The organism is Anaerostipes sp. (assembly GCF_018381315.1).
Lineage (GTDB): Bacteria > Bacillota > Clostridia > Lachnospirales > Lachnospiraceae > Anaerostipes.
The window spans coordinates 57,672-115,342 of sequence record NZ_JAGZSD010000003.1; the positions used below are offsets into that span (position 1 = coordinate 57,672).

At 45.0% G+C, this 57,671-nt stretch carries 56 protein-coding genes (2 of these 56 cut by a window edge); 3 read left to right on the plus strand and 53 right to left on the minus strand.

Features of this window, described 5'->3' with window-relative positions; translation table 11 throughout:
- The 22 genes from KH180_RS02730 to KH180_RS02835 all read right to left on the minus strand — a co-directional run.
- Nucleotides 1-50 carry the 5' portion of an MATE family efflux transporter gene (locus tag KH180_RS02730; protein ID WP_290756133.1) on the minus strand. It extends 1,306 nt beyond the left edge of the window, so only the first 50 of its 1,356 coding nucleotides appear in the window; the start codon lies at nucleotides 48-50; the stop codon falls past the left edge of the window.
- 209 nt (nucleotides 51-259) lie between these two features.
- Complete coding sequence (locus tag KH180_RS02735) at nucleotides 260-883, minus strand: AAA family ATPase (protein WP_290756134.1); 624 nt, start codon at nucleotides 881-883, stop codon at nucleotides 260-262.
- 96 nt (nucleotides 884-979) lie between these two features.
- On the minus strand, nucleotides 980-1,912 hold the full coding sequence (locus tag KH180_RS02740; protein WP_290756135.1) for a bifunctional riboflavin kinase/FAD synthetase: 933 nt from the start codon (nucleotides 1,910-1,912) through the stop codon (nucleotides 980-982).
- A 10-nt stretch (nucleotides 1,913-1,922) separates the two neighbouring features.
- Complete coding sequence (gene truB / locus KH180_RS02745; protein ID WP_290756137.1) at nucleotides 1,923-2,813, minus strand: tRNA pseudouridine(55) synthase TruB; 891 nt, start codon at nucleotides 2,811-2,813, stop codon at nucleotides 1,923-1,925.
- Nucleotides 2,814-2,821: 8 nt separating this feature from the next.
- On the minus strand, nucleotides 2,822-3,766 hold the full coding sequence (locus KH180_RS02750) for a DHH family phosphoesterase (RefSeq protein WP_290756139.1): 945 nt from the start codon (nucleotides 3,764-3,766) through the stop codon (nucleotides 2,822-2,824).
- 11 nt (nucleotides 3,767-3,777) lie between these two features.
- Nucleotides 3,778-4,128 carry a 30S ribosome-binding factor RbfA gene (gene rbfA, locus KH180_RS02755; RefSeq protein WP_290756140.1) on the minus strand — a complete coding sequence of 117 codons (351 nt, stop codon included), beginning with the start codon at nucleotides 4,126-4,128 and terminating at the stop codon, nucleotides 3,778-3,780.
- Between the two features lie 23 nt (nucleotides 4,129-4,151).
- Entirely contained in the window at nucleotides 4,152-6,488 is a 2,337-nt protein-coding gene (gene infB / locus KH180_RS02760; protein ID WP_290756142.1) for a translation initiation factor IF-2, read from the minus strand.
- A gap of 14 nt (nucleotides 6,489-6,502) precedes the next feature.
- Nucleotides 6,503-6,817 (minus strand): L7Ae/L30e/S12e/Gadd45 family ribosomal protein, encoded by a 315-nt coding sequence (locus KH180_RS02765; RefSeq protein WP_290756144.1) that lies wholly within the window; start codon nucleotides 6,815-6,817, stop codon nucleotides 6,503-6,505.
- Nucleotides 6,807-7,076 carry an RNase P modulator RnpM gene (rnpM, locus tag KH180_RS02770; protein WP_290756146.1) on the minus strand — a complete coding sequence of 90 codons (270 nt, stop codon included), beginning with the start codon at nucleotides 7,074-7,076 and terminating at the stop codon, nucleotides 6,807-6,809. Before rnpM ends, KH180_RS02765 begins: the two co-directional genes overlap by 11 nt.
- 17 nt (nucleotides 7,077-7,093) lie before the next feature.
- On the minus strand, nucleotides 7,094-8,308 hold the full coding sequence (nusA, locus tag KH180_RS02775) for a transcription termination factor NusA (protein WP_290756148.1): 1,215 nt from the start codon (nucleotides 8,306-8,308) through the stop codon (nucleotides 7,094-7,096).
- 17 nt (nucleotides 8,309-8,325) lie between these two features.
- Entirely contained in the window at nucleotides 8,326-8,790 is a 465-nt protein-coding gene (rimP, locus tag KH180_RS02780; protein WP_290756150.1) for a ribosome maturation factor RimP, read from the minus strand.
- 175 nt (nucleotides 8,791-8,965) lie between these two features.
- The gene (locus KH180_RS02785; protein ID WP_290756152.1) at nucleotides 8,966-9,499 is read right to left on the minus strand and encodes a hypothetical protein; all 534 of its coding nucleotides are present in this window, start codon (nucleotides 9,497-9,499) and stop codon (nucleotides 8,966-8,968) included.
- A 133-nt stretch (nucleotides 9,500-9,632) separates the two neighbouring features.
- On the minus strand, nucleotides 9,633-11,354 hold the full coding sequence (ureC, locus tag KH180_RS02790; RefSeq protein ID WP_290756154.1) for an urease subunit alpha: 1,722 nt from the start codon (nucleotides 11,352-11,354) through the stop codon (nucleotides 9,633-9,635).
- 18 nt (nucleotides 11,355-11,372) lie between these two features.
- Nucleotides 11,373-11,729: an urease subunit beta gene (gene ureB, locus KH180_RS02795; RefSeq protein WP_290756156.1), complete on the minus strand. Its 357-nt coding sequence runs from the start codon at nucleotides 11,727-11,729 to the stop codon at nucleotides 11,373-11,375.
- A gap of 10 nt (nucleotides 11,730-11,739) precedes the next feature.
- Nucleotides 11,740-12,042, minus strand: a complete 303-nt coding sequence (gene ureA / locus KH180_RS02800) for an urease subunit gamma (RefSeq protein WP_290756158.1) — start codon at nucleotides 12,040-12,042, stop codon at nucleotides 11,740-11,742.
- 26 nt (nucleotides 12,043-12,068) lie between these two features.
- Nucleotides 12,069-12,758, minus strand: coding sequence for an urea ABC transporter ATP-binding subunit UrtE (gene urtE, locus KH180_RS02805; protein ID WP_290756159.1), 690 nt, complete (start codon nucleotides 12,756-12,758; stop codon nucleotides 12,069-12,071).
- Nucleotides 12,752-13,507: an urea ABC transporter ATP-binding protein UrtD gene (urtD, locus tag KH180_RS02810; RefSeq protein ID WP_290756161.1), complete on the minus strand. Its 756-nt coding sequence runs from the start codon at nucleotides 13,505-13,507 to the stop codon at nucleotides 12,752-12,754. Before urtD ends, urtE begins: the two co-directional genes overlap by 7 nt.
- Nucleotides 13,504-14,589: an urea ABC transporter permease subunit UrtC gene (urtC, locus tag KH180_RS02815; protein WP_290756163.1), complete on the minus strand. Its 1,086-nt coding sequence runs from the start codon at nucleotides 14,587-14,589 to the stop codon at nucleotides 13,504-13,506. Before urtC ends, urtD begins: the two co-directional genes overlap by 4 nt.
- Before the next feature lie 9 nt (nucleotides 14,590-14,598).
- Complete coding sequence (gene urtB / locus KH180_RS02820; RefSeq protein ID WP_290756165.1) at nucleotides 14,599-15,489, minus strand: urea ABC transporter permease subunit UrtB; 891 nt, start codon at nucleotides 15,487-15,489, stop codon at nucleotides 14,599-14,601.
- Nucleotides 15,490-15,516: 27 nt separating this feature from the next.
- Nucleotides 15,517-16,767, minus strand: coding sequence for an urea ABC transporter substrate-binding protein (gene urtA / locus KH180_RS02825; RefSeq protein WP_290756167.1), 1,251 nt, complete (start codon nucleotides 16,765-16,767; stop codon nucleotides 15,517-15,519).
- A 175-nt stretch (nucleotides 16,768-16,942) separates the two neighbouring features.
- Nucleotides 16,943-17,746 carry a response regulator transcription factor gene (locus KH180_RS02830; protein WP_290756169.1) on the minus strand — a complete coding sequence of 268 codons (804 nt, stop codon included), beginning with the start codon at nucleotides 17,744-17,746 and terminating at the stop codon, nucleotides 16,943-16,945.
- Nucleotides 17,746-20,340, minus strand: a complete 2,595-nt coding sequence (locus tag KH180_RS02835) for an ATP-binding protein (RefSeq protein WP_290756171.1) — start codon at nucleotides 20,338-20,340, stop codon at nucleotides 17,746-17,748. Before KH180_RS02835 ends, KH180_RS02830 begins: the two co-directional genes overlap by 1 nt.
- Nucleotides 20,341-20,439: 99 nt before the next feature.
- Here KH180_RS02835 and KH180_RS02840 point away from each other — a divergent pair, with 99 nt between their 5' ends.
- Nucleotides 20,440-21,522, plus strand: coding sequence for a hybrid sensor histidine kinase/response regulator (locus KH180_RS02840; protein WP_290756173.1), 1,083 nt, complete (start codon nucleotides 20,440-20,442; stop codon nucleotides 21,520-21,522).
- Nucleotides 21,523-21,617: 95 nt separating this feature from the next.
- Here the strand turns inward: KH180_RS02840 and KH180_RS02845 are convergent, their stop codons facing one another.
- From KH180_RS02845 to KH180_RS02865, 5 genes are all read right to left on the minus strand, one after another.
- A complete protein-coding gene (locus KH180_RS02845; RefSeq protein WP_290756425.1) occupies nucleotides 21,618-24,719 on the minus strand; it encodes a UvrD-helicase domain-containing protein in 3,102 nt (1,033 codons plus the stop codon).
- 98 nt (nucleotides 24,720-24,817) lie between these two features.
- A complete protein-coding gene (locus KH180_RS02850) occupies nucleotides 24,818-25,213 on the minus strand; it encodes a hypothetical protein (protein WP_290756174.1) in 396 nt (131 codons plus the stop codon).
- A gap of 56 nt (nucleotides 25,214-25,269) precedes the next feature.
- Nucleotides 25,270-26,091, minus strand: a complete 822-nt coding sequence (locus tag KH180_RS02855; RefSeq protein WP_290756176.1) for a metal ABC transporter permease — start codon at nucleotides 26,089-26,091, stop codon at nucleotides 25,270-25,272.
- Nucleotides 26,078-26,791: a metal ABC transporter ATP-binding protein gene (locus KH180_RS02860; RefSeq protein WP_290756178.1), complete on the minus strand. Its 714-nt coding sequence runs from the start codon at nucleotides 26,789-26,791 to the stop codon at nucleotides 26,078-26,080. The genes KH180_RS02855 and KH180_RS02860 overlap by 14 nt, the downstream gene beginning before the upstream one ends.
- Nucleotides 26,788-27,738, minus strand: coding sequence for a metal ABC transporter substrate-binding protein (locus KH180_RS02865; RefSeq protein WP_290756180.1), 951 nt, complete (start codon nucleotides 27,736-27,738; stop codon nucleotides 26,788-26,790). Before KH180_RS02865 ends, KH180_RS02860 begins: the two co-directional genes overlap by 4 nt.
- 235 nt (nucleotides 27,739-27,973) lie before the next feature.
- Here KH180_RS02865 and KH180_RS02870 point away from each other — a divergent pair, with 235 nt between their 5' ends.
- Nucleotides 27,974-28,402 carry a hypothetical protein gene (locus KH180_RS02870; protein ID WP_290756181.1) on the plus strand — a complete coding sequence of 143 codons (429 nt, stop codon included), beginning with the start codon at nucleotides 27,974-27,976 and terminating at the stop codon, nucleotides 28,400-28,402.
- 32 nt (nucleotides 28,403-28,434) lie between these two features.
- Here KH180_RS02870 and KH180_RS02875 read toward each other — a convergent pair whose 3' ends face one another.
- The 17 genes from KH180_RS02875 to KH180_RS02955 form a co-directional block, all read right to left on the minus strand.
- Nucleotides 28,435-28,698 carry a metal-sensing transcriptional repressor gene (locus KH180_RS02875; protein ID WP_290756183.1) on the minus strand — a complete coding sequence of 88 codons (264 nt, stop codon included), beginning with the start codon at nucleotides 28,696-28,698 and terminating at the stop codon, nucleotides 28,435-28,437.
- A gap of 9 nt (nucleotides 28,699-28,707) precedes the next feature.
- On the minus strand, nucleotides 28,708-31,236 hold the full coding sequence (locus KH180_RS02880; protein ID WP_290756185.1) for a heavy metal translocating P-type ATPase: 2,529 nt from the start codon (nucleotides 31,234-31,236) through the stop codon (nucleotides 28,708-28,710).
- Nucleotides 31,237-31,380: 144 nt separating this feature from the next.
- Nucleotides 31,381-32,952 carry a bifunctional diguanylate cyclase/phosphohydrolase gene (locus KH180_RS02885; RefSeq protein WP_290756187.1) on the minus strand — a complete coding sequence of 524 codons (1,572 nt, stop codon included), beginning with the start codon at nucleotides 32,950-32,952 and terminating at the stop codon, nucleotides 31,381-31,383.
- 192 nt (nucleotides 32,953-33,144) lie between these two features.
- Entirely contained in the window at nucleotides 33,145-37,572 is a 4,428-nt protein-coding gene (locus KH180_RS02890; RefSeq protein WP_290756428.1) for a PolC-type DNA polymerase III, read from the minus strand.
- A complete protein-coding gene (gene ispG, locus KH180_RS02895; protein WP_290756189.1) occupies nucleotides 37,559-38,635 on the minus strand; it encodes a flavodoxin-dependent (E)-4-hydroxy-3-methylbut-2-enyl-diphosphate synthase in 1,077 nt (358 codons plus the stop codon). The genes KH180_RS02890 and ispG overlap by 14 nt, the downstream gene beginning before the upstream one ends.
- 12 nt (nucleotides 38,636-38,647) lie before the next feature.
- Complete coding sequence (rseP, locus tag KH180_RS02900) at nucleotides 38,648-39,679, minus strand: RIP metalloprotease RseP (protein WP_290756191.1); 1,032 nt, start codon at nucleotides 39,677-39,679, stop codon at nucleotides 38,648-38,650.
- 4 nt (nucleotides 39,680-39,683) lie between these two features.
- Nucleotides 39,684-40,823, minus strand: a complete 1,140-nt coding sequence (locus KH180_RS02905) for a 1-deoxy-D-xylulose-5-phosphate reductoisomerase (RefSeq protein ID WP_290756192.1) — start codon at nucleotides 40,821-40,823, stop codon at nucleotides 39,684-39,686.
- Entirely contained in the window at nucleotides 40,823-41,635 is an 813-nt protein-coding gene (locus KH180_RS02910; RefSeq protein WP_290756194.1) for a phosphatidate cytidylyltransferase, read from the minus strand. The genes KH180_RS02905 and KH180_RS02910 overlap by 1 nt, the downstream gene beginning before the upstream one ends.
- Nucleotides 41,636-41,639: 4 nt before the next feature.
- Nucleotides 41,640-42,338, minus strand: a complete 699-nt coding sequence (locus KH180_RS02915) for an isoprenyl transferase (protein ID WP_290756431.1) — start codon at nucleotides 42,336-42,338, stop codon at nucleotides 41,640-41,642.
- Nucleotides 42,339-42,423: 85 nt separating this feature from the next.
- Entirely contained in the window at nucleotides 42,424-42,969 is a 546-nt protein-coding gene (gene frr, locus KH180_RS02920; RefSeq protein ID WP_290756196.1) for a ribosome recycling factor, read from the minus strand.
- Nucleotides 42,970-42,987: 18 nt separating this feature from the next.
- Nucleotides 42,988-43,683, minus strand: coding sequence for a UMP kinase (gene pyrH / locus KH180_RS02925; protein ID WP_290756434.1), 696 nt, complete (start codon nucleotides 43,681-43,683; stop codon nucleotides 42,988-42,990).
- 122 nt (nucleotides 43,684-43,805) lie between these two features.
- A complete protein-coding gene (dtd, locus tag KH180_RS02930) occupies nucleotides 43,806-44,252 on the minus strand; it encodes a D-aminoacyl-tRNA deacylase (protein WP_290756199.1) in 447 nt (148 codons plus the stop codon).
- 15 nt (nucleotides 44,253-44,267) lie between these two features.
- The gene (locus tag KH180_RS02935; protein ID WP_290756200.1) at nucleotides 44,268-45,551 is read right to left on the minus strand and encodes an amidohydrolase; all 1,284 of its coding nucleotides are present in this window, start codon (nucleotides 45,549-45,551) and stop codon (nucleotides 44,268-44,270) included.
- A gap of 40 nt (nucleotides 45,552-45,591) precedes the next feature.
- Nucleotides 45,592-46,425 (minus strand): purine-nucleoside phosphorylase, encoded by an 834-nt coding sequence (locus tag KH180_RS02940; protein ID WP_290756202.1) that lies wholly within the window; start codon nucleotides 46,423-46,425, stop codon nucleotides 45,592-45,594.
- Nucleotides 46,426-46,438: 13 nt separating this feature from the next.
- Nucleotides 46,439-47,002, minus strand: coding sequence for a M48 family metallopeptidase (locus KH180_RS02945; RefSeq protein WP_290756204.1), 564 nt, complete (start codon nucleotides 47,000-47,002; stop codon nucleotides 46,439-46,441).
- The gene (locus KH180_RS02950) at nucleotides 46,987-47,589 is read right to left on the minus strand and encodes a SanA/YdcF family protein (protein WP_290756206.1); all 603 of its coding nucleotides are present in this window, start codon (nucleotides 47,587-47,589) and stop codon (nucleotides 46,987-46,989) included. Before KH180_RS02950 ends, KH180_RS02945 begins: the two co-directional genes overlap by 16 nt.
- Before the next feature lie 11 nt (nucleotides 47,590-47,600).
- Nucleotides 47,601-48,002, minus strand: a complete 402-nt coding sequence (locus KH180_RS02955) for a hypothetical protein (protein WP_290756208.1) — start codon at nucleotides 48,000-48,002, stop codon at nucleotides 47,601-47,603.
- Nucleotides 48,003-48,250: 248 nt separating this feature from the next.
- On the opposite strand from KH180_RS02955, the gene KH180_RS02960 reads away from it, so the two are divergent.
- The gene (locus tag KH180_RS02960; RefSeq protein ID WP_290756210.1) at nucleotides 48,251-49,447 is read left to right on the plus strand and encodes an FprA family A-type flavoprotein; all 1,197 of its coding nucleotides are present in this window, start codon (nucleotides 48,251-48,253) and stop codon (nucleotides 49,445-49,447) included.
- Nucleotides 49,448-49,528: 81 nt separating this feature from the next.
- On the opposite strand, the gene moaA is transcribed toward KH180_RS02960, so the two are convergent.
- The 9 genes in view from moaA to KH180_RS03005 are tightly spaced (at most 28 nt apart) and all read right to left on the minus strand, a layout consistent with a single transcriptional unit that may run on beyond the window.
- Nucleotides 49,529-50,503 (minus strand): GTP 3',8-cyclase MoaA, encoded by a 975-nt coding sequence (gene moaA, locus KH180_RS02965; protein ID WP_290756212.1) that lies wholly within the window; start codon nucleotides 50,501-50,503, stop codon nucleotides 49,529-49,531.
- Nucleotides 50,504-50,516: 13 nt separating this feature from the next.
- Nucleotides 50,517-51,887 (minus strand): aldehyde dehydrogenase, encoded by a 1,371-nt coding sequence (locus KH180_RS02970; RefSeq protein WP_290756214.1) that lies wholly within the window; start codon nucleotides 51,885-51,887, stop codon nucleotides 50,517-50,519.
- Nucleotides 51,888-51,909: 22 nt separating this feature from the next.
- Nucleotides 51,910-52,500 carry an SOS response-associated peptidase gene (locus KH180_RS02975; protein WP_290756216.1) on the minus strand — a complete coding sequence of 197 codons (591 nt, stop codon included), beginning with the start codon at nucleotides 52,498-52,500 and terminating at the stop codon, nucleotides 51,910-51,912.
- Between the two features lie 16 nt (nucleotides 52,501-52,516).
- Entirely contained in the window at nucleotides 52,517-53,137 is a 621-nt protein-coding gene (locus KH180_RS02980; protein WP_290756218.1) for a V-type ATP synthase subunit D, read from the minus strand.
- Nucleotides 53,138-53,165: 28 nt separating this feature from the next.
- Complete coding sequence (locus tag KH180_RS02985; protein WP_290756220.1) at nucleotides 53,166-54,614, minus strand: V-type ATP synthase subunit B; 1,449 nt, start codon at nucleotides 54,612-54,614, stop codon at nucleotides 53,166-53,168.
- 18 nt (nucleotides 54,615-54,632) lie between these two features.
- The gene (locus tag KH180_RS02990; protein ID WP_290756222.1) at nucleotides 54,633-56,399 is read right to left on the minus strand and encodes a V-type ATP synthase subunit A; all 1,767 of its coding nucleotides are present in this window, start codon (nucleotides 56,397-56,399) and stop codon (nucleotides 54,633-54,635) included.
- The gene (locus tag KH180_RS02995) at nucleotides 56,392-56,979 is read right to left on the minus strand and encodes a V-type ATP synthase subunit E (RefSeq protein ID WP_290756224.1); all 588 of its coding nucleotides are present in this window, start codon (nucleotides 56,977-56,979) and stop codon (nucleotides 56,392-56,394) included. Before KH180_RS02995 ends, KH180_RS02990 begins: the two co-directional genes overlap by 8 nt.
- 23 nt (nucleotides 56,980-57,002) lie before the next feature.
- Nucleotides 57,003-57,311, minus strand: coding sequence for a V-type ATP synthase subunit F (locus KH180_RS03000; RefSeq protein ID WP_290756226.1), 309 nt, complete (start codon nucleotides 57,309-57,311; stop codon nucleotides 57,003-57,005).
- A 3-nt stretch (nucleotides 57,312-57,314) separates the two neighbouring features.
- Nucleotides 57,315-57,671: the 3' portion of an ATP synthase subunit C gene (locus tag KH180_RS03005; protein WP_290756228.1), read on the minus strand. Its footprint extends 69 nt past the window's final position; only the last 357 of its 426 coding nucleotides appear in the window; its start codon lies beyond the right edge, outside the window; it ends in the stop codon at nucleotides 57,315-57,317.

Consider the following 57,671-nt stretch of genomic DNA (forward strand, 5'->3'; position numbering starts at 1 on the left):
GATAATGTAAGCAGGGCAAATGTTTTATAGAAAGATTTTTCGTGTATCATCCTCAGTTCTCCGATTTATTTCATTCATAGATTTCGTGTTTTGCACGATAACAAGTATTATAACAAATTAGAATGAGAAATGACTACACTATCCTGTACAAAATAAAAAATAATTTGCATGCTATATACCGATTCATGGATCACAGAAAAGAATAAGGCTGCTGCACCTTAATTCAGTGCTGCAGCCTTGCTCCAGTCTTTAAACGATCTTATTGACTTTCTTTTTCCGCGATAACCTGTTTAATCAGATCCACAGTCTGGTCAATTCCTAACAGACTGCTGTTGATACAGAAATCATAGGCCTTGGCATCGCCCCATTTGTTGGAACTGTAGTAATTATAATAGCTGGCCCTCTGCTTATCCTTTTTCAAAAGCGCTTCCTTACTTTTTGCTTTTGGAATCTCGTATACTTCTTCGATCCGTTTGATCCGGTCTTCAAAAGGAGCGTGGATAAATATGCTCAGGCAGTTATCAAAATCCTCCAGTGCATAGTCAGCGCATCTTCCGACAAAAATGCAGGGGCCTTTGCTGGCAATGTCCTTGATGGTGTCAAAGGCGGCCAGAAATACTTTGTGATTGAGCGGAAGGTCAAAGGAGTTGGCATTATATCCCAAAGAATATGGATCCATAACCAGGGAGTATAAAAAACTTGTGGTTGGTTTTTCGTCAAAACTCTCGAAAATCTCCTCACAGATCCCGCTCTCTTTTGCTGCAACTTTTAATAATTCTCCGTCATAAAAAGGAATATTAAGATCCTCTGCAAGCTTTTTTCCTATCAAATGCCCGCCGCTTCCATACTGTCTTTCAATCGTAATAATCGTCTTTGTAGCCATATGAACCGCTCCCTTCTTTTCAGTAACTTCATTTAAGTTACATATATTATACCGCATCTTGAAAAAAAAGTATACCCACAGGGCACACCAAATTGGCTACATAAGTCCTGCTTTTCTTACCCATTCCCGTGCATAATCTGCATCTGCCTTCATCTGTTTTGACAGGCACTCCAGTGATTCAAACTTCATTTCAGGGCGTTTAAAACAGAGAAGCTCTACAGAGATCGGTTTGTGGTAAATATTTTTATCAAAATCCAGAATATAGGTTTCCACACCCATATGCTTTTTGCCTTCAATGGTCGGTTTCACGCCGATATTGCTGATTCCGTAATAAACCTGGTCCTTGATTGTAATCCTGGATACATACACTCCGTTAGGAGGAAGAAGTTTTTCAGGATTTGGAATCTGATTGGCTGTGGGAACACCTAAAACGTCCTTGCCCATATGGTTTCCCTGTACGACAGGTCCATAGACAAGAAAGGGGGATGTGAGAAGCTGGTTTGCCTCTTCGATTCTGGCCTCTTTCAGCAGGCTGCGGACACGGCTGCTGGAGACAATGCCTCCGTTTAATTCAAGCTTCGGGATTACGATCAATTTAAAATCATACTCTCTCTGCATTTCCTGTAAAAGCTCTACGTTGCCCTGGCGTTTATAGCCAAATCCGCAGTCATCTCCCACCACGAGTATTTTCATTCCAACCTTTTTGATCAGTATTTCTGTGACAAAATCCCTTGGAGAAAGCTTAGAGAACTCCTTTGTAAAAGGGTGTTCGATTAAAACATCCAGCCCTTTTTTTGCAAGTAAACGCTCCTTTTCCTCTTTGGAATAAATCATATGGTAATTTTCTGCCTTCAGGGTGTTTACCGGCGGACGGTCAAAAGAAAAGACAACCGTTTGATACCCCTGTTTTTTGTATTTCAGAAGCTTGTCAAAAATGAGCTGGTGTCCCTTATGCAGTCCGTCAAACTTCCCAAGAGCTACAGCAGAGTTATGAAATTGAAAGTTCTCCGTTTGATGTATGTATTCCATAGTACTCCTTTCAGTAAAATATTTTATCCGGAAAGTACATGTTCTTTTGGTCTTTCCAGTCATAAATCCCTATGAAATGCCCGTCCTCATCATAAATTCTCAGACGCTGTTCTGTGCTGCACGGCACTGTGAAGCATTCTGCTTTCAAAGGATTCCCATTATATAAGATCTTGGCATACTGTTTTTTTACTGTGCGTTCGGGAAGATCTGCAAATATTTTATCAGGAGGAATCACTGCCTCCGTGATTCTGTTCTCTCTCATCAAATGTTCAATCTCTTCCAGTGTACGGCTGTCAGTTTTAGTAAATCCGCTGGCTGCTGTGCGTTCCAGGGCAGTCATACAGGCTCCGCATCCAAGCTTTTCTCCTATATCCCGCCCGAGACTTCGGATATAGGTACCTTTGCTGCATACCACGGTCATATGAATATCCGGAAGATCGATCCTCAGGTCATTGATCTCAAAAATGGTGACAGGCCGTGCCTTCCGCTCAATGACTCTGCCCTCCCTTGCAAGCTCATACAGTTTTTTTCCGTCCACTTTTAAGGCTGAATACATAGGGGGAACCTGCTCATAATCTCCCAAAAAAGAGAGTACAGCATCCTGGACCTGTTTTTCGGAAACATCCGGCCGGGATTCTTCCTCAACAGTTCCCCATATATCCTCCGTGTCTGTTCTGATTCCAAGCCGGAAAGAAGCACGGTACTCCTTTTTTGTATCCGTGAGCATATCACAGAGTTTGGTGGCTTTGCCCAGACAGACAGGAAGCACACCGGTGGCCTGCGGATCCAGGGTACCGGTGTGTCCGATTTTCTTTTGCTTTATAATTCCTCTGAGCTTGGCTACCACATCATGTGAAGTAAAGCCGGATTCTTTATATATATTTAAGATACCATGTATCATAAGCACCTCTATAATTGTTTTCGGATTCTTGAAAGAACGGTATCAGTTACCTCTGAAAGGTCTGCCTTCATGCTGAAACCGGCAGCGCGGATATGGCCTCCGCCTTTAAATTCTTCAGAGATAGAAGCCACATTTACTTTTCCGTTGGAACGCATGCTGACTTTGTAAGTATCTGCGTCCAGGGCATATAAAAAGACTGCGGCTTCCACACCTTTTGTGATCCTCATCTGATCAATGATGCCGTTGGTGTCTCCGGAATCAGCGCCCAGCTGCTCCATTTCTCCGCTCTTTAGATAAGAAAGAATGATCTGTCCGTCTTCATACAGGGAACTGTTTAATAAAGCCTGTCCCAGAACCCGGTTTTGAGTAAATGTCTTTTGGTAAAATGTCTCATCGATTACCCTTGAAGTGTTGATCCCCTTGGAAATCAGGTCTCCTGCATACTCCATTGTCTGCTTGGTCGTATTGGAATGTTTAAATACACCAGTGTCGTGTACAATTCCCGTATAGAGACAATATGCACATTCCAGTGAAATACACTCAGAATCAAATAATTCGTACAGTACTTCACATGTGGCACTGGCCTGGGGTTTTAAAATATATTCCTGCCCTATGCCTTTGCTGCTGATGTGATGATCAATACAAAATGTCTTTGCAGCAGTTTCGTACATGGAAATAAACGGCTCAATCCTGTCAAGAGAACTGCAGTCCAGGACGAAGAACAAATCATAGCGGACAGCTTCTGCCGTCTGCCTGACAGAATCGGCCCCGGACAGAAATTGAAATTCCGGAGCGGGCGATTCAAGATAAACAGTGACAGATTTCCCAGGAAAATTATCTAAAATGTACTGCCGAAGCCCCAGACAGCTCCCAATGCAGTCACCGTCCGGGTGGATATGGCCGGTGATGGCAATGGAATCTGCCGCTTCGATGGATGATATGAATTCATTCATGATCGCTTCTCCTATTTGTTCAGTTCGTCAATCTTCTTTGACATTTCCACTCCATATTCGATGGAATCATCCAAAACAAAAGAGATTTCCGGAGTATTTCTCAGATTGATGGAATGGGCCAGTTCTCTTCGGATATATCCTACCGCGCTGTTCAGGCCGGCAAGTGTATCATCTTTTTCCTTCTGGCCACCAAGGACACTGATATATGCTTTGCACTGTTTTAAGTCGGAAGTTACTACTGCATCAACCACGGAAGTCATTGGCGCGATGCGCGGATCCTTGATTTCCCGGCTGATGATGCGGCTCAGTTCCCGCTGTACTTCCCCATTAATTCTAGTATTCTTAATGCTGTTCTTTCTCATGGTTTCCCTCCTGTCAAGAAGGCTTATCTAGGGATCTCTTCCATTATATAGGCTTCAATCTGATCGCCTTCCTTGATATCATTATAATTTTCAAGTACAAGTCCGCATTCAAATCCGGTCTTGACTTCCTTTACGTCGTCATTAAATCGTTTAATTGATGCAAACTCACCCTCATGGATAACAATGCCGTCACGAATCAGCCTTGCAGTGCTTCCTCTCTGGATAATACCGTCTAGGATATAAGAACCTGCAATGGTTCCGACACCGGATGCTTTGAATGTCTGGCGTACTTCGGCGTGGCCGATTACCTTCTCTACATATTCCGGCTCCAGCATACCTTTCATGGCCGCCTCAATATCTTCGATGGCATTGTAAATGACACGGTATAATCTGAGATCTACTTTTTCACTTTCTGCGGCATCCTTTGCAGCAGGATCCGGGCGGACATTAAATCCGATGATGATAGCGTTGGATGCAGAGGCAAGCATAACGTCAGATTCTGTAATGGCACCGACTCCTCCGTGAATAACCTTGACTGCCACTTCTTCATTGGAAAGCTTGGAAAGGCTTTGTTTTACGGCTTCCACAGATCCCTGCACATCGGCTTTTACAATGATGTTCAGGTCTTTGACGCTGCCGGCCTGGATCTGGTCAAAAAGATCATCCAGAGAAAGCTGTGATTTTGTCTCTGAGAGCATCTTTTCACGGCCATAGGCGATAAATTTCTCAGCAGTAGATCTTGCTTCTTTTTCATTTTCCATAGCCATGCAGACTTCACCTGCAAACGGTACTTCACTCAGTCCAAGAATCTCTACAGGAGTAGATGGCCCTGCCACTTTGACGCGTTTTCCTTTGTCATCAATCATAGCTCGGACTTTTCCGTGAGCACTTCCCACTGCAATGGCATCTCCCACATGAAGAGTACCCTTCTGAACCAGAACTGTTGCCACAGGACCGCGTCCTTTATCAAGCTCAGCTTCGATGACAATACCTCTTGCTTTACGGTTTGGATTTGCCTTTAATTCCAGTACTTCTGCGGTAAGAGAGATCATATCCAGAAGATCATCAATTCCCTCTTTGCTGTGTGCGGATACAGGACAAAAGATTGTTGTTCCGCCCCAGTCCTCAGGAATCAGTTCGTACTCTGTAAGTTCCTGTTTTACACGTTCAATATTTGCGCTTTCTTTATCAATTTTGTTGATGGCAACAATAATTTCAACGCCGGCAGCTTTGGCATGGTTGATCGCCTCGATTGTCTGAGGCATAACACCGTCGTCTGCAGCTACAACAAGAATTGCGATGTCAGTAGACTGGGCACCGCGCATACGCATGGAGGTAAAAGCCTCATGTCCCGGTGTATCCAGGAACGTAATGGTTCCATTGTCTGTCTGTACTGTATAAGCGCCGATATGCTGTGTGATTCCGCCGGCTTCACCTGCAGTGACACGGGCAGAACGGATTGCATCCAAAAGAGATGTTTTACCGTGGTCAACGTGCCCCATAACACATACTACAGGGGGTCTGGTTACCAAATCTTTTGTATCCTCTTCGTCGTCATCCTTCAGAAGTTCCTCAATAACATCCACAGTCTCTTCTAATTCGACGATGCGGTCATACTCTAAAGCGATCTCTTCTGCGCGTTCAAAATCTAATTCGGTGTTGAGATTTACAAGTCCGCCTCCGGAAATCAGAAGCTTTTTGATAATATCATTTGCAGGGATGTGGATTGCTTCCGCAAACTCCTTTAAGGTAAGGATCTCAGGAATCTTTACCGGCTCGCTCGGATCATATTCCGGTTTTTTTACCGGCTCCGGCTTGATAAAAGCTCCCGGTCCTGTCTTTTTCTTCTTTTGAGTATTTTGGTTCTTGTTGTTAAACTTATTATTTCTGTTCTTTTTGTTATTTTTATTAAATTTATTGTTCTTATTCTTCCCATTCTGGCCGTTATTATTATTGGAGAATTTTTGAGAATTCTGCGGATTTTCTTTTTTCAGGACTTTCTTCTGTCCGCCCTGATTCTGTCCTGCTTCTTTTTCTTTTTGCTGTCCTTCCGGCCGTTTGGCACCGCGGCTCTGGTTATTCTGTCCGTTCTGAGGTCTTTGCTGCCCTCTGTTTCTCTGCTGGTCTTTTCCCTGCTGATTTTTGGATTTCTCCTGGCGGTTTTCAGGACGGTTTTCTTTTTTGACCGGTTTTTCTTCCTTTTTTGCTCCAAGGGCTTTTTCAATGACCGCTACCTGGGAATCTTCTACCGTACTCATATGATTTTTAACTTCAATATTATTTTTCTTTAATATTTCAATAATTTCTTTACTTTGTTTGTTATATTTCTTTGCTATCTCATGGACTCTAGGTTTTGCCATAGATTGCACCTCCATTATTCATTCTGACTGTTTTCAAGTTTCCCGCGAATGGCCTTGGCAAATCCCTGATCTTCCACAGCTACCGCCGCCCGGAACTCTTTTCCGATGGCGTGGCCCAGTTCGCTTCTATCGCTGAAAAAATACAGCGGCACATGATAATATTCGCACATATTCTGATACATTTTTCTCGTGTTGCCGGAAGCATCTTTGGCCGCAAGGACCAGATATGCATGACCGGACTTTACAGACTTTTCCACGGCAAATTCGCCGCTGACCAGATTCCTTGATCTGGCCGCCAGCCCCAGCAGAGATAAGACTTTATGATTCAAGACCGATCATCTCCTTTTCCAGCGCGTCATAGACTTCTTCGGAAATCGATGTTTTAAAAGAGCGTTCAAGTCCTCTGGACTTTCTGGCCTTCTTCAGACAATCCAAAGACCGGCAGATATAGGCCCCGCGTCCATTGGATTTGCCTGTAGGGTCAATGAATATATCTCCCTCCTTAGGCTTTACCACTCTCACAAGGTCTTTTTTTGCTTTTGATTCCTGGCATCCGATGCACTTTCTCATGGGCAATTTTTTGTTCATATTATCACATCCTATTTTTATTCATCCAAAGATTCAGATTCTTCAGAGAGGAGTTCTTCCTCCACAGCATTTTCATCATCGTAGGCCATAGCCTCTTCAGCCGCTTCCTCCTCTGTATATTCTTCCGTCCAATCCATGTCCTGATCTTCAGGCATATCGGTATTCATTTCACGGAGTTCTTCCTCTTCCTCAGCCTGAGATTCACTCTTGATATCAATCTTATATCCGGTCAGCCTTGCAGCAAGTCTTGCATTCTGTCCTTCTTTTCCGATAGCCAGAGATAACTGGTAATCCGGAACTACCACCTGGGCACTTTTTTCCTCCACATCTACGGAAACAGATACCACTTTAGACGGGCTCAAAGCATTTTCAATGTAAACACAAGGATCCTCATTCCAGTTGATAATATCAATTTTCTCGCCTCTTAAGTCATTGACAATGGCGTTGACTCTGGCTCCGTTCATGCCGACACAGGCACCTACAGGGTCTACATTAGGTTCGTTGGACCAGACTGCAAGCTTAGTTCTGGAACCTGCCTCACGGACAATATTCTTAATTTCCACGATGCCGTCCTGAATCTCCGCCACTTCTTTTTCAAAAAGCCGTTTTACGAGATCAGGATGTGTACGGGAAACTAAAATTCTCGGTCCACGGTTTGTGTCCTTAACTTCTACAATGTAAAGTTTAATCCGTTCTGTGGGCTGAAATACTTCTCCCCGGATCTGCTCAGACTTCATTAAGAGTGCGTCTGTTTTATCATCTAAGCTCACACTCACATTGTCACCTACATAGCGCTGTACCACGCCGGTAACAATATCTTTTTCTTTGCAGTAGAAATGGTCAAAGACCACTCTTCTTTCTTCCTCTTTGATCTTCTGCACAATAACACTTCTGGCGTGCATAGCTGCGATTCTTCCGAAGTCCTTCGGAGTGATCTCCACACGGACAATGTCTCCCAGTTCATACTTAGGATCCATAGCCTTTGCCTTGGCAAGGCTGATCTGAAGCGCCGGATCAAACTCCTCTCCATCCGCAGTCTCTACGACTTCTTTTTCTGCATATACTACAATGTCCCCGTTCTCGCGGTTCATGTTGACAACCACATTGTCTGCATTTCCAAAGTCTCTTTTGCATGCAGCCACCAGAGAGTTTTCAATTGCTTCCATAATGACATCTTTATCAATATGCTTCTCTTTTTCTAACTGGTTTAATGCATCAATTAATTCACTCATTTTTTCTGTTGTCCTCCTTAAAAATCTAATGATAAACGGGCAGATGCCACACTTTTTGTTTCAAATTCCTGGTCAGTGCCATCGATGGAAAGAATCATTTTTTCCTTTGAATATTCTTTTAAAATACCGGTGAATTCCTTTTGCTTATTGATGGCTTTGTATAGCTTGATATCGACCGACTGTCCGATGCTTTGCCGGAAGTGTTTTTCCTTTTTTAGGGGTCTTCCAAGTCCCGGTGAGCTGACTTCCAGAATGTATGCGTCTTCAATAAAATCATCAGCATCCAATTTGGCTTCCAGTGCCCGGCTGATCAGCACACAGTCATCGATACTGATTCCGCCTTCTTTATCTGCATAAACACGCAGATACCAGTTGGCGCCCTCTTTTACATATTCCACATCCACAAGTTCGAAGTTGTTTTCATCAATAATCGGCGCAACCAGTGCTTCTGTTTTTTGTTCTATTTCTGCTCTTCCTGCCAAGTTGATCCTGCCTCCTTTTCTGCGCAAACAATAAGAGTGGACTTTCGTCCACTCCTTAGGTTCATTCTTTATGTTATTGGTTATTATAACACTTTGGCTTTTATAATACAAGGGTTTGCCAAGAAAATCTTCTGAGTTTCCCTGGCTGTCTGCCGTTGGACTGAGAATATTTTATTTAACTAGCACAAAACTGGATACTCAAGTCCCCTGCAATATAAAAATTTTCAAATCCATCAATTAAACAAACATGATTCTTTCCGTACATATAGATAAGATCCTCTACAATGCCGCGGTAGCTGTCATTAAACTGCTTGGTGACCATAACAACATAATCTTCCTGACGGCATAAATACAACTCATCTTCTTCCTCGGTTTTTGATTTTTCTATCAAATGTTCAGCACCGTTTTGAAAATGCTGAATATAAAGGTCATTCTCTGAATTATAGGTAAGCAATACAAAACAGCTGGTAAAATATGCCCCGCCCATGGTAAATTTACCAATATTTACGGGTGTGGGCTCTGTATCTCTCTCATCTGGTGCTGTTACAAATTCTTTACCCCGAGTTACGTCAGTACCTCTGTAAATTGGGACTGAATGCTGCATGACGGAAGGAAAATCGTCATAATCTGTCCCCTGACTGTTAAAAAGTGACGGTAATGTGAGATTGGTCGGATCTGTTATTCCAAAATCTACTTTATAGTAACGCATAGAGCCCTCCTTAGTAAAACTAAACCATCTTGTTCCGAGATATCTCATGTCTCCAGTTTAACAGCAGAACACTATTTTATCTACAGCTTCCTGCCGATCGCTTATGACAGAGAGTGAATGACTGATCCGGAACTCAGAACAGATAATATCTCTGGGATAAGGGCAGGGATTCTGCGGGTTCACAACTTAATACTTCTCCGTTGATTTTCACTTCGTAAGTATCCGGGTCTACGGCAACTTTCGGGATCTCAGAGTTTAAAATCATATCTTTTTTTCCAATATTACGGCAGTTTTTGACAGGAAGCACCTGTTTTTCAAGCCTCAGTTCTTCTTTTATATTTGCCTGAAAAGCAGCTTTTGATACAAATGTTACAGAAGTACGGCTTCTGGCTTCTCCATAGGAACCCCACATATGTTTCATAATGACCGGCTGGGGTGTTGGTATAGAGGCATTGGCATCTCCCATTTTGGCAGCGGCGATAAACCCGCCTTTTAAGATAGTGTCCGGCTTAACTCCGAAGAACGCAGGATCCCACACGACCAGATCGGCAATCTTTCCTTCTTCCAGAGAACCAATGTAATCAGAGATTCCGTGAGCGATGGCAGGATTGATCGTATATTTTGCGATATAGCGTTTTGCACGGAAGTTATCATTGTCCGCCCCGTCAGCTTCTTTCAGCTGTCCTCTCTGCTTTTTCATTTTATCTGCTGTCTGCCATGCCCTTGTGATGACTTCGGCAGGGCGCCCCATAGCCTGTGAGTCGGAATTCAGGATAGAGATGGCTCCAAGGTCATGAAGGACATCTTCTGCGGCCAAAGTTCCGAATCTGATCCGTGACCTTGCAAAAGCCACATCTTCCGGAAGTTTTGGATCCAGATGATGGCAGACCATAATCATATCCAGATGTTCGTCAATGGTGTTTTTTGTAAACGGCATTGTAGGACTGGTGGAACTGGGCATGACATTTGGAAGTCCGGCTGCTTTTATAATATCCGGAGCATGCCCTCCTCCGGCTCCCTCTGTGTGGTATGTATGAATAGCTCTTCCGCCGATCGCTTCCTTTGTACTCTCAAAATAACCGGCCTCATTTAAAGTATCTGTATGAATGGTCACCTGCACATCGTACCGGTCGGCGGCTTTCAGGCATTGATGAATGGCAGACGGCGTTGAACCCCAGTCTTCGTGCAGCTTCAATCCCACCGCCCCGGCAAGGATCTGTTCTTCCAGAGGCTCTGGTGATGAACAGTTGCCCTTTCCGAAAAAGCCAAAATTCATAGGAAATTCTTCTGCTGACTCCAGCATTTTCTTCATATTAAATGCTCCAGGAGTGCAGGTTGTTGCAAAAGTTCCCTCTGCAGGTCCTGCACCGCCGCCGATCATAGTAGTTATGCCTGAGTAGAGGGATGTCTCCACCTGCTGTGGGCATATATAGTGTACATGAGTGTCAATGCCTCCGGCCGTTACAATCTTTCCTTCTGCAGAAAGCACTTCAGTTCCGGCACCTGCCACAAGCCTTGGATGGACTCCATCCATGATATCCGGATTTCCGGCTTTTCCAATTCCGGCGATTTTTCCGTCTTTAATTCCGATATCAGCTTTTACAATTCCCCAGTAGTCGATGATCAGGGCATTGGTGAGAAGCAAATCAAGGGATCCGTCCCGGCCAGTGGCCGATGCACTCTGGGCCATGCCGTCTCTAATTGTTTTTCCTCCCCCGAATTTCATTTCCTCACCATAGACGGTATAGTCTTTTTCCACCTCAATAAAGAGATCCGTATCCCCAAGACGTATTTTATCTCCGGTAGTTGGTCCGTACATCTCTGCATATTCTGTTCCTTTGATCTGATTGCTCATATGTTTTCACCTGCCTTTCTAAAACCCACGGATTTCTGCGTTCTTCAGTGCCTTTTGTTTTGTTGATCCATTGATTTGATCTTCTGTTAAATTGTTAAAACCACTGATCCTTCTCTTTCCCGAAATCATAATAAGGTTTACTTCTTTTACCTCATCCGGTTCAAAGCGGACCGCAGTTCCTGCGGGGATATCCAGGCGGTATCCGAAAGTTTCTTCTCTATTGAACTGAAGAAACTTGTTTATTTCAAAAAAATGAAAATGTGATCCGATTTGTACAGGGCGGTCGCCTTTATTGACCACAGAGACCGTTTTTGCTTTCCTTCCGGAATTGATGCTGATCATCTGGTTTTTTATAATCATTTCTCCTGGTTTCATAACATACCTCCTATCTGACTGGCTGATGAACTGTTACCAATTTGGTTCCGTCAATGAACGTTGCTTCTACCTGTACTTCTTTCACCATATCTTCTACGCCGTCCATAACATCTTTTTTTGCCAGCATTTTTGTGCCCAGATCCATCAGTTCCCGTACACTTTTACCGTCTCGGGCAAGTTCTAACAGTTCAGAAGAAATATAAGCAATAGTTTCAACATAATTCAATTTAAGCCCTCTTTCTTTCCTCTGTTTTGCCAGCTCTCCGGCCATGTGCAGCAATAATTTTTCTGTTTCCCTTGGGGTCAGCTTCATATGTTCCTTCCTCCTAATTTTTTTAATTACAGGGACATGGTAGCCTGAAGCTTTATCTGATCCAGTTCTTCAGTCTTTCCATGCATAATGATTTCTCCGTTTTCCATGACATAGCAGTCATCTGCAATGTCCATGACAAATTCCAAATATTGTTCAGCTATAAAAACCGCCATGTTTTCTTTCAGTTTTAACAGGATGATCCCAATCTCCTCAATGACAGACGGCTGAATGCCTTCTGTTGGTTCATCCAAAATGAGTACTTGCGGACTGGAGACCATAGCTCTGGCGATGGCAAGCTGCTGCTGCTGTCCGCCGGAGAGATCGCCTCCTTTTCGGTTTAAAAACTCCTTTAGGATAGGAAAGATATCGAAAATATCCTCGGGAACCCTATTTCTGCCGTTTTCTCCCGCCTCCAGTCCTAAAAGAAGATTTTCCCGAACGGTGAGCTGAGGGAAAATTTCCCGTCCCTGAGGAACATATCCAATGCCGCTTTTGGCCCTCATATAGCTTGGAAGACTGGAAAGTTCTTTTTCCCCTTGCTTTACTGATCCTTTTGGGGTATCAAGAAGTCCCATAATACTCTTCATCAAAGTTGTCTTTCCTGCTCCGTTGCGTCCTACCAGACAGGTAATGCTGCCTTTGTCCGCCTGAAGATTTATATCCCTTAATACCATCCCTTCTCCGTAGGCAGCATATAATCCCTGGATTTCTAACATGCTTTCTCACCTCCCCTTCCCAGATAAACATCAATGACTTCCTGGTTTTTCTGGACTTCATCCATAGTACCCTCTGCAAGTATCCTCCCCTCATGAAATACTGTGACACTGTCGGAAATGTGTTTTGCAAACTGCATATCATGTTCCACTACAATAACAGAACAGTCTGCTTTGATCTTCATCAGCAGTTCTTCTGTCTTTTCCGTTTCCCTGCGCCCCATTCCGGCTACCGGTTCATCCAAAAGCATCAGCTTGGGGCGGGCTGCAAGAAGCATTCCGATTTCCAGCCATTGTTTCTCACCGTGGGAGAGTCTTCGGGGATAATCAAACCGGCTGTCAGAAAGTCCGATGAATTCCAGGACATAATCCACGTGTTCTCTTTTTTCTTTGGAAAGTTTGCGAAAAGTTGTGGAATAGATACTTTTTCTGCTGGCTGCAGCCAGTTCAATGTTCTCCTGTACCGTGATGCCGTAAAATACGCTGGGGGCCTGGAACTTTCGTCCGATTCCAAGCTCTGCGATAGCGTATTCTTTCATTTTGGATACGTCATATTCCTGATCAAAAAGAATACTTCCTCCGGCAATTTTGTTTTTGCCGCAGATGGCATCCAGAATCGTCGTTTTTCCTGCACCATTTGGGCCGATAAAAAAACGGATCTCATTTTCTCCCACTGAAGTGCTTACGTTGCTTACTGCTTTAAAATCTCCGAAGCGAATACTGATGTCATTTAATTCTATCATCGGTTTCATGACAACTCCTCCTTTGCATTAAGGTGACGGGTCTCCTGCTTTTTACCAAATCTTTTACGGATCTTATCCGGAATCTCACGGAAGGAAATCATTCCTTTCGGCAGCCAAAGAATCACAGCTACAAAAACGATACCGATGAAGTAAGACCAGATTTCCGGAAAGTTTTCACTGATTCCTGTTTTTAATCCTCCCACGGCCAGTGCCCCTATGACAGGTCCGATCAGGGAGCCTTTTCCTCCGATAGCGACCCAGATGATCATTTCCACGGAAAAAACAGTTCCGACTTCTGCCGGGGAAATGATTCCTACCTGAGTTACAAACAATGCCCCTGCAATTCCTGCGGCAGCGGCGGAAAGCGCATAGACGAATACCTTATATTTTGCAGGATTGTATCCGGTGAAGCGTACCCGGTTTTCTCCGTCCCGTATGGCTACCAAAACCTTTCCGAATCTGCTGTTTATAAGAAAACGAAAGGCCAGGTAAATGACAAAAAGGAAAGCCAGTGTCACATAAAAAAGAATAATTTTAGTCATAGTATCATTTAAATCCAGTCCAAATAAATATGTAAAGCCGGTAAGACCGTTGGAGCCGCCGGTTATTTTCTGCTGTCCGATCAGAAGGACAGAGAAAATCATAGAGAGTGCCTGGGACAAAATCGAGAAATATACCCCTTTGATCCTGTTTAAGAATGTCAGATATCCAATGATTACAGCCAGCAGCACCGGCACAGCAATAACAGCTGCCATGGCAAAGACGGGATTTGCAAAGGGCTGCCACAATGCGGGCAGTTTCTTTATGCCGCTCCAGACCATAAAATCCGGAAGCTTTCCGGCGCCCGCTGCACTCAATTTTAAATACATCGCCATGCAGTAAGCTCCCAGTCCAAAATATACGCCGTGCCCCAGGCTTAGAATGCCGGTATAGCCCCAAATCATGTCAAGTCCTAAAGCTATGATCGCAAAACACATAAATTTTGCAATCAGAGACAGCCTGAATACAGACATAATAAAAGGAGAGACCAGCAGAAATAGAAAGACCGCCGCTGCAAGTACAGTTATAAAATTAATTTTTCTTGGTTTCATATCTTCCTCCTATTCATCTTCCAGAACACGTGTTTTTACTGCAAATATGCCTTTTGGCCGAAACTGAAGAACAAGAATGACACAGATGAAGATTAATACTTTGCCCATGGATGCATCTGTCAGAAACTCAAATGCAGTTCCGCCGATACCGATAAATCCTGTTCCAAGAACAGTTCCCAAAATACTTCCGGCCCCGCCGACAACTACAGACATGAAGGTATCTACGATATAGTTGGTTCCGAGGGATGGTCCGATGGCACCCACCCAGGTGAGAACACAGCCAGCCAGGCCTGCCAGCCCGCATCCGGCGGCGAAAGTTCCGGCATCCATCCTCTTTGTATTCACTCCCAAGGCGGAAGCCATCTCACGGTTCTGCATGACGGCTCTTACATTTCTTCCGGTGCGGCTTTTATACATCAACAGACAGACAGCCGACAGGCAGATGATAACAATCAGAAAAATAAACAGCCGCTTGTATGGAAGTACAATCACATCAGTGATATGAATGCTTTTTTCCAAAAATGCCGGAACCTTGACGGCCACATTTGGTGAGCCGAAGATGGTTCTGGCCAGCTGCTGAAGGATCAAACTGATTCCCCATGTGACCAGCAGGCTGTCTGCGGCTCTGCCGTAAAGTCTGCTGATGACAAGCTTTTCAAGAACCAGCCCGAAGGCTGCAGCAGCCAGGAAGGAGGCAGGGAGCGCCAAAAGGACGTAGCCGTCATTTTTCAGCAGATTTTGTACAACATATGCCGTATATGCACCGATCATAATAAATTCTCCGTGGGCCATGTTGATGACACCCATGAGCCCAAAGGTGATTGCCAAACCAATGGCGGCCAGAAGCAGAATGGAGCTTACGCTGACTCCGTTGAACAGCTGCATAATAAATACTTCCATATAGATTCTCCTTTTCTTGGCTTCTCTCTACTCGGACAGCCCTTTGGCCCAAGCATATCCTTTCAGATACGGATCTGGCTTTACTGCTTCTTTGGTGCTGTAAACCTCATCAATCAGCCCGTTTTTATTAACTTTTCCGATGCGTACCTTCTTGTAAATGTGCTGATTATCCCCGTCGATGGTGACCTTCCCCTCAGGGGCGTTAAAACTGATGCCTGCTGCTGCTTTTTTTACTTTGTCAACATCGGTGGAACCTGCTTTCTCCACAGCAGCTTTCCACAGGTAAACAGCATTGTATCCTGCCTCGATTGGATCGTCTGTCACCCGGTCTTTGCCATAGGCTTTTTTATAATTTGAAACGAATTTCTCATTTTCTTTTGTTTTTGTTGTTTGATAGTAATTCCATGAAACCAGATGTCCCTCCAGATAAGATGCACCGATCCCTGATATTTCTTCTTCTGCCACAGATACGGAACACGTCATAACATCTTTGGAGGAAAGTCCTGCATCTTTCAGCTGTTTAAAGAATGCTACATTGGAATCTCCGTTTAATGTGTTGAAAACAAAGTCTGGCTTTTGTTCTTTAATCTTATTAACCACAGTGGTATAGTCAGTGTGTCCCATAGGTGTGTACTCTTCTCCGACAACTTCAGCTCCCAGTGATTTGGCCTGCTTTTTGATAATCTCATTTGCTGTTCTGGGGAATACATAATCAGATCCTACAAGAAAGATCTTTTTTCCGTAGTTTTTTACCAGATAATCAACAGCAGGTACGATCTGCTGATTTGGGGCAGCACCGGTATAAAAAATATTCGGAGAAGATTCCTGGCCTTCATACTGAACCGGATACCAAAGAAGCCCGTTTTTACTCTCAAATACCGGAAGGACTGCTTTTCTGCTGGCTGAGGTCCAGCATCCAAAAACTGCGGCAGTTTTATCTTTGGTCAGAAGTTTATCGGCTTTCTCTGCAAAGGTTGCCTGATTGGAAGCTCCGTCTTCAACTACATACTCAATCTTTTTTCCGAGGACACCGCCCTTTGCGTTGATCTCTTTGATGGCCATGATCTCCGCATCTTTAACGGAAGTCTCACTCATAGCCATAGTTCCGCTCAGAGAATGAAGGATGCCCACTTTGATCGTACTGCTGTCCTTGGAATCAGAACCATCAGATTTTCCGCTGGCCTCCCCAAAAGCTCCTCCGCAGGCGGTAAGGCCTGCCGCCATAACTGCAGCCATACCAAGCGCCGCTATTTTTTTGAATCTGCAATTTCTTCTCATAACATTTCCTCCTTTTTAAATCACATAAATGAAAAAGCGCCGTGAAGAATTTCTTCTTCACAGCGCCGTTGCTGCTTTCTTATTTACAACTGATACTTTACATCATTTCCGCCAAAGAGAAAACAGCATAAAACCGATTTTTCCCTGTAATTTTCCGACTTGCTGCCTGTACTGTTCAGAGTCTCCGGTATCCATTGGGCGTCATCCCTGTATATTTTTTAAAGACCCGCGAAAAATGGTCCGGGGTCAGATATCCCAGTTCTCCGCTGATCTCGTATATTTTTAAAGTTCTGTTTTTCAGCCTTTTTTTCGCATATTCCATACGGACTGCTGTCAAATATTCAAGCGGTGTATATCCTGTTGTTTGTTTGAACCTGCGTGACAGATAATCACGGTTCATCCCAAGAGACTGGGATACTTCTTCTATAGCAGTACTGCTTTTGAAATGGCTGAGAAAAAAAGTACAGGTTTCCAACACCATCTGGTTTTCCCGGATTGCCTGATACTCCTTGCGGATCCTTTCTCGTTCCATATCTGGAGCCTCTGAAAGTCTGGACTCATAAAAGTCTGAGGCAGTGTAGTCCGTGTCAGAAGTGTTTTCTTCAAATTCCAGGGCTTCCCTGACCAGATTGAGGGATTCCAGAAGCTTTTCTTCTGTCAGAGGTTTTTCAATAAAATCCAGGACGCCAAGCCGCATAGCCTGTTTGGCATATCTGAAATCTGAGTAGGTGCTGGCTATGACAGCATGGATCTTGCTGCCCTTTTCTCTTAGTTTTGTTACCATTTGAAGCCCGTCCATTTTAGGCATCCGGATATCTGTTAAAATGACATCGAAAGAGTTGCCGTCCATCATGCAGAGAGCTTCTTCCCCGTTTGAAGCCTCCCCTGTGATCTGAAAATCAAAATCTTTCCAAAAGGAATAACAGGCGACGAGAAAACGGATAGCCTCATCATCTTCTACAAATAAAATCTTCTTCATCAGTCATCCATCCCTTCTTTAAAATACTTGACGGCCTTTTCAAAATCATAGCAGTCCATGGCACTGCTGAACTTCTCCTTCTGCCCGGAAGACATTAAACCCAGTATATAGGGTTTGTGTGCTTCATAAATTTCTGAAGCCGCAAGGTCCGATTCCTCCAGAAGTTTCAGAAATTTATCCGCCCGGAATTCTTCGGACGGAAGGGGGAGGTTCTCTGATGCTGCACTCTCTTTATATGTGAGAATTGCCTCTTTTGTCTGTTTGAAGCAGTCCTGGATCTCTGATATTGCCTTCTCTGTTTTTTTATCTGTGATTGTATCTTCTTTCAGCTGCTGCTCCAAAGCAGCCAGTTTCTTCCGGAGAAGCCGGGCGCCAATATTTCCGCTGACACCTTTTAAGGTATGCAGGCAGTGAAGGAGCTTTTCCTGGCTGAGTTTTGGAGTGAGACTGTAAAATTCTTTTTCATGCTGAGTAAGAAACATGGACAGCAGCTGGTTATAAAGGGCGTGTCCGATTTCTGTGATTCTTTCCTGCGTGTCCAGCAGAGATAGGTCCTTTTTGTCTGTCTGCGGTTTTTCCTGCTGCGGACAGTCAGGACGGAAAGCCTGCAGAAGGATATTTTCCAGCTGTACGGAAGAAAATGGTTTTGGAAGAAATCCTTTCATTCCTTCCTGAAAAATTCTCTGTAATGTAGCTGATTCCACATCTGCTGTCATTGCCGCTGTGAAGGTGTCAAAATTTTTAGTGGCATAAAGGATTTCCTTTGCTGTCTGGAATCCGTCCAGCGGTTTCATCCGTATATCCATAAAAATAATGTCAAACTTTTCATCCTGGCACATACGGACTGCATCTCTTCCGCGGGAGACAGAAAAAGCAGTCAGACCATATTTCTTCAGCAGTTCCTCTTCCATCTTCCGGTTCACATCGTTATCCTCCACGAGAAGAACCCTTTTTCCTTTAAGCTGAAACAAAAGCTGTTTTTTCTCAGAATCCGGGGATTTCCCGCAGCTTTTGAGTTCAGGTATTTCTCCTTTGTTTATGGGGATTGTCAAAGTAAAACAGGACCCCTTCCCTTCGTTACTTTCTGCCTCAAGAGTACCCTTCAGAAAATGAGCCAGATTTCTTGATATAGTAAGACCAAGACCCGTACCTCCGTAAAAATGTCCGTCAGGTTCTCCTGACTGTTCAAACGGCTGAAAGATCCGTGCAAGATCCTGCTTTTTTATACCGCATCCGGTGTCAGAGACAGAAGCCTCAAGAAAGAACTTTTCTCCTGCTGATTCACTTGCCTTAATTCTCAGCATGATTTCTCCTTCTCTCGTGAATTTAAAACTATTAGACAGAAGATTCAAAAGAATCTGCCGCAGCTTTCCGGCATCTATACAGAGAGTCTCCGGCACAGCGTCATCGATAGAAATTCTTAAAAGCAGATTTTTATTCTTTGCGTGATAACGGAACATATCAAGAATTCCGGAGAAAAATTCTCTGGTCTTCACAGTTTCATATTCCCATTTCATTTTTCCGCTTTCCAGTTTGGAAATATCCAGAATCTGATTGATCAGATTCAGCAGGGTTTCAGATGCCTGCTCCATAATGTCCAGATATTGTTCCTGCTTTTCTGAAAGATCTGTATCCCTCATCAACATTTCATAACCCAAGACAGAACTCAGGGGAGTACGGATTTCATGGCTCATATTCGAAAAAAAACGGCTCTTTTCTTTGCCTGCTGCAGACAGTCTTTCATACATCTGGTTAAACCTCTCAGCAAAAATCCGAAGTTCTCTGGAACCTTTTACAGGGAGAACAGACTCTGTGTCAGTTTCTTCTATATGCCGGATCTTTGATGTATATTCAAGAACCGGAGCAACACTGAGCCGATAGAATAAGAACATAGCCGCTGCCACAAATATAAAAGCTGATCCTAAAACTGCTGTCTGTGAATTTACTGCAAGGCCGGTGCGGATTCTGGCCTCATAGAGGCGGTTTTTCAGCTTATGGTCCATGCGCTGCTGGAATTCGTTTATGGCACTGGCAATGACATCTTTTTCGTTTTCATATTCTTTGCCAAAGACCAGTTCCGATGCCAAAACACCAGCCATTTTTCTGTTAAGCTTTTTATCCTCAACATTCAGCACATAGTTTTGAATCTCCGGATTAAGCATTTCTTCCGGGATCCGGTGGCTGTAGGCAGCCAGCTTCATGGCCCTTTGTTCTGTGGAGATCAGCAGATCAGAGTTATTCTTTGCGGTTTTCAAAAGCTGAATCTCTTTTGCCGGGACAGAGGAAGCATCAAATGCTTCCATGGCTTTTTCTCTTGATTTTGTAATCTTTACTTCCCGCCAATAGTTTTTCATATAAGTAAGCTTGCCAGTGACCACAAATTTCCGGACTTCCTCTGTCAGATAATCCGAGGTATCTGAAAGCTTCTGGCTGGAGTTCTGGAATCTGAGCTGGCCGGACTCTGCATCCTGTTCTTTCTGCACACTCTGTCTGATGGACCATCCGCTGGATAGGACAAAGGCTACCATAAGTCCAAGGACAATGACGGCAGCGGTGTTAATTTGTTTTTGGCTGAAGATGTAATTTGATGTCATGGCAGTCCTTTCTTGCATTTTCAATATAGATTGTGTACAATTCCATGATAAAGAGAATGCCGGCCCTAATCGTCTGCCGGTCAGAAAGGAGATCTTATAATGAGCCGACAGATGGAAATGGTCAATCTGCTGATTGTGGATGACACTCCTGCCCATATCAAAACCGCAGGAACAATTTTAAAGGAACTTGGATACCCGGTACGGGCTGCGGCAAACGCCGGGGCTGCGCTGAAGCTTATAGCTAAACAGATTCCCACAGTTCTTCTTCTGGATCTGGCCATGCCCGGCATGGATGGTTTCGAACTGATGCAGGTTCTGAAAAAGGAACCTTTTTATGATGATATGGCAATCCTCTGCGTAACCGCCAGCAATGACCGGGAGAGTATTGAAAAAGGATTTTCTCTGGGTGCAAGGGACTATGTAGTAAAACCCTACCGGGCCTGCGAACTGCTGGCTCGGGTAAAAACTCATATCCAGATCATCAGACAGGCCAAAGAACTGAAGCACTCCTATGAGGAACTGGATCAGTTCTGCCTGAATGTTTCTCACGATCTTCGTTCACCTCTCCATACTATATCCCAGCTTTGCCGGCTTCTGGAGACCAGTCTTCCCAACAGCAGTCCGGAACAAATTTCGGCTATACTCAAACGTATACAGGATAAATCCGGCGAGACTGCCAGAATGACAGAGCGTCTTTTGGATCTCTCCAAAGTCAGTCAGGCAGAATATCAAAAAATAAAGGTTGATTTAAATCGGATGCTGCCCTCTGTGTTTGATGATCTGAAAGATCTATACGGAAGGCGGGATATTCGGTTTCATATGGAGCAGCTTCCCGATATCAGCGGAGATCCGGATCTGCTGAGGATTCTTTTTCAAAATGTAATAGGAAACGCAGTGAAATTTACCCAAGGCCGCAGTACTGCTGAAATTTCAGTATCCTCCGGCATTACAAACGAGTGGATCACGGTAAACATTAGTGACAACGGAGCAGGTTTTTGCCCTGAACAAACAGCAAAACTTTTCCAGGTGTTTGAACGGCTTCACACTCAGGAGGAATTTGAGGGAACCGGCGTGGGGCTTACAATTGTAAAGCGCATTATGCAGCGTCACTGTGGGAAAGTATCCATCACCGGACAGGCGGGCCAGGGTGCATGTGTCACCTTAAGATTTCCTGTCACATAAAAAGACAGGCAGGAACCGCCTTGCACGGCGTCCTTGCCTGTCTTTTTGATGGATATATTTTACCATATGATGTTATCCCCGTAAAGCTGAATGTTTTACAGATCAAATAAGGAAAGCTGTTCTGCCTCCGGCTGCTTTTTCCCGGCGGACTCATTTTTTCTGTATTTTTGTGGCAGGGCGGAAAGAAATTCAGAAGTTTCTTTCCGTGTTATAAGAATTAATTCCTCTTTTGCCCGTGTCATGCCTACAAAAAATAAACGGCGCTCTTCTTCTTTGTCCGCCGGATGCAGGGGTGATTCCAAGGGAATACTGCCCTGTTTCACACCGCTTATAAACACTACCGGGAATTCCAAGCCTTTTGAGCCATGGAGTGTCATCAGAGTAACCGCATCCGAGGTATATTCCTTTTCGCCGTTCCGCTTCAAATCTCCCTCCGTACCAAGCAGAAGGTTTGACAGAAAGGCTGCCATATTTTCATGGAACAGAGTCATCTTACCAAGGCACAGCAGAGCTTCATCTTCTGTGAGACTGTTCTTTTCCATCCAAAGCTTCAGGAGTGCACCGGGTGTTTCTGTATGTATAAGAGATTTGAACTCCTCCAAAAATTCTCCGCAGCCAGGAAAAGATTTCAGGGCGATTGAGAGGGCCTTTGTATTTTTTTCATCCAAAAGATACCGGAAAAAGGAGACGGTTCCTTTAACCTTCTCATCTTCAAGAAAGCTGTCCTGTCCGGTGATGACACAGGGGATGCTTTCCTGTCTCAGACATTTTTCAATGGCTCTGGCCTGATGGTGGGTCCGGTATAATATGGCAATATCCCCAAAGCCCCGTGGCTTTTCTGTCTTAACTGCATAATTCTGGGCGTCCATCATATCCATCCCTCCGGTGAGCCGGTTGATCTCCTTGGCGATAAATATGGCTTCTGACCAGTCGTTTTGGGAAGTGATGACACGGACCGGTTTTCCGCTGCTTTTCACTGCGGAAAGATACCGTTCTTCCCCTGGATTTTCGCTGATAACAGAAAGGGCAGAGCCGATGATCTCCGGTGTGGAACGATAATTCTTTCTTAAGTAAATCATCTTCAGATCAGGTATCTCTTCTCTCAGCCGGTCAAAACACCGGGCATCAGATCCCCGGAAGCCATAGATTGACTGATCGGGATCTCCGATGACAAACAGTTCTTTTCCATGACGAAACCATGAGAGGACCAGGCGGAACTGAATGTCATTCATATCCTGCATTTCATCTACAAGAAGATAAGAGAATTGTCCGGTGCCTTCAGGTCCTGCATCGGTCTGCTCCAGTACTTTCAAGAGCAGGTCATCAAAATCAGCAAGACCCAGTTCTTTCATGACTTCCTGATAACAATCCGCTTCCTCTTTTGACGCAGACTCCTGTCCTTTTATATTATTTTTATAGCTGGAGATATGTTTTAAGAAGTCCTTTGGCTTTTGAGGAGATCCTAAACGTATAAGTGCTTCCTCCGCTGCTTCCAAAAGTTCTGCATTGTCTGCCAAAACAATCTCTTCTCCGCGCTGCCTGAGCAGATTAAGACAGATAGAGTGAAAGGTCCCGATCGTCATGTCTTTTGCATATGTATCTTTTGCCAGCCTCTTTTTCAGACGTTCTCTCATCTCGAAGGCGGCCTGATTGGTAAATGTGACGGCAGTGATCTGTGACGGAGAGATATTTCGCTCATTGACAAGATAAGCAATCTTGTCAACCAGAGTCTTTGTTTTTCCCGTTCCCGGACCGGCGATCACCGCTACTGCTTTGTGCTCAGTGACAACAGCTTCTCTCTGTTCTTCATTATCCCCAGTGTCTTTTTGCTTCTTTTCCGATGCCGGTTTAGCCGCAGCATTCTTTTCTTGTCTGATGATTTTCTTTTTCTTCTTTTTGGGTTCCTGGGCAGCTGCGATGCCCAGGGTGTCAAAAAAAGTCATCTGTCCGTTGATTGCATCAATCTCTTCTTTTTCTATGAGATGGATCTTTCCATATTCTCCGTCAAATCCCGGCTCACGGCGGACCTCCTTATTCCTCAGGCGCCGGATACCTTCTTCCACACAGGCGCCTGCGCTGTGACGGATATCTTCTAAAGGCGCTTCACGCAAAATATAAAATTCCGGTCCAAGCTCCGCCAGCATTTTTTCAAATTGGGCATTTACTTTTTTGCCGGCAGCCGACATGCCTGTGGAGGCGCCGATCACCTCAGGAAGAGGGACAAGGCTTTCAAATGGTTTTGCCCCCTCTTTCAGGAATCCTTCTCCCCGGTCTGCCAGTTGTTCTACGCGGTGCTGAACTCCGATGGTTATTTTCTTTCCGCAGACAGGACAGATTCCGCCGTATTGTTCTGTCTCAGAAGGGGTCAGCACCAGACTGCATTTTCTGTGGCCGTCAAAATGATACTTGCCTTCCTCCGGGAAGAACTCAATGGTGCCGTAAAGACCTTTTCCGGTCTGAATTGCTTCTGTCAGTGACGGATAAGAAAGATCAATATCCATCAGATTAGCTTCCCGCCCGAGTTTGCCGGGGGAATGAGCATCTGAGTTGGAGATCAGCTGGAAGGAATCCAATGCAGACAGTCTCCAGTTCATAGGAGGATCGGAGGATAAACCGGTCTCCAGGGCGTGAATGTGAGAGGTCAGATCCCCAAAACATTCTTCAATGGTGTCAAAGCCTGAAAAAGCACCGAAAAGAGAAAAGTGGGGAGTCCATATGTGTGCAGGAACCAGTATAGAATCCGGAGAAATATCCAGAAGGATTTCCAGCAGATCTCTGCTGTCCAGTCCTAAGATCGGCCTGCCGTCAGAGTGAATATTGCCGATGGTCTCCAGCTTGGCTGAAACTCTTGCAGCAGCATCCAGACCCGGCAGCAGAATCAGATTATGGATCTTTCTTGTCTTATCGTTCTTTTTATAAATGGAACTAATTTCACCGGTAATGACAAAACGAGGCTTTTGCTCATCTGAAGTGATTCCGTCCCGGATTCTGTATTCTTCCTTTAAAACGTAAAGGCCTTCTTCTGCAGGCTCCAGTTTTTCTGTCAATTCTTCTCTCCAGGCCGGATGGGTAAAATCACCGGTTCCTACGATGTCGATTCCTTTTCTTCTGGCCCACAGATCCAGATGTTCCGGATCACAGTCTTTGCTGGTAGCCCTGGAATATTTGGAATGGATATGTAAATCTGCAATGTACATCATGACCTCCTTCTCTTGTAATCTAAAAACAATACAGCTGTAATGAACAAAACAGACAATCCAAAAAGATCATCTGTTTTATGCAGCTGCCTATAAAATTATTTGTAAAACTTAATCGAAATCAGGTACAGCAGCGGAAATACGAATCCGCCCAGGGTGGACATGATAAAGCCATTTACATAGATGTTAAACCCAAAGGTGATAACAGCAGCTATGAGCAGTCCGACAGCAAGCTTAAAGCAAGTCTCGCTCATCCTATAATGCTTGGATGCCCTCAAACCATAAAAACAGCATATGATCTCAAACAGACCAAAGATGATACCAACTGCGAAATAAACAGTCAGGATATCACTGGATTTGTTTACCTGTTCCATAGCCAGATTCATCAGTTTGTCGCTGGTCAGAAGCGAAATATTAGAAAAAGCATTCAGCAATCCGGCAATCAATAAAATGATGCTCATGACCTTTAACATCGTATTTTTTTTATTGTTCATATATTTCTCCTAACTTGTCGATAATGAAATTATTTTATCACAGAATGTTTTGGAAATCAAACATTCTTACCGAAAACCATTCTCAGGAAACGGAAAACAAGGAATCCGCATAAGTTGGCAATGACGATGCTGGCTCCTGCCGGTGAAGAACATAAATAGGAGGCGGACAGGCCCACGCAAAAGCAGAGAACAGACAGACATCCTGAGCAGATGACAACTCCACGGAAGCTCTTAAAAAGCTGCATTGCTGTCAGTGCCGGGAAGATAACCAGGCTGGAGATCAGCATTGCCCCCATCATTCTCATGCCGATGACAATGGTTACAGCAGTTAAAATAGCCAGCAGAGAATTGTAAAAAGAAACATTCACACCTGATGCCCTGGAAAAACTTTCGTCAAAGGTAACCGCAAATATTTTATGGTAGCAAAAGAAAAACAGGACCAGAACTGCTGCACTCAGTATGACACTGAATCTGACGTCCTCTTTGCTCATGGCCAGGATACTTCCGAACATATAGCTGTATACATCCATATTCATACCGGAAGTAAAGGAAGTTACCAAAACTCCGGCTGCCAGTGCAGAGGCTGACATGACGGCTATCGCCGCATCACTGCTGATCCGGTCGCTTTCTGTTATCTTCAGCAGAAAAAATGCTGCAATAATGACTACAGGAATGGAAAGCTTTAAAGGAGCAATACCAAATGCTACAGCGATGGAGAGAGCCCCAAATGATACATGGGACAGTCCGTCTCCGATCATGGAAAACTTTTTCAGCACAAGGCTTACACCCAAAAGCGCCGCGCACAGTGAGATTAAAATACCTACAATAAAGGCTCTTATAATGAACGGATATGAGAGCATCTCCTTAAATAATTCCATGGACAGCACCTCCGTTGATGGTCTGATAGTATTCGGATCTTCGGTAGCTTTCTGCAGTTCCGAAAAAGTAGTCTTCATGGCCTATATGGAGAATATGATCTGCATCCGCTAAGGCGTTGGAAAGATCATGAGATACCATTAAAATTGCCATCCCATCTTCCTGGTTAAGCTTCTTTAACAAACGGTAAAGCTCTTTTGAGGCAGCCGGGTCCAGACCGGTGACCGGTTCGTCCAGTACAAGCAGATGGTCAGAAGCACATAATGCTCTGGCAAGAAGAACTCTCTGCTGTTGGCCGCCGGAGAGTTCCCTGTAGCAGGTCTTAGAAAGTTCCAGTATCCCCAGCTTTTTCAGCTGACCTAAAGCCGCAAATTTCTCTTTCTTTGTGTAAAAAGGCCTGTACTTTTTTTTACTGAGAAAACCAGATAAAACAACTTCCATGGCAGTGGCGGGAAAGCTTTTCTGCATTTCTGTCTGCTGCGGAAGATATCCGATGCCGTTTTCCGGCAGATTTTTATAAATTTTTCCCGATACCGGGTGCACAAGTCCAAGCAGTGTTTTGACAAAAGTACTTTTGCCGGAACCGTTCTGTCCGATTACCGAGATATAAGATCCGCTCTCTATCTTCATATTCAAATCTTTTACGATGACATGTCCGTCATATCCAAGATCCACATGGCTGCATGTTATGATTGAAGTCATTTGCTCAGTCCTTTCTCCAGATTCTTCACATTTTTCTTCATCAGATCCAGATAGGTGACGCCTTGCTCAAACTGGAGCTTTGTCACAGTGTGGCAAGAATAAAAAGTTACGGCTTCTGCACCTGATGCCTCGCAGATCACGTCTGCAATCTTGCTGCTGCCAAAATCCATGTGATAAACTACAGGAATTTTTTCTTTTTTTACAAGCTGAATCAAATATGACAGTGTCCGGGAGCTCGGTTCGGATTCCTCGCTGCATCCTGGAAATGCCGCCCTGTAGGAGAGACCATATTCGTCTGTAAAATAACGCATCGGAAATTTATCCCCGAAAACCATTACTTTTCGGTTTCCATGCTTTACGGTTTCCCGGAATTCCTGATCCAACGCTTTCAGTTTACTTAAGTATTCTTTTGTGTTTTCTTTATAAAATCCCGCATTTTGAGGATCCTTTTCAGTAAGGACAGCACAGATTTTTTTTACGATTATTTGAGCATTCACAGGAGAAGTCCAGATATGCTCATCATATTCCGTCTCCCCTTCTTCTTCCTTTGGAAGACTCATGCCCTCTGTCACTTCTTCCTCCACCGGATGGACAGAATTCATAAAAGCATAAGAAATCTGACGGCTGTTTTTATGAGATTTCATCACTTTTTGAACCCAATATTCCATAGCCCCGCCGTTGTATAAAAAGATATCTGCTTTTTGTATTGCAATCAGGTCGGCGGGGGTCGGTTCAAAGGTATGGCTGTCTTTTCCGGCGGAGACAATCATCTTTATATTGACTTTATCCTTTCCGATCTGTCTTACAAAATCATAATAAGGGAAAATTGTAGTTACTATATTCAGTTTCTCTAAGTCGCTGCTTTTTGTATCTTTTTCGGACCTGCACCCTGTCAGTACAGCCAGGGAAACAGTAAAGCAGAGCAATAAGGCTGTCCATCGTTTCACTGGAAACTTCCTTTCTTTACTTTATCTAATTGAATATGATAGCAGGAAAAACCAAGGATTGCAAATTCTGCTTGGCTCATATTCTTTTAAAATAGGCAATACATCCATTCTTTCCAGATTGAAGGCCTTGTATTCCAGGACAGATCATGTTTTTCTTTCTACAGAGGACGAAAGTTTGTATTTTTTGCCGAAATATCTTATACTGGTGTCTTAAAGGAGAAAGGGGAACTTTTTTATGAATCAAGACACATTAAAGGAAAAACAGCTCAAGGACCGGGGAACTGCGCTTATGCATGGTATTTTCCTCATGTCTCTGATGCTTATGGCAGATACATATCTGAGGACAAGAAGCTACATTCTGATTGATGGAATATGGGATAACACTTTTATTATTATTGTGGCTTTCACTGTTATCTGTCTGGAGATGATCTTAAAGAATGCTTTTGATCTGAGGGATCCTGTGTGGACTGCATTGGCAGCAGCCATGGGGATCGGCTGTCTGGGCGTATTCTTAAGTCAGGCCTACCTGATCTTTTTCAGCAGGGACAGTTTCTTTCTGATCACAGAATCCATATCCAGCAATGGATTTTTTCTGATATCTTCTGCACTCGGCATACTTGTAGCTATATCTTATTTTATGAAACGGAATATCTTGAAAAAATAAAACAAGACGGAGCCCTCAGACTCCGTCTTGTTTTATTTGGCGAACTTATCGATGAGTTCCACCAGTTCATCGACCTTTTCATCCCCTTTATTTTCTGCCAGGGCCTCGGCAATGCAGCCTTTCATATGTGCCCGTAAAATCTCTTTGTTTGTTTTTCGTATAATCGCTTCGGTCGCCATCAGCTGGTTGGAGATATCCATACAGTACCGGTCTTCCTCCACCATTTTTAAAATTCCGTCGATCTGGCCCCTGGCGGTTTTTAAAAGTCTTGTAATCTGAGCTCTGTCTGCCTGCATAATTCCTCCCTACTGGATACCTGTCACCTGATATCCGGCATCTTCTACAGCCTGCTTCAGTGTTTCGTCACTGACTTCTTTTTTTAATTCCACGCATGCATTTTTGTCATCAAGACTTACCACTGCGTTTACACCGTCAAGCTTGTTCAGTGCATCGGTCACATGCTTTACACAATGTTCACACATCATTCCGTCAATTGTAATGGTCTTTTTCATTTTTGTTTCCTCCTCGATTTGAACTGGTTCTGATTTTACTGGTTCTTCTTTTTCTCTTACAAAACCTGGCCGGAAAAACTTCAGGCGCAGGGCATTGCTCACAACAAAGACTGAGCTTAAGCTCATGGCAGCTGCACCAAACATTGGGTTTAGTTTTAGTCCGAAAAATGGATACAGGCAGCCTGCCGCCAGCGGGATACCGATCACATTATAGAAAAATGCCCAAAATAAATTTTCTTTAATATTTTTAATGACGGCCTTACTCAGCTGAATTGCGGAGACTCCGTCCAATAGATCACTCTTCATCAAAACAATATCTGCAGATTCAATGGCAATATCTGTTCCTGCACCGATGGCTACGCCTACATCAGCTCTGGCCAGAGCCGGTGCGTCATTGATTCCGTCTCCGATCATGGCAACCTTTGTTCCCTCTTCCTGGATCTTACGGATCTGCGCCTCTTTATCCTGCGGAAGCACTTCCGCAATAACCCGGCTGATATTCAGCTGTTTCTGGATTGCTTCGGCTGTCTTTTGATTGTCTCCGGTGAGCATGACAACTTCAATGCCCATCTTTTCAAACTCTTTGATCGCCTGCCTGCTGGTCGGTTTGACAACATCTGCCACTGCAATTAATCCCAGAAGACTCTTTTCCTTGGCAAAATATAAAGGTGTTTTTCCCTCAGAGGCAAAAATCCCGCTTTTTTCTTCTAACTCTCCAAGAGGAACGCCGATCCGCTTCATCATCTTAAGATTGCCGGCATAAACCTTCTTTCCCTCAATGGCTCCTTCAATTCCTTCTCCCGGAACAGACACAAATTCTGACACCTCGTAAAATCCGGCACCGGTTTCTTCTCCATAGGAGACGATTGCATCTGCCAGAGGATGTTCAGAAGGCTTCTCCATGCTGGCCGCCACTTTGACCAGTTCTTCATGAGAAATCTCTCCGGAAGTTTCTACATCCGTTACCTGCGGCCTTCCTTCTGTCACTGTCCCGGTTTTATCTAAAACTACGGTTTTAACTTCATGTGCGGTTTCCAGACTTTCTGCCGATTTGATTAAAATACCATTTTCCGCTCCCTTTCCGGTTCCCACCATGATTGCAGTGGGCGTTGCAAGCCCCAGGGCGCAGGGACAGGAAATAACCAGAACGGCTATGGCTGTGGACAGGGCAAACTCAAATGTCTGACCGGAAAGAATCCATATGATTCCGGAAGCCAATGCGATGGTGATGACAACCGGCACAAAGATACCCGCTATTTTATCGGCCAGTTTTGCAATCGGAGCTTTAGAACCGGATGCGTCTTCTACCAGCTGAATGATTTGAGCCAGTGTTGTGTCATCCCCGACTTTGGTAGCGCGGAATTTAATAAATCCTCCTTTATTAATGGATGCACTGATGACCCGGTCTCCGGAAGACTTCTCCACGGGTATGCTTTCTCCTGTCAATGCACTCTCATCTACAGAAGTCATGCCTTCCGTAATCACTCCGTCCACCGGTATGCTGGCTCCCGGACGTACAATAACGATATCGCCTTCATTCAGTTCTTCCACCGGTATTTCAGTTTCCGCTCCGTTTCGTTCCACAGTTGCAGTCTTGGGAGCTAAATCTAAAAGCTTGCTGATAGCCTCCGAGGTTTTGCCCTTTGATCTTGCTTCGAGGAACTTTCCAACGGTAATCAGGGTCAGAATCATGGAAGCAGACTCAAAATACAGATCCATATGATACTGGTGTACCAAAGAAAGATTCTGTACACCGAGGCCGTAGCCCATACGGTAAATGGCAAACACTCCATAGACAAAGGCAGCTCCTGAGCCGATGGCAATCAGGGAGTCCATATTCGGAGAACCCTTAAACAATGTTTTAAATCCTACCTGGTAAAATTTACGGTTAATATACATGACCGGCAGGACTAAAAGCATCTGCGTTAAACCATAGGAAACTGCATTTTCTGTTCCTGACAAAAAGGCAGGAAGAGGCAGATTCGCCATATGTCCCATGGATATATACATAAGCGGAATCATAAACAGGATGGAAACCCACAGCCTTCTTTTCATCCCTGAAATCTCGTCATCCACTCCTGTATCCCTGCTCTTCTTGGTTTCTTCTCTGCGGTCATGGACAAATGCACCGTAGCCGCCGCTGATGACCGCCCGGATGATCTCATCATCGTTTAGCTTAGTCTCATCATATTCCACTGTCATGGCATTCTGGAGAAGGTTGACGTTGACTTCGGAAACTCCGTCCAGTTTCCGTACACTTTTATCTACATGGGCACTGCATGCACTGCATGTCATACCTGTTACATCAAATTTCTGTTTCATAAGCACCTCCTATACACCCCCTGGGGGTATGGGTATATTATATGTCGCTGAAATGTTTATGTCAACGATAATATTTATCATATAGCATTCCCCGAACCGTCCTATATTATCTCAAAAGCAGAGAAAGACCGAAAAAAGCAGCCGTTACAGCTGCTTTTTTCGATCTTCAAGCCATTCAATGAAACGCCCTGCCAAAAAAGGGTCAAATTGTATTCCTGACCAGCGTTCCAGTTCCCTCACGATTTCATCCTCCGAAAAGCGGCGCCTTCCGAACGGCGCATACTTCATGCGGTCGTAGGTATCCAGGATCAAAACCATTCTGGATTCTACCGGAATGCTGTCACCGGACAGCCCGTAAGGATAACCGCTTCCGTCCCAGTTTTCATGGTGGTATAAGACAATCTGCGCTTCCCGTTCCATATCCGGAACTGATTTTAGGATCCGGTATCCTGTTTCAGGATGCCGGTTGACCTCCCGCCTCTCGCTTTTGGTCAGGCTGCCGTGTTTATTCAGGATTTCATCAGAGATGGAAGCCATGCCAATATCATGAACGTATCCGAGTCCCTGAAGAAACGAAATCCGTTCCGGTTCCAGACCCAGATAAGTCCCGAATCTTTCCAGAAGCCGGGACATTCGCAGAGAATGCTTGTGAATATTAGGATTTCGGTTAAAAAGAGCATTGAGGATCACATCCAGCGTCTCTGATTTTTTCACCGTGCTGTTTCGGAATTTCTTCCGGTACATCATATCTTCGGCTGCTGACAATACCGTGTGCAGATCCTGGTCCGGACTGCTTTTTTCTGCACATCCCCAGGAAAATGACAGACGTATGCCCGAAAGGCTGTATTTTGCAACCTGTGCCTCCGCTTTTTTAAGGAATGCCTCTGCTTCTGACAATTCAGTATCAGGGAAAAATGCGGCAATTTCATCTCCGCCGATTCGGGCAAAAATATACTTTTCCTTTGCATACTGCTTCAGCACTTTTGTCACTGTAATAATGGCCCGGTCACCAAACGTATGGCCCAGAGAATCATTGATCATCTTCAGCCGGTCCAGATCCAGAATCGCCGCAGAGATCGGAAGATCTTCAGATTTTCCGCGGCGGCTCAGATACTCACTGTAAAATGTGCGGTTATAAAGTCCGGTAAGGCAGTCGCGCATGCTTTTATCTTTTATGATCTGCTGCTCTTTTTTAAGTTTCGATACCTCGGTGATAATGCCTGCGAACAACATCCGGGAATCTTCCCCGGCAGAAACCTGCGGATCTTCATACCGATTGACGGTTATGATCACATGAAAAATTTCACCGTCGGCTGAAAGCCTTGCTTCCATGGAGCATGTCTGTTTTTTGCCCAAAAGCTGGCGGATCATAAAGCGGAAGTTCTGCCTGTCTTCTTCCTGAATAAGATCTTCTATATTCATCTTGTACCTGTCTTTAAACGGGACAGAAACCATACTGCAGAACCGGAGATTGGCGTCTGTTATCTGGCCGTGCTGATCAAAGACCAGATATCCGGCAGGAGCATTGTGAAATAAGCTTTGGTACTGCCTTTCCTTCTGCCGGCTTTCTTTCAGCTGCTTTTCCAGTACGGCATTGTATTCTCTGAGTTTGTCATTTTTTAAAGCCAGTTCCGTTAATGGCTGTTCTCCCTTTATCATTTGTGGTTTTATATCATTTAATTTATCGGATGTATGCTGATAACCCCGCCTGTTCAAAATAGAAAACTCCCCCTTGCGGTATGTTCAGACAATGTAAATTTCGTCAACATGTCATACGTATAATAGATATTAAGACTATTATATGTTTCCATTTTTTAAAATACAACAATATATTTGTATAAAATAAAGTACGGAAAAACATCAGACATTTTTCCGTACTTTTCGAGTTTTTTCCAGTTTTCTGCCCGCTCAGACAAAGCGGAAGGTCAGCTGATCGCTTTCTTCCAAATCCCCCAGCAGTCCCAGCTCTTTCATTTTGTCAACAACTGCTTTTGGTGCTTTGGTTCGGTCACGGAAGTTTTCCATGGAAGTAAACGGCTCTCCCTTAGAGGCTTCTTCTGCCTCTTTGGCAGCCTTTTCTCCCATACCGTCAATGGCAGAGTATGGGGGCATAATCCTGCCGTCTATGATCTGGAAATCCTTCGCCTTTGCACGGTAAATATCCAAAGGCATAAATTCAAATCCTCTGGCGTACATTTCATCGGCAATTTTCATTTCTCTGAGAAGATCCAAATCGGCGTTTTTAACTTCAAATTTTGGCGTATTCTGTATTTCCTTCATCCTGGTATTCAGTTTTTCCTTACCCATACACATGTCTTCGTATGAAAAAGACTTTGCACGGATACTGAAATAAGCCGCGTAGTAGGCCAAAGGATGGAAAACTTTGAACCATGCGATCCTCCATGCCATCATGACATAGGCTACCGCATGAGCTTTCGGGAACATATATTTGATTTGTTTACATGACCAAATATACCACTCCGGCACACCCTCTGCTCTCATAGCCTCTTCCTGCTCTGGTTTCAGTCCTTTTCCTTTCCGGACACCTTCCATGATCGTGAAAGACAAAGCTTCATCCAGTCCCTGGTTGATCAGGTAAACCATGATATCATCTCTGGTACAGATGGCAGTGGAAATAGCTGCCTCTCCCTCTTCGATCAATTTCTGCGCATTTCCCAGCCACACGTCAGTACCGTGGGACAATCCGGAAATACGGACCAGATCGGAAAAACTCTGAGGGTTTGTATCCAGAAGCATCTGAATAACAAAATCCGTTCCGAATTCAGGGATTCCAAGGGACCCAAGCTTTGTTCCCCCGATCTGTTCGGGAGTGATTCCGAGGACCTCTGTTCCATGGAACAGATCCATGACAGATTTATCATCCAGCGGTATCGTCTGGGCATCAACTCCAGTGAGGTCCTCCAGCCTTCGTATCATAGACGGATCATCATGGCCCAGAATATCCAGCTTTAACAGGTTGGAGTCAATGGAATGATACTCATAGTGGGTAGTGATAATCGGTGAATTCACATCGTTGGCCGGACGCTGAACTGCAGTAAAATCATAGATCTCTTTATCGTGGGGAACTACAATGATCCCTCCCGGATGCTGTCCGGTAGTCCTTTTTACTCCGGTACAGCCTTTTGCCAGGCGTTCTATCTCACATTTACGTTTTGTAATCTCCCTCTCTTCCAAATACTTAAGAACATAACCGAAGGCTGTTTTTTCTGCCAAAGTTCCGATGGTTCCTGCCCGGTAAGCTTTCCCTTTGCCGAAAATGACTTCCACATAGGCATGAGCCTTGCTTTGATATTCCCCGGAGAAGTTAAGGTCTATATCCGGTTCCTTATCTCCCTTAAACCCAAGGAAAGTCTCAAACGGTATATCATGACCCTCTTTATTCAGTTTTGCCCCGCATTTCGGACACACTGCATCCGGCATATCACAGCCGGACATACCCATCTTAGCATACTTTTTGACTTCATCAGAGTCAAAATCCACATAGTAGCATTCAGGACAGATGTAATGGGCAGGAAGCGGATTTACTTCAGTGATTCCGGACATGGTCGCTGCCAGGGAGGAACCTACGGAACCTCTGGAACCTACCAGGTAGCCGTGATCCAGGGAATCCCATACCAGCTTCTGTGCAATAATATACATGACCGCATAACCGTTTCCGATAATAGAATTCAGTTCTTTGTCAAGTCTGGTCGTTACGATCTTAGGCAGATCCGGGCCATAGATATCATGTGCCTTTTTATAGCAGATATCTCTTAAATCCTGATCAGAATTTTCAATAACCGGAGGGCATTTATCCGGATGAATCGGTGAAATGTTCTCAATTTGGTCATTTATAATATTCGGATTGGTTATGACAACCTCTCTGGCTTTGCTGCTTCCCAGATACTCAAACTCACTGAGCATTTCTTCCGTTGTCCGGAAGTAAAGAGGCGGCTGGCTGTCCGCATCCTTGAATCCTTTCCCTGCCATGAGGATTGCCCGGTAAATCGAATCGTCCGGATCCATAAAATGGACATCACATGTGGCTACAACAAGCTTATGGAAGGTTTCCCCAAGCTCTACGATTTTGCGGTTGAAATTTCTGATATCTTCAAAGGAATTGACATTTTCATGCCTTGAGGATTCTATCATAAACTGATTGTTTCCCTCCGGCTGGATTTCCAGATAGTCATAAAACTCAACAATCTTTGCAATCTCTTCTTCCGAACGCTGGTCTGCAACAGCGCTGTACAGCTCTCCGGCTTCGCACGCCGATCCGATGATCAGTCCCTCCCTGTGTTGATTGATCAGAGATTTAGGCATTCTCGGACGCCGGTTGAAGTAACGGACATGGGACTCTGATACCAGACGGTTTAAGTTGACCCTTCCCGTATTGTTTTTAACAAGGATAATTCCATGATATGTACGTCCCTTTTTTATAAAATCTTCTGAACCTGCTACAAATTCATTTACCTGATCCAGATCAAAGATCTCTTTTTCCTCCAGCATCTGGATGAACTTGATAAAAATCCTGCCGGTTGCTGTGGCGTCGTCCACTGCCCGGTGATGGGTTTCCAGTTTAATATTCAGATTTTTGCAGAGGTTATCCAGCGTAAACTTTGCAAGATGTGTCATCAGGCTTCGGGATAAGCCCAGTGTATCTACGATGGTCGGTTCAAATTCTAGGCCCAGGCGTTTTGCGTTTTCATGGATAAAACCGGTATCAAATCCTGCGTTGTGAGCTACCAGAGGAGAATCACCGCAGAATTCAAGGAATCTGGGCAGCACATCTTCGATGGTATCTGCATCCATAACCATCTCATCCGTAATGGTTGTCAGCTGGGTAATCTTAAATGGAATTGGTATTTCCGGATTGATAAACTCGCTGAATGTATCAGTAATTTCTCCGTCAATGACCTTTACGGCCCCGATTTCGATGATGCGGTCGGTCCGGCTGTTGAACCCTGTAGTCTCAATATCAAACACGACATAATCCCCGTGCAGGGACTGGCCTTTTGACCGCACCGCCAGATCTCCCAGATCATCTACAAAGTAAGCCTCCACTCCGTAGATGATTTTAAACGGATCATCTTCCGGAAGCCTCAAATCCTCGTAGGCATGTCTTGCAATAGGAAAGGCCTGCAGTACGCCGTGGTCTGTAATTGCAACAGCGGGATGCCCCCACTCATAAGCCCGGTTTACAATATCATTGATCTGGACAACACTGTCGTTATCGCTCATGACGGTGTGCAGATGAAGCTCTACTCTCTTATCCAGAGAGTTGTCCTGCCTCTTTTCCCTGAAATCAGAGACAGCCTTGATGCCTGACACAGAACCGAGAGAAATCTCACGGTCAAATTTATCGTACATCGCTACTGCTTTTACCCGGTAGAATCCGCCCTTTTTCAGATCTGTGAGTACCTCCGGAAGCTGCTCGTTGCGCACAAAAATCTTGCATGAGATCGTGTCTGTAAAATCAGTAATATGAAAAATGATAATAGTCTTTTCGTTTCGTATTTCTCTGGTATCCAGATTTGTAATCTGTCCGTGGACCACCACTTCCCCGATCTCGTCAAAGATGTCTTTGATTTCCATCAGGTCACCCTCGCAGTTGCGTCCGTACAGAAGCGTCGGATCATCCTTAAATTTGGGCTTGCGCTTAAACTTAGAATCGTAGGAAAAGGAAGATTCTTTTTTCTTTTTTCTTGCCTTTTTCTCTTCATCCTGTTCTTTGCTGAGTAAATCAGCATGCTCTACAATGCCTTCGATCTCCTTTTGAAGTTTGTACTGGCTTTCCTTTTTCAGAGAACGGTCCATTGTTTTAGAAAAATCAAAACCCACTTTGATCTCCATTCCAAATTTTTCACGCAGGGCCGTCTCAAAGTACTCCTTGATCTCTTCCGCTTTGCTTTTATTGACAAAAGTATTTTCAAATATAAAGGTGACCACATTGCCGTCGATGGAGTAATCCCCTTTTCTGACCACATTAAAAATAACCTCCCCTTTGCCTTTTAACTCAAAGAGGAAGCTCTTCATATAGTGCTCAAATAAATATTCCAAATCATACTGGGCTGACAGCCGGAAATATTCCTGAAAGCGGATCTTGACATACCGCTTTGAAAAAAGCTGTTCCCGGATTTGCTGTTCCATACGCCATGTGTCAATTCGCGGGATCAGATGATCACTTGTAAAAGAAATCTTAAGCGTATTTTCCGACTTTTTAAACACAACCTGATGGATGCAGACGGTACGAAACAGATCTTCTACATCTTTTGATACCTTCAGATCCGGAAAAACCTGAAAAAACTCTTTGGTATTTTCTTTAACGGCCTGCATCTTCTTCACCCCAATGCTCCAGTTCATAACGCAAGGTATTTAAAAGATCTTCCTCCGGAACCTTACGCACCACCCGGCCCTTTTTCATAAGAAGTCCTTCCCCGATACCGCCTGCAATGCCGATATCTGCTTCTTTTGCCTCCCCGGGTCCGTTGACAACACATCCCATAACTGCCACTTTGATATTTAGATGCTCAAAATCGGCGGCCATAGTCTCCACCTGGCCGGCCAAGCTGATCAGATCAATGTTGGTTCTGCCGCAGGTCGGACAGGAGACAACCTCGATTCCGCCGCTTCTTAATCCCAGTGTCTTTAAGATCAGTTTCGCGCTGGCAATCTCGTTGACCGGATCTCCCGTCAGGGATACACGGACAGTATCACCCAGTCCCTGATGAAGAATAATCCCCAAACCAACTGCAGACTTAATATTTCCGCTGTATACGGTTCCGGCTTCCGTGATTCCCACATGGAGCGGATAATCGATCTGCTCTGCCACCAGCTCATAGGCCCTGGCGCACATGAGGACATCAGAGGATTTGATGCTGACCACCAGATTATCATAGTCAAAAGCCTCAATCATACGTACTTTGTCTACTGCGCTCTCTACCAGCCCTTCTGCGGTTACCCCCTGATATTTTTCTACCAGCTCTTTTTCCAGAGAGCCGCTGTTGACCCCTACCCGAATCGGGATATTGCGTTCTTTCGCCTTGTCAATGACAGCACGGATATTGTCCTGTCCCCCGATATTGCCGGGATTGATCCGGATCTTATCGGCACCGTGTTCCATCGCTGCAATCGCTAATTTATAGTTAAAATGAATATCTGCAACCAGAGGAATATGAATCTTCTGTTTAATCCTGCTCAAAGCCTCGGCTGCCTCCGGAGTCGGCACTGTACATCTTACGATGTCACATCCTGCCTTTTCCAGGCTTAAAATCTGTGCTGCAGTGGCATCCGCATCTTCCGTCTTTGTATTGGTCATGGACTGAATCAGCACCGGGCTGCCGCCGCCGATCTTTTTATCTCCGATCCGGATGACTTTTGTATTTTCTCTTGTAACCATACTGAGACTCCTTTATAAAATAATTTTATAAATATCCTGAAACATAACAAATATCATAAGGCCCAGCAGCAGAAACAGTCCGACTGTATGAACGGCAGCTTCGATATTTCTGGAGACCGGTTTTTTCCTGAAAGCTTCTACGATAAGGAAACATAATCTGCCGCCGTCCAATGCCGGCAGAGGAAGAAGATTCATAACCCCCAGGTTTGCACTGATCAAAACCGCAATGCTCAGCATTGTTGAAAGAAGAACTGAAAAACCATAGGTTGCCGCCTGGTTATAGGTATCTCCCACCTGTTTTACAATGCCCACCGGACCTGACAGATCCTTTAACGTCAGCTGTCCTGTAGCCAGCTTTACAACACTTTTTACAGTTACCCGGATCTGGAATCCTACTTCATGAAATCCATACTCAACCGTTTTTAATGGATTTAACTTCTGGTAAGGTTCCCAGCCAATGCCTATCATATATCTCTTTTGCTGTTTATTGTACTGAGGTGTAACATTCAGGCTTTTTTCTTTTCCATTTTGATCGATCACGATCGGAACTTTGCCGCCTTTATAGTCCAGCAGAAAGTAATAAGAAAGTTCTCTGTTGTTGTAAATCCGCTTTCCGTCTACCCTGACCACCTTGTCACCGGCCTTGATCCCGGCTTCTGAAGCCGGAGAGTTTCCTTCTACACTGGCAATATTGGGAAGATCTGCACCTGATATTCCGATCATGATAACAGCAAGAATCAGGGCGAAAACGAAATTAAAGAATGGTCCGGCAAATATAACGGCCATCCTGGCCCATACAGATTTATTTCCGAATGCATCTGCTTCCGGCCGGTCCTCGTCTTCTCCCATCATACATGCGCCTCCGAAGGGAAGCAGCTTTATCGAATAATAGGTTTCTCCTACCTGTTTTCCAAATAAGGTGGGACCGAGCCCGATACAGAATTCGTCCACGCGGATGCCGTTCTTTTTTGCTACGGAAAAGTGTCCCAATTCATGTACAATGATAATAATGCCAAAGATTAAGATTGCAATAACAATATTCAAGTAATTACCTGCTTTCTATGAATTCATATACCCATTGCTCTGTTTCCAGTACCTCCTCAAGGGATGGATTCTCTATCACATGATGTGCATTCATCGCATCTTCGATCAGCTGATATATCTCGGTAAATGATATTTTTTCCTGTAAGAACAGTGCCACAGCCTTTTCATTTGCGGCATTCAGCACGGTCGGCATAGAACCTCCGGTCCGTCCTGCATCATATGCAAAAGAAAGTCCTTTTAGAACATCCGTGGGCGGCTCTTCAAAAGAAATGCTTCCCAAAGCCGCAAAATCTAAACGTTCTCCCGGAAGAAATCTGCGCTCAGGATAAAATAAAGCATACTGGATGGGAAGCTTCATATCCGGAGTGCCCAGCTGGGCTTTGACTCCTCCGTCCTTAAACTGCACCATGGAATGTATGATACTCTGGGGCTGGACTACCACCTTGATCTGTTCAAAATCCACTCCGAACAGCCAGCGTGCCTCAATGACTTCCAGTCCCTTATTGACCAGAGTGGCCGAATCTATGGTGATTTTCTTTCCCATAGACCAGTTTGGGTGTTTTAAAGCATCTTTTAATGTAACTGTTTTCAGTTCCTCTTTTGTCTTTTTTCGGAACGGTCCCCCGGATGCAGTGATAATCAGGGAATCTACCTCTTTTCCGGATTCTCCCTGAAGACATTGGAAAATGGCGGAATGCTCACTGTCCACAGGAAAAACAGAGACTCCGTATTCTTCTGCCATCGGCATAATCAGGTGTCCTGCTGTTACCAATGTCTCTTTGTTTGCCAGAGCAATATCTTTTTTTGCCTGAATTGCAGCGATGGTAGGCCTGATACCAATCATACCCACTACCGCAGTGACAACCAGGGAACAGTCAGGCTCCGCAGCCGCCTCAATCAGGCCTTCAGGACCGGAAAGCACCTTTACATCCAGATCATTTACTCTTAGACGCAGTTCCTCTGCCCTCTGCCTGTCGTATAAAACTGCAAGCTTCGGATGAAATTCTCTTATCTGGTGTTCCAGCAGCTCTGCATTGCTTCCGGCTGCCAAAGCCGTCACCGCAAGATCCTTATTTGCCCGTACAAGCTCTAACGTCTGTGTTCCGATGGAACCGGTAGAGCCAATGATGGAAATATACTTCACTACATCGTGCCTCCTGAAATCATCATTGTCAGATAATAGATAACCGGAGCAATCAGGATGATGCTGTCAAACCGGTCTAAAATACCGCCGTGCCCCGGAATCAAAGTACCAAAATCTTTAATCTTGGAATCTCTTTTAATAGCGGATGCAGCCAGGTCGCCGATAACAGAGATCGCCGCTCCGATACCGCAGATAAGACCGAACATCATCATCGGATTGAAGTTAAACCGAATCCTGGTCTTTAAATAAATTCCATATGCCGCACCTAAAATGGCGGCTCCTAAAATACCGCCGATCAGCCCCTCAATACTTTTCTTAGGACTTAACTCCGGCGTCATCTTATGTTTTCCGATCAGCATGCCGGTACAGTAAGCAAGCGTGTCATTTCCCCATGCTGCCAGGAACAGAAGGACAATAAATTCTCCTCCGTTCTGTCCGATTCTCAGCTGATAAATATATGAAAGCATCACGCTCACATAAACATATCCAAAAAAGCAGGCCATAACCTGATTCATGTGATATTTCGGGAAACGAATCACATAACAGCCCAAAAGGAAAATCATAAATAAAATAATAATCGGCGTGGACCATTGTCCCAGGTCAAAAAATAAAGCCGCATAGTAGAGAATCGTTCCTGTATATCCCAGGACTGCAAGAGATGACTTTTCGATCTGAAAAATCTTCAGTATCTCATTGTATCCGATCAAAGCCACAATAGCCGTTAAAAATAAAGTTACAATTCCTCCAAGGTAAAGCCCAAGGACAGTGACTGCTACCAAAGCAATTCCGCTGATAAGTCTCTGTTTAAACATAAGTCTATATTCCTCCAAATCTCCGTTCTCTTCCGTTATAGTACTCAACAGCCTTCTTTAGTTCTTTTTTATTAAAATCAGGCCAGAGCACATCGGTAAAATAAAACTCTGTGTAAGCCAGCTGCCACAGCATGAAATTAGACAGTCTCTGCTCTCCGCTGGTACGTATCATCAAATCCGGCTCCGGAATTCCTTTTGTATCCAGATATCCGGAAAACACTTCCTCTGTAATCTCTTCTTTTTTCAGTGTTCCCAAAAGGAGGTCGTCTGCCATCTTTTTCATCGCCCGGATCATTTCATCACGGCTGCCGTAATTCAAGGCAATGGTAAAATTAATTCCGGTGTTGTCTCTGGATGCTTCCTCCAGCTGTGCGATCTTTTCCCGGAGATCGTCTGACAGCCCGGTTACATCACCGATGACCCGGACCCTCATATTATTTTTATTGGCTCTTTTAATACATGTTTTTAAATAATCCCGCAAGAGCTTCATCAAGGCATCCACCTCATCCTTCGGACGCTTCCAGTTCTCTGTGGAAAAAGCATATACTGTCAGATATTTGATTCCCATGTCATATGCATCTTCAATGATTCTCTCCACAGTCTTGCTGCCCTGGGCATGGCCCATATTCCGGGGCAGAAATCTCTTTTTGGCCCATCTTCCATTGCCGTCCAAAATAATCGCCACATGTTCCGGCACCCTCATTGACTCCATAAAACTCCTCCGTCATATTTTCTATAAGAAGTGAAAAAACAGGGCCGCCTCAAGCCAGCCCTGCAGCTTCTTTTGTTTATACAGTCATAATCTCTTTTGATTTAGCCTCCACAGCATCGTCAATTTTTTTGATGTATGCATCTGTGAGCTTCTGAACCTCAGTCTCCTGGTCTTTCAGCTGGTCATCGTTCAGTTCATTCGACTTATTCTTTTTCTTCAGCTCATCGTTGGCATCTCTCCGGATATTCCGGATCGCAACCTTCGTTGTCTCGCCCCTCTTTTTAATATCTTTTGCGAGATCTTTTCTCCGCTCTTCCGTAAGTTCCGGGAAGTTTAGGCGGACTGCAGAACCGTCATTGTTAGGAGTAATCCCAATGTCTGACATCATAATAGCTTTTTCAATCTCTCCAAGCAGATTCGGCTCCCACGGCTGGATCAGAATGGTTCTTGCCTCCGGCACAGATACATTTCCAACCTGCTGGATCGGAGTCGGAACTCCGTAATAATCTACCGTAACTTTGTCCAGAACGTGAGGATTGGCACGTCCGGCACGGATTGCCATAAACTCTGCTGTCATGCTCTCATAAGATTTCTGCATCTTTTCTTCAAACTTCTTTAACATCTTTCTTCCTCCTATTAGTTAAACGGTGACATAAGTACCGTTAAATTCTCCTTTTAATAAATTGGCAATGCTGTCTGGTTCATTCAGTCCAAAAACCGCAAGGGGCATCTTGTTTTCTAAACACATAATAGTAGCTGTCAGATCAACTACCATAAGCTTCTGGTCTAAAACCTCATCCAATGTAATGGAACTGTACTTCTTTGCGTCAGGGTTGACTGCCGGGTCACTGTCATAGACACCGTCAATAGACTTGGCCAGCAGAATTGCGTCTGCTTCAATCTCCACAGCACGGAGCGCCGTAGCCGTATCAGTAGAAAAATACGGATGTCCGGTACCGCCTGCAAAAAAGGCAATTTTTCCTTCTTCCATGGCTTTTACTGCCTTGTCTTTAGAAAACAATTCTGTAAAGGAGCCGCATATAAACGGAGTGAACACTTCAGTGTCAAGTCCTGCGGTGCGGAAAGCATCCGCCACATATATACAGTTCATCACCGTGGCCAGCATGCCGATCTGATCCGCCTTGGTGCGTTCCATGTTTTCACTTGTACGTCCCCGCCAGAAATTCCCGCCGCCGATGACAATGGAAATCTGAAGTCCCTGATCAGAAAGTGCCTTCACCTGTCTTGCCACATCCATGCAGGTAGCTTCATCAAAGCCGGTCTTTTTGTCTCCGGCAAGTGCTTCACCGCTTAGTTTTAATAGAACTCTTTTCATATCCTTTATATCGTTCATGAACTTACCTCATCTATCGTATTTTTCTGTTTCTCTCTGATGAATTATAGCATAAACAATAGCAAAGGACAACTGAAAATCAGCTGTCCCAATCCAGGCCGTTTTTACAGGACTTCGCTGTCCAGTATGACCGTAAACGGCCCGTCGTTTGTAAGGCTCACTTCCATCTCTGCACCGAAAATTCCTGTCTCCACTCTGGGAATTCTGTCTCTGCACCGGGAGATGATATATTCATAAAGTTCCCTGGCCAAATCCGGGTTTCCTGCGTTGGTAAAGGAAGGCCGGTTGCCCTTTTTGCAGTCAGCGTAAAGAGTAAATTGGGAGATGAGCAGAAGACTGCCGTCCACATCCTTCAGGGAAAGATTGGTCTTTCCTTCTGCGTCATCAAAGATTCTTAAACCAGTCAGCTTTTTGATCAGCTTATCTGCTGTCTCCTTTGTATCGTCATGTCCCACTCCGATCAGCACCAGAAACCCTTTCCCGATGCTTCCCTCTGTCTTTCCATTCACGTCAACGCTGGCACGGCTGACTCTTTGTACCACAAATTTCATACTGTCCCTCTTTCGTCAGGATTCAAAGATCCTTTCTGCGATTTGTTCTGCTTTATCGTAAATGTTTTCTGGTTCTTCCCCGATAAAAAATTCTCCGTCCTCATACAGGATCTTTCCTGCAACCATGGTGAGACGGACATTCTGTTTGCTTCCGCTGTAAACAAGATTTTTTGTCAGATTGTGAAGCGGCCTCATGTTGGGCTGGTTTAAATCGATCAGTATCAGGTCTGCCTGTTTCCCCTCCCTGAGAGTATCACAGTCAGAAAGACCCATGGCGGCTGCCCCTCCTAATGTGGCCATCTTAAGAACCTCATCGGCATCCGTCACGGAAGCGTCATTTTCTCTGTATTTAGATAACCCTGTCACAAGAAACATTTCCCGGAACATATCCAGGCAGTTATTGCTGGCAGGACCGTCTGTACCGATCGCCAGACCGATCTCCATATCCATCATCTGCTTTATCGGTGCAATTCCGCTGGCAAGCTTTAGATTTGATGCAGGATTTGTTATGACAAATAGATTTCTTCTCTTTAAGATCTTCAGATCCTCAGGCTCCATATGAACGCAGTGAAAACAGCCCCCGCCGTAATCAAACAGCCCCAGACTGTCCATATAGGCAGTCGGTGTCATGCCGGTGCGTTCCCGGCAGGATAAAACTTCCGGCATTCCTTCCGAACTGTGCGTGTAAACCGGTGCTTTATATTTTTGGGAAAGTGCCGCCACACTGAGCAGATTTTCTTTGGATGTTGTATACTCTGCATGAAAACCAAGTTGGAAACTGATCAGGCTTCCCTGCTTATTATATGTCTGATACCATTCCTCCATCTGCTCTGCTGACTGAGAAAAATCGTTCAGTGCGCCGCACAGAACCGTCCGGAATCCGCAGTCCTCAGAAGCCTGCGCAATGGTGTCGGGGGTCAGATACATATCAAAGTTAGCAGTTATGCCGCTGGTCAGATATTCCATAACTGCAAGCCTGGACAGATGATAGATATCCTCAGGAGTCAGCTTTGCCTCCCACGGAAATACCTGCCGGTTCAGCCACTGAAGCAAAGGCAGATCATCCGCGTGGGAACGGAGAAAGGTCATGGCAGAATGAGTATGCGCATTCTTAAATCCGGGCATAATCAGCCCGCCTTCTGCATCAATAGACCTCTCCCACTGATATCCTGATAAACATAAATCAGAAACTTTTTCTCCTGCATATACAATGCGGGAGCCCTCGGTCCAAACCTCCCCGTCAAACGGCTTCATTCCATGTTCCATTGTAAGAATTTTGCCATTATAGATCCGTATCATTGGATACCTCCTCCGGCAGTCTTCCCCTGCCGCAATCCGGTCATAAAAGCTCAGCGATTCCTTTCACGCCGGCACTGATTAAGGCCTTAAACATCGGTGCAGCTTTGTCCGCTGTCTCCTGAACTTCCTCATGGCTTAAAGGCTTCATCATAATGCCTGCGGCCGGATTCGTGATGCAGGAAATACCGCAGATCTTCATCCCCATATGTTTTGCCGCAACCGCTTCGCAGGCGGTACTCATGCCGACTGCATCGGCACCTAAGATTCTGCACATTTTGATCTCCTGGGGAGATTCAAAATTAGGTCCGCTCAGCTGTACATAGACACCCTCTTTCAGTTCTATCTGAAGCTTTCTTGCCGCTTTCCGAAAAACATCCTGAAATCTGTCATTGTAGATTCCCGTCATGTCGCAGAAACGCTCGCCAAGCTTCTCCAGATTCGGTCCGATCAGCGGTGAGGGGACAAAAGTGGAAATCTGGTCCGTAATCATCATAAAATCCCCGGCGTCAAACTCATCGTTGACTCCTCCGGCTGCATTGGTGAGAATCAGGGCCTTTGCACCCATCATCTTCATCAGGCGGATTGGAAGAACCACATCCGTCATATCGTAGCCCTCGTAATAATGAACCCTGCCCTGCATGATGACAACAGGCACCTGCTCTATATATCCGAAAATAAATCTTCCTCTGTGACCTTCCACTGTCGATACCGGAAACCCGGGGAGCTCATGGTAATCCACAGAAGCTTCGATCTGAATATCATCGGCATAATTACCGAGGCCAGACCCGAGCACAATAGCTACCAGTGGCTTAAAATCTGTTTTTTCCTGCATGCTCTCATAGCACTGCTGTAATTTTTCATAAACCGCATTCATCACGGTCCCTCCTTTATGAAATCAAATTCACTTTATATTCTGTTCCATGGTCTGACAGCCATTTTTTAGGCTGCTTATAATTTGGCAGATACCGTGCAACTACCCGGTAAAATACGGGAGAATGATTCATGACTTTCAAATGGGAAAGTTCATGGACCACGACATATTCAAGCACGTCCTCAGGCATCAGAATCAGTTTCCAGTTAAAATTCAGGTTCCCTTTGCTGCTTGCACTGCCCCATCGGGTTTTCTGCTCCCGAATTGATATTTTATTATAGGAAACACCCATCTGTCCGGCATATTGTCTGCACATCCGTGTGATCACAGATCTTGCTTCCTGAATATATGCTTCCCGCTGCTCTGCTGTTATATGGAACACCTTTTGATATTTTTCTCTTTCCTTTGCCTTTTTTATATGAACATCAATCCAGCTTTGTTTTTCATTTATAAATCGGACAATCTGGCTTTCAGGAAAATGTCTGGGTGCCCTGACAATGACGTTTCCGTCGCAGGCCACGGTGACCGCCAGAGTCTTTCTTTTGCTGTAGACCACCTCATAGGCTAATGCCCTCTCCACCGGTAAAACACCCCTTCCATCCAGGCTTTGGACGCTGCAAAGTATTCCCGGAGCCTGTTTTTGTGCCTGCTTTTGTAGATCATAGAGTCCACAATAATACCGTGGGCATCAAGGCCCGCTGTCTCTGCCAGATAATCTGTTCTTGGGATGTAAAGCTTCTGTGTACATACATAAAATGTCTGTCCGGCAAATGAAGCCGCTGTGTTTTTCATTGTCTGAAATGTGTCAAAGCCCTTCCGGTCCTCATGCAGATTTTCTTCAGGAATTCCTCTTAAGAGCAGATACATCCTCATAAATCTTACTTCTCTTGCGGTTCCGGAGATCAAAATATAGTTCCCTTTTCCTGAGCGGTACAGCCGCAGAGCCCCGTCCAGACGGTCTTTCAGCTGTGCGCCTATAACTCCGTTTTTCACCAAAGCTCCCGGCACCAGGATGCCGTCACGTTTTTGGAGTGCTTCACAGAAGAATACATCCGGCACCGCACGTTTCTGCTTTCCATGAAGTTTCCGGTAAGCAAAAAAGGAATAGCCGATCGGAAGAATCCCTGAAAGGACCCAGGGCCATATTTGTCTTTTTCTATGCTTCATCCGTCTGCTCCTTACTGGCTGTCCTCTTCATTTTGTTCCTGCTGCAAAGACGTCGTTGGCTGCTGCTCCGCAGTTGTAGGTTTGGGCGCCTCTGTCTTTGGTGCCTCCGTTGTCGTTTTTTGCCGCTCTGTTGTCGTTTTATTGTGCTGTTTACGAGTGGTGGCTTTCTGCCGGGCAGTTGTAGTGCTGCGTCTTCTTGCTGTCGTACTGCCGGTATTGCTGTCCGGGGTCTGCGGATCTTCTGAATAAGATGTATCCTCATCAGATGTCTCTTCAGAGGATGTCTCTGTTGTCGCAGTTTCCTCCTTATCCTTTTTCAGACCGCCGGAAAATGCTACAACGATAACCATGCAAATGATCACAGCCACGGTCCCGAAGATCAGTGCGATCATATTTTTTTTACTGATATGCATTGTCCCATCTCCTGTTCTTATATTCATTTCTGTATTATTTCTATTCTTTATGCCGTCTTCATTATAAAAGAGGAATGGTAGTGTGTCAAATTTTACTAAAAAGAAATTAATTCATAGAAAAATGCTGGGAATTATGTAGAATCTTTTTCAGTTGATACATTTGACTTGTAAAATAGATTTTTGGATATTATACTATTAGAGAAATAACATTGACAAAAAATAATCAAATAAGTTAAGGGGATGAAGACATGTACTGCACAAAAAATATTACGGATGATTTATATTGGATCGGCGGCAACGACAGAAGACTGAATCTGTTTGAAAACATTTTTCCGGTGCCGAATGGTGTTTCCTACAATGCCTATGTGCTGTTAGACGAGAAAACAGTGCTGTTAGATACCGTGGACAAGGCTGTCGGAGAACAATTTTTCGAAAACCTGACCCATGTACTTGGAGAACGCGATCTGGATTATGTGATCATCAACCATATGGAACCGGATCACTGTGCGATGTTAAAGGAAGTTATTTTCCGCTATCCGAAAGTTCAGGTCGTATGCAATGCAAAGACTGCAGACATCATCAAACAATTTTTCAAAATTGAAACAGATGCTCTTATTGTAAAAGAAAACGATACTCTGTGTACCGGAAAGCATACCTTTACATTCCTTATGGCACCGATGGTTCACTGGCCGGAAGTCATGGTTACCTATGATACCACGGATAAGGTTTTGTATTCTGCAGATGCTTTCGGCACTTTTGGCGCAATTAACGGAAATCTGTTCGCAGATGAGGTGGATTTTGAGAATAAATGGCTGGATGATGCAAGAAGATACTACACAAATATTGTAGGAAAATACGGCACACAGGTTCAGGCTCTGCTGAAGAAAGCATCCAAAGTGGATATCGAGATGATCTGCCCGCTTCACGGACCGGTATGGCGAAAAAATCTTGCCTGGTTTATTGATAAGTATCAAAAATGGAGCACTTATGAGCCGGAAGGCCAAGGGGTCATGATTGCCTATGCATCTATTTACGGCAATACTGAGAATGCAGCCAATGTGCTGGCTTCCCGCCTGGCTGATAAAGGACTTACGAATATTGTGATGTATGATGTATCTGTGACTCATCCATCTGTAGTAGTGTCAGAGGCTTTCCGCGTGAGCCATTTGGTTTTCGCCTCTCCTACTTACAACGGCGGTATCTTCCCGAACATGGAAACTGTGTTGCTGGACCTGAAAGCACATAACCTCCAGAAACGTACAGTTGCTTTCATGCAGAACGGAACATGGGCTGCTACCTCCGGAAGGCAGATGAATGAACTGATCTCCGGCATGAAAGAAATGACAGTTCTGGAGCCGTCCATTACAATCAAATCCGCATTAAATGACAGCCAGTCAGAGGAAATTGACGCAATGGTTGATGCAATTTTAAATTCCATGAAATAAGACAAAACAAAGAGAACAAGTCCCTCAAAGAATGAGGAGCCTGTTCTCTTTATATTTATGTGCATTCTTTCCGAATGGTTTTTATCCGCCGATCTGCGACATTCTGCGGCTGTCTGCTCTGCCTTCTGCATCTGATTCGGAGAAGCGATGCTGTTTCGGTTTGTCCATGACAGCCTGGCAGATCAGCTGTGACAGTTCCTGTTTTGACACGCCGGATCTCAAAGGTTCTTTGAGGGAAATTCCCTGGCTGTAGTAAAGACAGGGCTTTAAAAAACCTTCGGGTGTCAGGCGGATCCTGTTGCACTGCTGACAAAAGTTACAGTGAATGGCATCGATAAACCCGGTATATCCGAGAAATCCCGGTATCTGAAAGTACCTGGCCGGTCCATTCCCCCGTATATCCTTCGTTTCTTTGATTCCCGGATACCGGGAACGAAGAACAGTAAGTATCTCATCGGCACCCATCCCGGTAAACTTCCGGCCGTAACCAATGGGCATCATTTCAATAAAACGGATATCTGCCGGCTTATGTCTTCCGATCTCCATCAGGCTGAGAATCTCATCTTCATTAAAGCCTTTCATGATGACACAATTCACTTTTGTTTTCAGACCCAGCTGTACAGATTTTAAAATTGCTGACTGAACAGTTTCTGCCCCGCTTCTGCCTGTAATCTTCTTATATTTTACCTCATCCATTGTATCCAGGCTGATATTGATCCCATCGATTCCTGCAGCCTTCAACCGTTCAAGATATGGCTCCAAAAGGAGTCCATTGCTTGTGACTGTCACTTGTTTAACGCCTGGAAGAAGTTTCAGCCGTTCTATAAAAGAGACAGCGTCTTTTCTCACCAAAGGTTCACCGCCGGTGATTTTAAACTTGCAGATTCCCAAATCCACAGCACTTTCACAGATTCTTAATAATTCCTCATAGCTTAGGACTTCTGCATGTTCAACCTCTGGGATATCCTGAGGCATACAATACCTGCACCTTAAATTACACCGGTCAGTGACAGAAATCCTCATGTAATCTATGGTCCTTCCGTAGATATCTTTCATCACTGTATCCTTTCTATTTCAAAAACAGACGGAGCAGCCTGTTTTTCTTTTCATGATATGGATGATATCGAATAGAAAGATCCATCCATGTAGATTTTTTCACAATACTTTTCCTGTGGCTGAACGTCCAAAAACCATATTCTCCGTGATAGGCTCCCATACCGCTCTCTCCCACTCCTCCAAATCCCATATGGGAGGTAGCCAGATGTATAACGGTATCATTGATGCAGCCGCCCCCAAAGGAAAGGTTTCGAAGAACCCACCGCTCCAGCGCTTTTTCTTCCGTAAACAGATAAAGCGCCAGTGGTTTTTCCATACATCTGATATGTTCTGCAGCCTCAGAAATCGTGCGATAAGAAATTACGGGAAGAACTGGTCCGAAAATCTCCTCCTGCATGACCGGAGATTCCCATGAAACTTCAGTCAGGACAGAAGGTGCAATTTTTAACGTCTCCTCACAGCCGTATCCTCCGCAGACAGCGGTTTCTCCTTCCATCAGCTTCATAACCCTGTGAAAATGCCTGGAATTTATCATTCTCGGGTAATCAGGGTTGGCAAGAGGATCTTCTCCCAGCATCCTGTGAATCCACCGGACCATCTCTTTAACGAGCCGGTCCTTCACAGATGCATGCACCAATATATAATCAGGTGCAACACAAGTCTGTCCGCTGTTCAGCAGCTTTCCGAATATAATTCTTTTTGCCGCCAGAGACAGGTCAGCAGAAGAATCTACAATACATGGACTTTTACCTCCCAGTTCCAGAGTTACAGGTGTCAGATGGACTGAGGCTTTTTCCATAACCACTTTTCCCACCGCTTTGCTTCCGGTAAAGAAGATATGGTCGAATTTGTTGGAAAGAAGCTGCTGATTTTCTTCCCTGCCGCCCTCTACCACAGCAGCAAATCCTGGCGTAAATGCTTCCTCTATGATGTGCCTGATCATGCCGGAAACCGAAGGCGCATCCTTGGACGGTTTCAGGATACAGCAGTTCCCTGCGGCAATGGCTCCGATCAAAGGAGCAAGTGTCAGCAGAAGAGGGTAATTCCATGGTGATATGATCAATACCACTCCCAAAGGTTCCGGCACTTCAAAGCTCTCTGCGTGAAACTGAGAAAGAGGTGTCGGCTTTCTTTCCTGCTTCATCCAGCTTTTCAGATGTTTTTTTGCATATCTAAGCTCACTCAGCACCATCCCTGTCTCAGTCATATATGATTCAAATCCGCATTTTCCGAGATCTCTTTTGAGCGCTGACTCTAAATGTGCCTGATTTTGGCGTACAGCGCGTTCCAGACGGCACAGAGCCTTCATCCGAAAAGCATAGGACTGTGTTTTCCCTGTATAATAAAAATTTCTTTGAAGTTTTACTAATCTGTCAATTGTCATATAATATCCTCTCTCTGAGTATTTATGAAATAAAAAACGGAAAGGCCAGCTGCTCATAATCGGACTGTTTTCTAAGAGCCCCCGGCACTTTATGTAATAGAAATTCTGTCTGTTCTCCATCTGACAGCCACGTCCGTGCATCTTTTTCTTCCAGGATCAGCGGCATTCTGTGGTGCACAGGCAGAACAGATTCATTAGCTTCTGTCGTCAGGATCACGAAGCGCTGTTCTGTCCCAAACTGCTGCCAGCAGCCGGCCATCAAAAGCAGATTCCCATCCTCCCTTTGAAACGTAACTTTGTTTTTTTGACCGTCCCATTCGTAAAAACCGCGGGAAGGAACCAGCAGTCTTCTTGACCGGATACTGTCCCGGAACATCCTCTTTTCCATAACTCCCTCTGAGCGGGCATTAAAAATCAGCTGATTTTTCTCAAATCCCGGATAACCCCACTGCATCTTTTGGATTCCCAATCCTGATGGTGTCATAACCAAAACCACCGCTTTTTCTGACGGATGAATATCCTGTGCCTCAGGGATGCTGTCTTCCATCGTTATTTGAAAATTTTTATATAGTTCTTCTGCCATTGGCTGATCAACAAAATATCTTCCGCACATCGTGCTCTCCTGTCCGTTATGCTTTGTTTTTTCTGCGTTTTATAACTTTTAACCGTGTAAATTCTTCCCGCTCCTTTTCCTCCAATGCATTTGAAATCTCTGAGACAAGGCTGCTGTAAGCAGGAATTGTAATATTTTTAAGGGCATTTGCCCTCTTCTGCGTCTTTTTAATACTGGCCGCCAGACGGTAGGCAGAGTTTTCCACCATAGAAAGCCGGACTGTCAGATCCTTTACTCTCCGGAATGCCTCCCTGGCTTTATCGATTGACTCTCTGGTAGTACTAAATGAGTAAGTGGGAACATTCTTCTCCTTAGTGTAAGTCACGAGAGGAATCTCCGTTCCCATAATACTGCGGCTCTTAATACGGATGGAGTCCTCAATCGGCACAGTATATGCCAGCTGTTCCACCTCACTGATGCCGTGTTCAATATTGGCATCCTGAAGGCACTGGTATGCATAGGTAAAGGTCACATCAATTTTTTCCTGAATTTCCTTTGCCTGGCCGATCAGGCTCATCAGCTCTCTGATCAGAATATTCCGTTTTTTATCCATCAGATCATATCCCTGTCTTGCCAGGGCCAGGGAATTTTTGGCGAGCATCAGATTCCCTTTTGTGGGAAAGGTCCTTGGATCCATACGCTCACTTCCTTTCTGTCATCAGCCGTTAATACATCTGGGTATCCATAGCTGCAAGGGGCCTGGTTTCCTTTGGATCCTTAGAATAGCTTTCTTTGTCTCCCGTCTTTCTGTAGTAGCGGTCTAAGATCTTTGTATCCACACGGTCGAGTTCCTCTCTCGGCAGGATACTCAGCAGTTCCCACCCAAGATCAAGGGTATCAGCCATCGTCCGGTTTTCCTCGGTACCCTGTCCGATATAGCGTTTCTCAAACTCTTTACCAAATTCCAGATACTTTTTGTCAATAGGCGACAGCTCATCTTCTCCGATGACAGAGGCCAGATTCCTGGCATCCCCAACCTTTGCGTATGCAGAGAAAAGCTGATTGGCCAAATCCTGATGATCTTCTCTTGTATATCCCTCGCCGATGCCGTCCTTCATTAATCTGGAAAGAGAAGGAAGGACACTGATGGGCGGATATATAGCCTGGCCATGGAGACTGCGGTCCAGCACGACCTGGCCTTCTGTAATGTATCCTGTCAGGTCAGGGATCGGGTGTGTGATATCGTCATTCGGCATGGTCAGAATCGGTATCTGGGTTACAGACCCGTCAATTCCTTCTACAATGCCTGCTCTTTCATAAATCATTGCCAGTTCGCTGTATAAATATCCAGGAAACCCCTTCCGGCTTGGAATCTCTCCCTTAGAGGATGACACTTCCCTCATAGCCTCTGCAAAGGCCGTCATATCGGTCAAGATCACCAAAATATGCATATTGTTTTCAAATGCCAGGTACTCTGCCGCAGTCAGTGCAACCTTCGGTGTAATAAGCCTTTCTGCCACCGGGTCATTGGCCATGTTAAGATACATGGCAACATGGTCGAGAGCTCCGCTCTCTTCAAACGTCCTGCGGAAAAAATCAGCATCATCATGCTTGACACCCATTGCAGCAAATACAATCCCGAAGTTATCCATGCTGCCCTCCCCCAGAGACGCCTGAGTTACAATCTGGGCGGCCAGCTGGTCATGCGGCAGACCATTTCCTGAAAAGATAGGCAGTTTCTGTCCGCGGATCAGCGTCATCAGGCCGTCAATAGCTGATATTCCGGTACAAATAAAATTCCTCGGATATTCTCTTCGGACCGGATTCAGCGGCAGTCCGTTTACATTTCGTTTTACCTTTGATGCAACGGGTCCCAAGCCGTCAATAGGGCTTCCAAGCCCGTCAAATGTCCGTCCCAGGATATCCGGAGAAAGGGAGATCTCCATAGGATGCCCCGTAAGCCTTGTATGTGTATTGGAAAGCCCCATATTGTCGGTGGTGTCAAACACCTGGATGACTGCCTTGTCTTCATACAGTTCTATAACTTTGCCAAGCTTTTTTTCCTGCCCTTCCACAACAAACTCTACAATTTCTTCATAAAAAACATCCCTGCATCCTTCCAGCACCACCAAAGGACCGTTAATGCTGTCAAGTCCCAAATATTCAATCGGCATACCAAAACTCCTTTCAAGTCATGCATTCCGCTCCATTACTTTCCTGTAAAAATCATCCACAGCTTTTCTGTATTCGTCAAACAATTCCGGCCTGTCGTTGGGCACATCGTACTTGATAGAAATGACCGATTCAAAAATCGTTTCCTCTTTCAGGACGGACATTGGCATATTCATAGAAATAAGGAGTTTTGCTTTTTCATAGAGATAGAGAATCACATCCATCATCTCATACTGCTTCTCCATAGGGACACAGGTGTCATCTTTGTGAAAAGCATTCTGCTGCAAAAATCCCAGACGGATGACTCTGGCGATCTCCAGAATCAGTTTCTGGTCGTCCGGGAGCACATCACTTCCTATAAGCTTAACAATCTCCATCAGGCTGCTCTCCTGATTCAGGATTGCCATGATCCGGTTTCTGTGGCTGACAAACTCCATGGAGACATGTTCAGAATACCAGGGAGCCAGATCTTTCAGGTACTCACTGTAGCTGGTCAGCCAATGAATCGCCGGAAAATGCCGGGAATAGGCCAGACTTTTATCCAGCCCCCAAAAGCATCTTACAAACCGTTTCGTATTTTGGGTTACCGGTTCAGAAAAGTCCCCGCCCTGGGGAGAAACAGCACCGATGATTGACACAGAACCCTCAGAACCATTCAGGTTTTTCATCATTCCTGCCCTCTCATAAAATGCAGACAGGCGGGAAGCGAGGTAAGCCGGAAATCCCTCCTCCGCAGGCATTTCCTCCAGCCGTCCGGACAGCTCCCTCAGTGCCTCAGCCCAGCGGGACGTGGAGTCCGCCATAATGGCTACATCATAACCCATATCCCGATAATATTCAGCCAGTGTAAGCCCTGTATAGATACTGGCTTCTCTGGCTGCCACCGGCATATTGGAGGTATTTGCGATCAATACAGTACGGTCCATCAAAGGGTTCCCGGTTCTTGGATCCATCAGTTTTGAAAACTCATCCAGTACCTGGGTCATCTCATTTCCGCGCTCTCCGCATCCGATGTAAATGATAATGTCTGCATCGGACCATTTGGCGATCTGATGCTGGGTCATGGTCTTTCCGGTGCCGAACCCGCCGGGAATGCAGGCAGTCCCTCCCTTGGCAATGGGAAACATCGTATCCAAAATCCTCTGTCCGGTAATCAGGGGCTTGGAAGCCGGAAACCGGAAACTGACAGGCCTTGGAACACGGATCGGCCACTGCTGGCACATAGAAAGGGATATCATACCGCCGTTTTTCTGTCTGACCGTAACAAGCGTATCCTCAATCGTATAACTGCCGTCATCGGCAGAATGCTCTACCGTCCCTTCTATCCCGGGCGGAACCATACACCGATGAGTGATTGCAGATGTCTCCGGTACTTCTGCAATCACACAGCCTGCTTTGATATGGTCTCCTTTTGATACGGTTATATGCGTCTTCCAGAGCTTTTGCAGGTCCAGGGAATCCACCCGGGCTCCCCTGCTGATGTACTGGCCGGAACGGGCGGCAATCTGCTCCAGAGGACGTTCAATACCGTCAAAAATATTATGAAGAATTCCGGGAGCCAGTGTCACTGAAAGTGCATGCCCTGAAGATTCCACTTTGTCTCCGGGCCGGATACCTGTGGTATCTTCAAATACCTGGACCGTTGCCGCATCCCGGTCCAGTGCAATCACTTCACCTACCAGTTTCTCAGGTCCCACATAAACCATCTCAGACATCTTAAACCTAATGTCTCCTTTTACATAGACAACCGGCCCGTTAATTCCGTAAATACTGCCTGACTCAGACATTTTCCTCACCTCCCAGAAACAGAAAATCTGCATATTCTTTTTCCAGAGCAGAACTGAAGGATCGGTCGATTAAAACATTTCTTGTGCGGATAACCGCACGGATTCCTCCGATAAAGTCTTCTCTGCTGATAAAAAGGGAAGCCCCGGTCCTTTCCTCCACCTGTGCCTTTAAGGGCTCGTCAGAAGGATTCAGATAAATAACAGTTTCTTCTCCGCCTGCATACTGCATAGCTTCTGTAACCTTCCGGCACAGCATGTCTGTATATTCATTTGTTTTCATATAATCTGACAAAAGCGTGCGTACCCTGTCAAACAGCTTTTGTTTCAGCTTCTCCTGGCATTCGTTCTGCTCTCTTCTAAGTTCCAGCTGAAACTCTGAAAGTTCCTTATTCAGGCGCAGTTTTGTCCGGCTTTTCTCAGTCTCTACCCTCAGTTCTGCCTGCATCCTCTCTTTTTCTTTGTGTTCCTCAAACCTTTGGGAAAGCTGGTTGGAATACCCCTGGATCAGTGCATTACCCTCAGCCCGCGCTTCCTTCATGGAAACTCTCTGCAGGTTTTGAATTTTTTCTTCCAATGTCATTACAGGTCACCTTCTTTACAGCATCAGAGCTTCAGTCCAATGGCTTCATTTACATATGATGTGATAAAGTCCTTCCTGCGTCCTGTGCCGTGGCGGTCAGGAATCTCCACGATCAAAGGCAGCTTCCGGTTCAGTTTGATCTCATCGATCATATCCGGAAATTCTCTTCCGAACTTTTCCGTGAGCAGTACAATTCCGATTGTCTCATCGGACATGACTTTTTTTAATGCCTGGTACAGTTCTTCTCTTTCATGGACCACGATCCCGTCCACTCCGGCCAGACGCATCCCTGTGCAAGTATCTACATTATCACTGATCAAAAACATCTTCATAACTCACAGCTTTCCCAGGATCATAAAGGCGATGACCAGCCCATACAGACAGATACCTTCCGCCAGACCTGCAAAAATCAAAGATTTACCGAATATACTGCTGTCTTCACTGATTGCACCGAGAGCCGCACTGGCTGCACTTGCCACCGCAATTCCTCCGCCGATGCCGGAAAGTCCCGTAGAGAGCGCAGCAGCCAGATAACCGATACCAGCCGATGAATTCTGGGCAGCCTGGGCAGCCTGAACCCTGTCGGGATAAAGCATAATGACTGCAGCGATCAGCAGCGTGCCGAAAAAAGCGAAAACATTGAGGCCCAGGGCTTTCTTATATCTGGATCTCTTCTTCTGCCCCAGCAAAAA

What these genes read in the sequence shown, in the direction of transcription:
- KH180_RS02735 (WP_290756134.1), bottom strand. Translation starts at nt 883, where the DNA reads ATGGCTACAAAGACGATTATTACGATTGAAAGACAGTATGGAAGCGGC.
- KH180_RS02740 (WP_290756135.1), bottom strand. Translation starts at nt 1,912, where the DNA reads ATGGAATACATACATCAAACGGAGAACTTTCAATTTCATAACTCTGCT.
- truB (WP_290756137.1), bottom strand. Translation starts at nt 2,813, where the DNA reads ATGATACATGGTATCTTAAATATATATAAAGAATCCGGCTTTACTTCA.
- KH180_RS02750 (WP_290756139.1), bottom strand. Translation starts at nt 3,766, where the DNA reads ATGAATGAATTCATATCATCCATCGAAGCGGCAGATTCCATTGCCATC.
- rbfA (WP_290756140.1), bottom strand. Translation starts at nt 4,128, where the DNA reads ATGAGAAAGAACAGCATTAAGAATACTAGAATTAATGGGGAAGTACAG.
- infB (WP_290756142.1), bottom strand. Translation starts at nt 6,488, where the DNA reads ATGGCAAAACCTAGAGTCCATGAGATAGCAAAGAAATATAACAAACAA.
- rnpM (WP_290756146.1), bottom strand. Translation starts at nt 7,076, where the DNA reads ATGAACAAAAAATTGCCCATGAGAAAGTGCATCGGATGCCAGGAATCA.
- nusA (WP_290756148.1), bottom strand. Translation starts at nt 8,308, where the DNA reads ATGAGTGAATTAATTGATGCATTAAACCAGTTAGAAAAAGAGAAGCAT.
- KH180_RS02785 (WP_290756152.1), bottom strand. Translation starts at nt 9,499, where the DNA reads ATGCGTTACTATAAAGTAGATTTTGGAATAACAGATCCGACCAATCTC.
- ureC (WP_290756154.1), bottom strand. Translation starts at nt 11,354, where the DNA reads ATGAGCAATCAGATCAAAGGAACAGAATATGCAGAGATGTACGGACCA.
- ureB (WP_290756156.1), bottom strand. Translation starts at nt 11,729, where the DNA reads ATGAAACCAGGAGAAATGATTATAAAAAACCAGATGATCAGCATCAAT.
- ureA (WP_290756158.1), bottom strand. Translation starts at nt 12,042, where the DNA reads ATGAAGCTGACCCCAAGGGAAACAGAAAAATTATTGCTGCACATGGCC.
- urtE (WP_290756159.1), bottom strand. Translation starts at nt 12,758, where the DNA reads ATGTTAGAAATCCAGGGATTATATGCTGCCTACGGAGAAGGGATGGTA.
- urtD (WP_290756161.1), bottom strand. Translation starts at nt 13,507, where the DNA reads ATGAAACCGATGATAGAATTAAATGACATCAGTATTCGCTTCGGAGAT.
- urtC (WP_290756163.1), bottom strand. Translation starts at nt 14,589, where the DNA reads ATGAAACCAAGAAAAATTAATTTTATAACTGTACTTGCAGCGGCGGTC.
- urtB (WP_290756165.1), bottom strand. Translation starts at nt 15,489, where the DNA reads ATGGAAGTATTTATTATGCAGCTGTTCAACGGAGTCAGCGTAAGCTCC.
- urtA (WP_290756167.1), bottom strand. Translation starts at nt 16,767, where the DNA reads ATGAGAAGAAATTGCAGATTCAAAAAAATAGCGGCGCTTGGTATGGCT.
- KH180_RS02830 (WP_290756169.1), bottom strand. Translation starts at nt 17,746, where the DNA reads ATGAAGAAGATTTTATTTGTAGAAGATGATGAGGCTATCCGTTTTCTC.
- KH180_RS02835 (WP_290756171.1), bottom strand. Translation starts at nt 20,340, where the DNA reads ATGACATCAAATTACATCTTCAGCCAAAAACAAATTAACACCGCTGCC.
- KH180_RS02840 (WP_290756173.1), top strand. Translation starts at nt 20,440, where the DNA reads ATGAGCCGACAGATGGAAATGGTCAATCTGCTGATTGTGGATGACACT.
- KH180_RS02845 (WP_290756425.1), bottom strand. Translation starts at nt 24,719, where the DNA reads ATGTACATTGCAGATTTACATATCCATTCCAAATATTCCAGGGCTACC.
- KH180_RS02850 (WP_290756174.1), bottom strand. Translation starts at nt 25,213, where the DNA reads ATGAACAATAAAAAAAATACGATGTTAAAGGTCATGAGCATCATTTTA.
- KH180_RS02855 (WP_290756176.1), bottom strand. Translation starts at nt 26,091, where the DNA reads ATGGAATTATTTAAGGAGATGCTCTCATATCCGTTCATTATAAGAGCC.
- KH180_RS02860 (WP_290756178.1), bottom strand. Translation starts at nt 26,791, where the DNA reads ATGACTTCAATCATAACATGCAGCCATGTGGATCTTGGATATGACGGA.
- KH180_RS02870 (WP_290756181.1), top strand. Translation starts at nt 27,974, where the DNA reads ATGAATCAAGACACATTAAAGGAAAAACAGCTCAAGGACCGGGGAACT.
- KH180_RS02875 (WP_290756183.1), bottom strand. Translation starts at nt 28,698, where the DNA reads ATGCAGGCAGACAGAGCTCAGATTACAAGACTTTTAAAAACCGCCAGG.
- KH180_RS02880 (WP_290756185.1), bottom strand. Translation starts at nt 31,236, where the DNA reads ATGAAACAGAAATTTGATGTAACAGGTATGACATGCAGTGCATGCAGT.
- KH180_RS02890 (WP_290756428.1), bottom strand. Translation starts at nt 37,572, where the DNA reads ATGCAGGCCGTTAAAGAAAATACCAAAGAGTTTTTTCAGGTTTTTCCG.
- ispG (WP_290756189.1), bottom strand. Translation starts at nt 38,635, where the DNA reads ATGGTTACAAGAGAAAATACAAAAGTCATCCGGATCGGAGATAAAAAG.
- KH180_RS02910 (WP_290756194.1), bottom strand. Translation starts at nt 41,635, where the DNA reads ATGTTTAAACAGAGACTTATCAGCGGAATTGCTTTGGTAGCAGTCACT.
- KH180_RS02915 (WP_290756431.1), bottom strand. Translation starts at nt 42,338, where the DNA reads ATGAGGGTGCCGGAACATGTGGCGATTATTTTGGACGGCAATGGAAGA.
- frr (WP_290756196.1), bottom strand. Translation starts at nt 42,969, where the DNA reads ATGTTAAAGAAGTTTGAAGAAAAGATGCAGAAATCTTATGAGAGCATG.
- pyrH (WP_290756434.1), bottom strand. Translation starts at nt 43,683, where the DNA reads ATGAAAAGAGTTCTATTAAAACTAAGCGGTGAAGCACTTGCCGGAGAC.
- dtd (WP_290756199.1), bottom strand. Translation starts at nt 44,252, where the DNA reads ATGAAATTTGTGGTACAAAGAGTCAGCCGTGCCAGCGTTGACGTGAAT.
- KH180_RS02935 (WP_290756200.1), bottom strand. Translation starts at nt 45,551, where the DNA reads ATGATACGGATCTATAATGGCAAAATTCTTACAATGGAACATGGAATG.
- KH180_RS02940 (WP_290756202.1), bottom strand. Translation starts at nt 46,425, where the DNA reads ATGAATGCGGTTTATGAAAAATTACAGCAGTGCTATGAGAGCATGCAG.
- KH180_RS02950 (WP_290756206.1), bottom strand. Translation starts at nt 47,589, where the DNA reads ATGAAGCATAGAAAAAGACAAATATGGCCCTGGGTCCTTTCAGGGATT.
- KH180_RS02955 (WP_290756208.1), bottom strand. Translation starts at nt 48,002, where the DNA reads ATGCATATCAGTAAAAAAAATATGATCGCACTGATCTTCGGGACCGTG.
- KH180_RS02960 (WP_290756210.1), top strand. Translation starts at nt 48,251, where the DNA reads ATGTACTGCACAAAAAATATTACGGATGATTTATATTGGATCGGCGGC.
- moaA (WP_290756212.1), bottom strand. Translation starts at nt 50,503, where the DNA reads ATGAAAGATATCTACGGAAGGACCATAGATTACATGAGGATTTCTGTC.
- KH180_RS02970 (WP_290756214.1), bottom strand. Translation starts at nt 51,887, where the DNA reads ATGACAATTGACAGATTAGTAAAACTTCAAAGAAATTTTTATTATACA.
- KH180_RS02975 (WP_290756216.1), bottom strand. Translation starts at nt 52,500, where the DNA reads ATGTGCGGAAGATATTTTGTTGATCAGCCAATGGCAGAAGAACTATAT.
- KH180_RS02980 (WP_290756218.1), bottom strand. Translation starts at nt 53,137, where the DNA reads ATGGATCCAAGGACCTTTCCCACAAAAGGGAATCTGATGCTCGCCAAA.
- KH180_RS02985 (WP_290756220.1), bottom strand. Translation starts at nt 54,614, where the DNA reads ATGCCGATTGAATATTTGGGACTTGACAGCATTAACGGTCCTTTGGTG.
- KH180_RS02990 (WP_290756222.1), bottom strand. Translation starts at nt 56,399, where the DNA reads ATGTCTGAGTCAGGCAGTATTTACGGAATTAACGGGCCGGTTGTCTAT.
- KH180_RS02995 (WP_290756224.1), bottom strand. Translation starts at nt 56,979, where the DNA reads ATGACATTGGAAGAAAAAATTCAAAACCTGCAGAGAGTTTCCATGAAG.
- KH180_RS03000 (WP_290756226.1), bottom strand. Translation starts at nt 57,311, where the DNA reads ATGAAGATGTTTTTGATCAGTGATAATGTAGATACTTGCACAGGGATG.